This is a genomic window from Labilibaculum sp. K2S, assembly GCF_030372765.1.
In the GTDB taxonomy this organism is placed as follows: domain Bacteria; phylum Bacteroidota; class Bacteroidia; order Bacteroidales; family Marinifilaceae; genus Labilibaculum.
Genome location: NZ_JAUCMW010000010.1, coordinates 40,364 through 98,034, shown reverse-complemented (window position 1 = coordinate 98,034; position 57,671 = coordinate 40,364). Strand labels below are relative to the sequence as shown.

38 protein-coding genes are annotated in these 57,671 nt (G+C 36.8%); 25 read left to right on the top strand and 13 right to left on the bottom strand.

Annotated elements, in window-relative coordinates; genetic code table 11:
* Positions 1–6 precede the first annotated feature (6 nt).
* Entirely contained in the window at positions 7–852 is an 846-nt protein-coding gene (locus QUH73_RS12695) for a CvfB family protein (RefSeq protein ID WP_289530812.1), read from the bottom strand.
* Positions 853–1,478: 626 nt separating this feature from the next.
* Here QUH73_RS12695 and QUH73_RS12690 point away from each other — a divergent pair.
* The 3 genes from QUH73_RS12690 (at position 1,479) to QUH73_RS12685 (ending at position 7,914) form a co-directional block, all read left to right on the top strand.
* Positions 1,479–4,919, top strand: coding sequence for a hypothetical protein (locus QUH73_RS12690; protein WP_289530811.1), 3,441 nt, complete (start codon positions 1,479–1,481; stop codon positions 4,917–4,919).
* Positions 4,920–5,185: 266 nt separating this feature from the next.
* Entirely contained in the window at positions 5,186–5,323 is a 138-nt protein-coding gene (locus tag QUH73_RS20915) for an ATP-binding protein (RefSeq protein WP_442913417.1), read from the top strand.
* A gap of 143 nt (positions 5,324–5,466) precedes the next feature.
* A complete protein-coding gene (locus QUH73_RS12685) occupies positions 5,467–7,914 on the top strand; it encodes a sensor histidine kinase (RefSeq protein ID WP_289530810.1) in 2,448 nt (815 codons plus the stop codon).
* 196 nt (positions 7,915–8,110) lie between these two features.
* Here the strand turns inward: QUH73_RS12685 and QUH73_RS12680 are convergent, their stop codons facing one another.
* From QUH73_RS12680 to QUH73_RS12660, 5 genes are all read right to left on the bottom strand, one after another.
* Positions 8,111–11,179 (bottom strand): alpha-amylase family glycosyl hydrolase, encoded by a 3,069-nt coding sequence (locus QUH73_RS12680; RefSeq protein ID WP_289530809.1) that lies wholly within the window; start codon positions 11,177–11,179, stop codon positions 8,111–8,113.
* Between the two features lie 204 nt (positions 11,180–11,383).
* Complete coding sequence (locus tag QUH73_RS12675; protein ID WP_289530808.1) at positions 11,384–12,979, bottom strand: SusF/SusE family outer membrane protein; 1,596 nt, start codon at positions 12,977–12,979, stop codon at positions 11,384–11,386.
* Between the two features lie 97 nt (positions 12,980–13,076).
* Positions 13,077–14,123, bottom strand: coding sequence for a SusE domain-containing protein (locus QUH73_RS12670; protein ID WP_289530807.1), 1,047 nt, complete (start codon positions 14,121–14,123; stop codon positions 13,077–13,079).
* Positions 14,124–14,142: 19 nt separating this feature from the next.
* Complete coding sequence (locus QUH73_RS12665) at positions 14,143–15,765, bottom strand: RagB/SusD family nutrient uptake outer membrane protein (protein WP_289530806.1); 1,623 nt, start codon at positions 15,763–15,765, stop codon at positions 14,143–14,145.
* A 13-nt stretch (positions 15,766–15,778) separates the two neighbouring features.
* Positions 15,779–18,781, bottom strand: a complete 3,003-nt coding sequence (locus QUH73_RS12660; RefSeq protein ID WP_289530805.1) for a SusC/RagA family TonB-linked outer membrane protein — start codon at positions 18,779–18,781, stop codon at positions 15,779–15,781.
* Positions 18,782–19,190: 409 nt separating this feature from the next.
* Between QUH73_RS12660 and QUH73_RS12655 the strand changes: the two genes are divergently transcribed.
* The 12 genes from QUH73_RS12655 to QUH73_RS12600 all read left to right on the top strand — a co-directional run bounded on the left by QUH73_RS12655 (position 19,191) and on the right by QUH73_RS12600 (position 37,771).
* Positions 19,191–20,225, top strand: coding sequence for a LacI family DNA-binding transcriptional regulator (locus QUH73_RS12655; protein ID WP_289530861.1), 1,035 nt, complete (start codon positions 19,191–19,193; stop codon positions 20,223–20,225).
* Positions 20,226–20,795: 570 nt separating this feature from the next.
* Positions 20,796–22,193, top strand: coding sequence for an MFS transporter (locus QUH73_RS12650; protein WP_289530804.1), 1,398 nt, complete (start codon positions 20,796–20,798; stop codon positions 22,191–22,193).
* 15 nt (positions 22,194–22,208) lie between these two features.
* Positions 22,209–22,856 (top strand): beta-phosphoglucomutase, encoded by a 648-nt coding sequence (pgmB, locus tag QUH73_RS12645; RefSeq protein ID WP_289530803.1) that lies wholly within the window; start codon positions 22,209–22,211, stop codon positions 22,854–22,856.
* Between the two features lie 36 nt (positions 22,857–22,892).
* Positions 22,893–25,205, top strand: a complete 2,313-nt coding sequence (locus QUH73_RS12640; RefSeq protein ID WP_289530802.1) for a glycoside hydrolase family 65 protein — start codon at positions 22,893–22,895, stop codon at positions 25,203–25,205.
* 171 nt (positions 25,206–25,376) lie between these two features.
* Positions 25,377–27,230, top strand: coding sequence for a glycoside hydrolase family 13 protein (locus QUH73_RS12635; RefSeq protein ID WP_289530801.1), 1,854 nt, complete (start codon positions 25,377–25,379; stop codon positions 27,228–27,230).
* A 39-nt stretch (positions 27,231–27,269) separates the two neighbouring features.
* Complete coding sequence (locus QUH73_RS12630) at positions 27,270–29,672, top strand: glycoside hydrolase family 31 protein (protein WP_289530800.1); 2,403 nt, start codon at positions 27,270–27,272, stop codon at positions 29,670–29,672.
* 223 nt (positions 29,673–29,895) lie between these two features.
* The gene (locus tag QUH73_RS12625) at positions 29,896–31,551 is read left to right on the top strand and encodes an alpha-amylase family glycosyl hydrolase (RefSeq protein ID WP_289530799.1); all 1,656 of its coding nucleotides are present in this window, start codon (positions 29,896–29,898) and stop codon (positions 31,549–31,551) included.
* A gap of 129 nt (positions 31,552–31,680) precedes the next feature.
* Positions 31,681–33,060 (top strand): alpha-amylase family glycosyl hydrolase, encoded by a 1,380-nt coding sequence (locus QUH73_RS12620; RefSeq protein WP_289530798.1) that lies wholly within the window; start codon positions 31,681–31,683, stop codon positions 33,058–33,060.
* Between the two features lie 460 nt (positions 33,061–33,520).
* Positions 33,521–34,249 carry a type VI secretion system tube protein TssD gene (gene tssD / locus QUH73_RS12615; protein ID WP_289530797.1) on the top strand — a complete coding sequence of 243 codons (729 nt, stop codon included), beginning with the start codon at positions 33,521–33,523 and terminating at the stop codon, positions 34,247–34,249.
* A gap of 3 nt (positions 34,250–34,252) precedes the next feature.
* Positions 34,253–35,587 (top strand): hypothetical protein, encoded by a 1,335-nt coding sequence (locus QUH73_RS12610; protein ID WP_289530796.1) that lies wholly within the window; start codon positions 34,253–34,255, stop codon positions 35,585–35,587.
* Between the two features lie 12 nt (positions 35,588–35,599).
* Positions 35,600–36,832, top strand: coding sequence for an outer membrane protein assembly factor BamB family protein (locus QUH73_RS12605; RefSeq protein ID WP_101310703.1), 1,233 nt, complete (start codon positions 35,600–35,602; stop codon positions 36,830–36,832).
* 348 nt (positions 36,833–37,180) lie between these two features.
* The gene (locus QUH73_RS12600; protein WP_289530795.1) at positions 37,181–37,771 is read left to right on the top strand and encodes a hypothetical protein; all 591 of its coding nucleotides are present in this window, start codon (positions 37,181–37,183) and stop codon (positions 37,769–37,771) included.
* A gap of 1,248 nt (positions 37,772–39,019) precedes the next feature.
* On the opposite strand, the gene QUH73_RS12595 is transcribed toward QUH73_RS12600, so the two are convergent.
* Positions 39,020–39,745 (bottom strand): LytR/AlgR family response regulator transcription factor, encoded by a 726-nt coding sequence (locus tag QUH73_RS12595; RefSeq protein ID WP_289530794.1) that lies wholly within the window; start codon positions 39,743–39,745, stop codon positions 39,020–39,022.
* A 212-nt stretch (positions 39,746–39,957) separates the two neighbouring features.
* Positions 39,958–40,404 (bottom strand): hypothetical protein, encoded by a 447-nt coding sequence (locus tag QUH73_RS12590; protein WP_289530793.1) that lies wholly within the window; start codon positions 40,402–40,404, stop codon positions 39,958–39,960.
* 254 nt (positions 40,405–40,658) lie between these two features.
* Between QUH73_RS12590 and QUH73_RS12585 the strand changes: the two genes are divergently transcribed.
* Positions 40,659–41,966, top strand: coding sequence for a hypothetical protein (locus QUH73_RS12585; protein ID WP_289530792.1), 1,308 nt, complete (start codon positions 40,659–40,661; stop codon positions 41,964–41,966).
* Positions 41,941–42,675: a DUF6320 domain-containing protein gene (locus QUH73_RS12580; protein WP_289530791.1), complete on the top strand. Its 735-nt coding sequence runs from the start codon at positions 41,941–41,943 to the stop codon at positions 42,673–42,675. Before QUH73_RS12585 ends, QUH73_RS12580 begins: the two co-directional genes overlap by 26 nt.
* Here QUH73_RS12580 and QUH73_RS12575 read toward each other — a convergent pair.
* Both QUH73_RS12575 and QUH73_RS12570 read right to left on the bottom strand, forming a co-directional pair.
* Positions 42,672–43,340, bottom strand: coding sequence for a CPBP family glutamic-type intramembrane protease (locus QUH73_RS12575; protein WP_289530790.1), 669 nt, complete (start codon positions 43,338–43,340; stop codon positions 42,672–42,674). The genes QUH73_RS12580 and QUH73_RS12575 overlap by 4 nt on opposite strands.
* Before the next feature lie 9 nt (positions 43,341–43,349).
* On the bottom strand, positions 43,350–44,093 hold the full coding sequence (locus QUH73_RS12570; protein WP_289530789.1) for a slipin family protein: 744 nt from the start codon (positions 44,091–44,093) through the stop codon (positions 43,350–43,352).
* Between the two features lie 452 nt (positions 44,094–44,545).
* On the opposite strand from QUH73_RS12570, the gene QUH73_RS12565 reads away from it, so the two are divergent.
* From QUH73_RS12565 to QUH73_RS12530, 8 genes are all read left to right on the top strand, one after another.
* The gene (locus tag QUH73_RS12565; RefSeq protein WP_289530788.1) at positions 44,546–45,838 is read left to right on the top strand and encodes a cytidylate kinase family protein; all 1,293 of its coding nucleotides are present in this window, start codon (positions 44,546–44,548) and stop codon (positions 45,836–45,838) included.
* A 3-nt stretch (positions 45,839–45,841) separates the two neighbouring features.
* Positions 45,842–46,423, top strand: a complete 582-nt coding sequence (locus tag QUH73_RS12560) for a Crp/Fnr family transcriptional regulator (protein ID WP_289530787.1) — start codon at positions 45,842–45,844, stop codon at positions 46,421–46,423.
* A gap of 167 nt (positions 46,424–46,590) precedes the next feature.
* Entirely contained in the window at positions 46,591–47,211 is a 621-nt protein-coding gene (locus QUH73_RS12555) for a hypothetical protein (protein ID WP_289530786.1), read from the top strand.
* A 271-nt stretch (positions 47,212–47,482) separates the two neighbouring features.
* Positions 47,483–48,979 carry an IMP dehydrogenase gene (locus QUH73_RS12550; RefSeq protein ID WP_289530785.1) on the top strand — a complete coding sequence of 499 codons (1,497 nt, stop codon included), beginning with the start codon at positions 47,483–47,485 and terminating at the stop codon, positions 48,977–48,979.
* Positions 48,980–49,159: 180 nt separating this feature from the next.
* Complete coding sequence (ercA, locus tag QUH73_RS12545; RefSeq protein WP_289530784.1) at positions 49,160–50,335, top strand: alcohol dehydrogenase-like regulatory protein ErcA; 1,176 nt, start codon at positions 49,160–49,162, stop codon at positions 50,333–50,335.
* A 1-nt stretch (position 50,336) separates the two neighbouring features.
* Positions 50,337–51,533 carry a PAS domain-containing sensor histidine kinase gene (locus QUH73_RS12540; RefSeq protein WP_289530783.1) on the top strand — a complete coding sequence of 399 codons (1,197 nt, stop codon included), beginning with the start codon at positions 50,337–50,339 and terminating at the stop codon, positions 51,531–51,533.
* A gap of 24 nt (positions 51,534–51,557) precedes the next feature.
* Complete coding sequence (locus tag QUH73_RS12535; protein ID WP_289530782.1) at positions 51,558–52,091, top strand: GNAT family N-acetyltransferase; 534 nt, start codon at positions 51,558–51,560, stop codon at positions 52,089–52,091.
* A 650-nt stretch (positions 52,092–52,741) separates the two neighbouring features.
* Positions 52,742–53,185, top strand: a complete 444-nt coding sequence (locus QUH73_RS12530) for a DMT family transporter (RefSeq protein ID WP_289530781.1) — start codon at positions 52,742–52,744, stop codon at positions 53,183–53,185.
* 250 nt (positions 53,186–53,435) lie between these two features.
* Here the strand turns inward: QUH73_RS12530 and QUH73_RS12525 are convergent, their stop codons facing one another.
* The 3 genes from QUH73_RS12525 to QUH73_RS20910 all read right to left on the bottom strand — a co-directional run bounded on the left by QUH73_RS12525 (position 53,436) and on the right by QUH73_RS20910 (position 57,169).
* Positions 53,436–55,994 (bottom strand): M1 family metallopeptidase, encoded by a 2,559-nt coding sequence (locus QUH73_RS12525; protein WP_289530780.1) that lies wholly within the window; start codon positions 55,992–55,994, stop codon positions 53,436–53,438.
* Positions 55,995–56,120: 126 nt separating this feature from the next.
* The gene (locus QUH73_RS12520) at positions 56,121–56,924 is read right to left on the bottom strand and encodes a DUF1338 domain-containing protein (RefSeq protein WP_289530779.1); all 804 of its coding nucleotides are present in this window, start codon (positions 56,922–56,924) and stop codon (positions 56,121–56,123) included.
* A 50-nt stretch (positions 56,925–56,974) separates the two neighbouring features.
* On the bottom strand, positions 56,975–57,169 hold the full coding sequence (locus QUH73_RS20910) for a hypothetical protein (RefSeq protein ID WP_442913416.1): 195 nt from the start codon (positions 57,167–57,169) through the stop codon (positions 56,975–56,977).
* Between the last annotated feature and the right edge of the window lie 502 nt (positions 57,170–57,671).

Here is a 57,671-nt window from a genome sequence, read left to right as displayed (position 1 = left end):
CTTTTTTTATTTGGCACCTTTCACTAAAAATATGCCTGAATCTTCAATGGTGATTAGTTTTTGTTTGTAAAGCAGACCTACTGCTTTTTTGAAGTTCTTTTTACTCATATTTAGAAGGTGATAAATATCTTCAGGCGAACTTTTGTCGTTTAAAGGAAGAAAACCATCTTCTTTCTTTAGCTGAGATAGAATTTGTTCTCCGGAATCAGGAATCTTATTTTCGTAACCTTGTTTTTGCAGGCTGATGTCTATTTTTCCGTCAGGTCTGATTTTTTTAATATATGCCTTGCGCACATCTCCGCAGCGAACAGGTTCAAAAATTTCATTCTGATACAGCATCCCTAATGCGTCGTTGCTAATCAATACCTGATAGCCCAAATCATTTCTTCGTCCGATAAGGATTTCTACTTCGTCGCCTTCGGCATACGAGGTTTCTACGTCTCTAAGTACATTTTCAATTTTGGCAGTTCCAACAATTCTGCCCGATGCATTGTCTAGGTACACAAATATTAAGTAAGAATAACCAACCTGCATGTTGTCCTTTTGCTCACTAAACGGAACAAACAAATCTTTAGCGATTCCCCAGTCGAGAAATGCACCTAAATTATTGACTGTTTTCACCTTTAAATAAGCAAATTCACCTACTGTTGCATAGGGAATAAGAGTTGTTGCAATAATTCGATTTTCCGAATCACGATAGATAAATACTTTAATAGTATCATCCAATTGGGTTTTAGGAGGCACATATCTGGTAGGCAAAAGAATTAAAGATTCATCTTCTCCCTGTAAATACACTCCAAAATCGACTATTTTGGCAACTTTTAACGATGCAAACTGACCAATTATACTCACAATATTATATTTTATCACCTTATCTGCATTGAATAAGAATTACTTACAGATGAAAGTGCGGTTTTTACTACTCGAAAATTTAACACGGTAAATGTAAGCATCTTTTTACGAAATATTCGTTTGCAGAGCCAATTCCCAAATTTCAAATTGAAAATGGTTTTCTCTATAAATCTTCTTGGAAAAGAGGATTAAATCTAACTGACTTTGCAGAATGGAGGATGTTGTACAGCAGGTTTGTAAAATCGAAAGAAATGATCTGGGTATTTAAGCTTATTTAATGATTAACAGTAGATTTTATCGGTTAAGTATTCGTCATTTTACAAGCCGTATTTCTGGGAGTGCTGATTTCAGTACTATTTTTGTGATTTGTCATGTTAAGATTGCAATTCTCGTTATCGATTGCAGTTTTCAGATGTTATTATTAAAGAAAAAAATCATTAATACCATTGGGTATTTACACCCACTAAACGGTGTATTGTACAACATACAGCTAATAATACAGAAAAATTTCTCCAATGGAAAATTGTTTTTATTTTTGATGCAGAATTAAATCGCATTGATTCGATTCCAATTTAAAGCAACTCTCTCGAGTAATAATTGGGGATATAAAATTAACAAGTCAGGGTATGAAAAAAAGGAAGTTATTAGTTAGAGATCTTACATTAAGAGATGGTCAGCAATCTCTTTTTGCTACAAGAATGCCACAGGCAGAAATTGAAAAAGTACTACACCTTTACAAGAAAGCTAATTTCTACGCAATGGAAGTTTGGGGTGGTGCAGTTCCTGATTCTGTGATGCGATACCTTAACGAAGATCCATGGTATCGTTTGGAGTCGATTAAAGAAGTGATAGGCGATGTTTCCAAACTTACCGCTCTATCCCGTGGTCGTAACCTTTTTGGATATAGTCCTTACCCGGAATCAGTAATTGAAGATTTCAATACTCAGGCAGTTAAGTCTGGATTGGGAATCATGCGTATTTTCGATTGTTTGAATGATATCGAAAACATGAAGTCAACCATTAAGTATGTGAAAGCAGCTGGTGGTATTGCTGATTGTGCAGTATGTTTTACTGTTGATTCTAAATTTCCTACCAAAAAAGAAGATCTTGAAAGACTAACAATAAAGAACCTTCCTGATCAGATTTTTGATCTGGACTACTTTGTTGATATGGCTAAGAAGCTTGAGGCTTTAGGTGCCGATATGATTTCATTAAAAGATATGGCTGGATTGGCTTCTCCTTCGTATGCAGGTCAAATCATCCGCCGGTTTAAAGAAGAATTAAATATTCCTGTAGATTTCCATTCACATTCTACACCTGGATATGGTTTGGCTTCTGCTCTTACTGCAATTATCAATGGCGTTGATATCATCGATACCAACATCATGAACTTTGCAGGTGGATCTGCTGCACCGGCTTACGAATTGATTTACATTTTCTGTCAGAAATTAGGTATCGAACTGGATGGTGATGCGAAAACCGTTGTTGAGATCAATAAAATACTAAAAGAAATTCGTATGAATGCTTTAGCTGATGTTGACAGCTATAAGCAGTTCCCTATTGAATTTGATATTACAAAAGATAAATTGCCTGCCAACATCGATCAGTTATTCGATGATGCGATTAAGTATGCGAACGCCGATCAGGAAGCAGAATTACTTGTTGCATGTCACGCAATTGAAGCATATTTTAATTTCCCGGCTCCGAACCAAATGGTTAAGGATGCGGAAATTCCTGGAGGTATGTATACCAACATGCTTAATCAGTTGAAAGCTTTAGGTTTGGAAACCCTGTTAGAGAGAGTGCTGGAAGTGGTACCAGTGGTTCGTTTGGACGCTGGCTGTCCGCCATTGGTAACCCCTTCTTCCCAAATTGTTGGTGTTCAGGCTGTAAACTGTGTAATCGATGAGAACTCAGGACGTCCGTTCTATACCAATGTATCGAATCAGTTCTTTAATTTGGTAAAAGGAGAGTACGGAACAACTCCAATCGAGATTGCTCCTGAATTCCGTAAAAAGATTACCGGGAAAGCTGAAAAAGTAGAATACGATGTAGATGCTTATGTGTCTCCTGAAAATCCAGTATTGCCACAGTACGGAAACGTGAAGTTGGCAAAGGATAATAAAGAATTCATGTTGCTTGAGTTGTTCCCATTGGTAGCTAAAGGTTATCTGGAAGGAAAGCGCAAAGCAGAATTCGAAGCTCAAAGAGAAGTTAACCGCAAGAAAATTGCTGCAGAAAGAGCTGCTATTAAACGTACAGGTAAACTAAAGATTCGTGACCTTACCCTTCGTGATGGTCAGCAGTCATTGTTTGCTACACGTGTTCCGCAGGCTGAAATTGAAAAAGTTCTTCCGATGTATAAGGACGCCAATTTTTATGCAATGGAAGTATGGGGTGGTGCAATTCCCGATTCAGTAATGCGTTACCTGAACGAAGATCCATGGCACCGTTTGGAGTCAATCAAAGAAGTGATTGGTGATGTTTCTTATTTAACAGCTCTATCCCGTGGTAGAAACCTGTTCGGATACTCTCCATATCCTGAATCAGTAATCGAAGGTTTCAATAGAAATGCAGTGAAATCCGGTTTGGGTATCATGCGTATCTTCGACTGTCTGAATGATGTGAAGAACATGGAAACCACCATCAAATACATGAAAGAAGCCGGTGGTATTGCCGACTGTGCTGTTTGTTATACTGTTGATCCTAAATTTACAGGGAAACAAAGATGGAAAGCATTGCTGTCCGGAAAGAGATTGCCTAAGAAGATTTTCGATGTAGATTACTTCCTGAACAAGGCAAAACAGATGCAGGCTTTGGGTGCTGATATGATTACCGTGAAAGATATGGCTGGATTGATTCCACCATCATTGTCAGGGAAAATCATCAGAAGAATGAAAAGTGAATTGAATGTACCGATTGATTTCCATACTCACTGTACTCCAGGTTACGGATTAGGTGCTGTTTTAATGGCAATTGTTAACGGTGTTGATATTGTTGATACAAACATTCTGAACTTTGCAGGTGGACCAGCGGCTCCGGCATTCGAAATTATTCAGATTTTTGCTGATAAGTTAGGCTTGGACACTGGCGTAAATTTAGATGCGGTTGTTAAAATTAATGCTGAATTAAAGGGAATCCGTAGTCGGATTGCAGAATTCGATTCATACAAAATGTTCCCATTGGAATTCGATATTACAGCTGATTATCTTCCAAAAGAGATTGATGCTTTGTTCGATAAAGCGATTGAATTGGCGAAAGCAGATAAAGAAGCAGAATTGTTAGACGTATGTAACGCTATCGATAAATTCTTCAACTTCCCTGCACCAAACGAAGAAGTAAAAGCAGCTGAGATTCCAGGTGGTATGTATACCAACATGTTGGCTCAGTTGAAAGGATTAGGATTGGAAGATTTGCTGCCAACAGTACTATTGAAAGTACCGGAAGTACGTGTTGCTGCAGGTTGTCCTCCATTGGTTACTCCATCATCGCAAATTATTGGTGTTCAAGCAGTAAATTATGTGTTGGATGTGAATAGCGGCAAAGCTCCTTATACAAACGTAAACAACCAATTCTTCAACCTTGTGAAGGGTGAATATGGCGAAACTCCAATTGAGATCGATCCGGAGTACCGTCAGAAGATTTGCGGACAGCGCGATGCTACAGCTTTCGATGTAAGCAAATACAAATCACCTGAGAATCCAATATTGGAAGAGTTTGGTGGCGTTAAGCTTGCTGAGAATGAGAAAGAAATGTTGTTGTTGGAACTGTTCCCAACAGTTGCAGGTCCTTTCCTGAAGAATCGAAAAGCGGATGCTTACTACGCGAAAGTAGAAGCTGAAGAGGCTGAAAAACAAATAATTGAAGACGAGAAAAAAGCAGCTTACAAGGCAATTCCTGCCGAAGAAAAGCAAGCAATGCTTTTGAGAGGATTATATAGCTTGGGTGGAACTTCAGAGGAGGCTGCTGGTGAGATTACTCAACCAGAAGAAAAAGAGTCTCGTTTGGATCTTAAAACCAAGGAAATGCTGAACAGGATGAAACCTAAAAGCAAATTAGTAGGATAAAGTTTTCTCTTTATATACGCAACCTTAAAAAGTGCTGCTCTTCGGAGCGGCACTTTTTTTAGTTTCCGTCAAATCGTAGTTGATGTACTAACTGAAAAAGGACACTCTCTTGCTACGACTACAATGGTTGTGCTACCACGACTACAACGGTCGTAAAGGAAGCTTAAACAGGAGAGTGTATTGATATTTTGTTTGTGTGTGGTTCAAACTGTTGTGATTCATGGTTTTATGTGTTATTTTAAATCGAGTCAACCTTTTTTCGGGATTTGATAAAGGAGAATGGTTCTGGTATTGGTTTGCCAATTGCAAGATCTATTCTGCGTTTACATGATGGCAAAATTAGTCTTGAGTCTGTTTATGGAGAAGGCACTAAGGTATCTATTGCATTTAGGTATACCCATTAATGAATTTTTAGTGTGAAATTTAAAAATAGATTCATCTATAACTACTTCTCAATAAGTGAAATAATTGTATTAAAATCAATTTGAATTTAAATTAAATTGTTCAGGAAGTGCTGGTGATTGCTAAAATATAATAATTTAGAGGAATGAAAGAGGCGAACGCACTACGATCGAGTATATTGGAGTTGTTATACAAAGGAGAATCAGAGACAGCAATTTTGAATGAAATTGTAAAACGGGCTCAGAATATTTCTCAGGGTTCAATTTGTTCAATTCTGTGTGTTGATGAGGAAGGAAAGCATTTGTTATTGGAAACCGCACCCGACTTGCCAGACTTTTATAATAAAGCAGTAAATGGTCTTCCTATTAGGAATGGGATGGGATCATGTGGAACTGCTGCATTTACTGGAGAAAGGGTTATTGTAGAAGATATTAATACTCATCCTTATTGGAGTGATTTTAAAAGTATTGCAAAAGATGCAAATTTAGGATCTTGTTGGTCGGAACCCATAAAAGATGCTTCTGGTAAGGTGCTGGGTACTTTTGCCATCTATCATCGTACACCCAATATTCCCAATACAAAAGATGTTGAATTGATTTCAGAATTATCTGATTTAACTGCGATTGTACTTGATCGAGGTAAAATTATTAGACAATTAGCAGAGAGTGAAAGTAAATATAAAACTTTAGCGGATGCCAGTAATGAAGCTGTTTTTATTGTTGATAAGGATATAATTGTTGAAATAAATACTCGGGCAGAAATAATGACAGGGTATTCTGAATTGGAATTATCGGGTGTTTCTATTTTTAGTTTTATTGAGAAAGAGTACTGGATCGTTTCGCTTGATGAAAAATCTAGAGATTTTCGCCATAGAATTCAAGCGATCGGCACTAAAAAAGATGGTTCAAAGATAGATGTGGTTGTTCGAATTAAGAATTCTACATTTAAAGGAAAGGTTATATGTTTGCTTTCCATTCGTGATGTTACCAATTATAAGAATACCAAGACGGAATTGCTTAAGTTATCCCAATCTGTGATTCAAAGTCCTGTTTCTGTTGTAATTACAAATTGCGAGGGGAATATTGAGTATGTAAATCCAAAATTTAATGAACTTACCGGTTATTCTTTGGAGGAGGTTATTGGTGAGAACCCTCGAATTCTAAGTTCTAAAAATAATAAAGCGGAATTATATAAATCCATGTGGGAGGAAATTAAGTCGGGGAATGAATGGAGAGGAGAATTTCAGAATAAGAAAAAAAATGGTGAATTGTTTTGGGAGTTTGCGACAATATCACCTATAAAGGATGATCGTGGGCAAATTATTAATTTTATTGCTGTTAAAGAAGATATTACAGAACGGAAGAGACAAGAACAAATTCAAAAGATCATATTAAATATTTCAAATGCTGTTTTTTCGCAAAATACACTGTTTGAATTTATTCAGTTTATTAGGGAAGAGTTGTCTTCTATAATTGATACAACAAACTTTTTTGTTGCATTATATGATGACGAAACGGAGATGTTTAGCCTGCCTTTTCATGACGATGAACATGATTCGTTCGAGAAATTCCCTAAAGACAAGACTGTTTCAGGTTGGGTTGTTGATCATGAAACAGCACTTTTGGCAACAGCTGAAGAATTGGATGAGTTGGAGGCAAAAGGAGAAGTGGAACTTAAGGGTGAACCTTCCAAAATTTGGTTGGGAATGCCTCTAAAGGGAAAAGAAAAGGTGATTGGTATTTTGGTGATTCAAAGTTATGAAGACGAGAATGCCGTAACTAAAGAAGATAAGAAGATGCTTGAGTTGGTTTCGCATCAGATTAGTATTTCTATCGAGCAAAAAAGAACCGAACAGGAATTGTATAAAGCTTTACGGGATGCAACAGAATCGGATCGTTTAAAATCTGTTTTTTTAGCCACTATGTCGCATGAATTACGTACTCCCTTAAATGCGGTAATTGGGTTTTCTGGATTGGTCGATAATGAAACAGGTATTGAAACAGCAATTGAATATTGCAAAATGATTAATCAAAGTGGACATAATTTATTAAATATTGTAGAAGATCTGTTCGATATTAGTTTAATACAATCCGGTGCGGTTAAAATTAAACATGAAGATTATAGTATCTTAAATTTGTTTTATGAAATTGATGCTGTAATTCATGTTGAGAGGAATGTGCTTGAAAAGGAACATATCGAATTGATATTAAACATTCCTCCTAATTTTTCGGATTTTGTTTTAAATACTGATCCACATCGATTTAAGCAAATCTTTTTAAATTTATTAAAAAATGCTTTGAAGTTTACTGATAAAGGAAGTATTGAATATGGATTTCAGGATTGCAATCCAAATTCGAAAGAAGTGTTACAATTTTTTGTGAAAGATACAGGAATTGGAATTCCGGAGGAGGTACAGGAAAGTATTTTTGGATTGTTTAGACAGGCGAATGAAGAGCTTTCAAGGAAATATAATGGAGTTGGAATCGGATTATCTATCTCAAAGAGTTTAATTGAATTATTAGGAGGCAAAATATGGTTTGATTCAACGCCTGAAGAAGGATCAACTTTTTATTTTACACATCCCGTCAAATAAGCCAAAACCATTCAATAGCAAGATCAAAATTCTTCAGTTCTTTCATTTGTTTTAGTGTTTTACTAGTTTTTTATGCGGCGTTAAAATTGCAATTGTTAGATAGAGAGAAGCTGACAATTAAGTAGTTAAAAATCCCGCTTTTGGTGTTCCAAAAAACGGGATTTTATCTGATCTAAAAACTATTGAAAAACGCTGTTTATTGCTTCACTATTTTTTTACTGAGTTGTGAACCATCCTCCATTTCAAATCTTAAAATGTAAGTTCCTGTTGTTAGATTATTTACGTTTAAATCTGCCGATTCATTTGGCATTGTTATAACTATGATTGCTTTTCCTGATAAATCAAAAAGCTGTAATTTATTTACTTGTTTTAGATTTTCGAGATGAAGAATATCACGAACCGGATTTGGGTACAGGCGTAATTCTTTGTTTAAAATATCATTAATGCCTGTTGAGTAGGTGATTTCTTCGCTGTATGCACTGTAAACAATATCACCTTGCAATAATTCACCTGTTTGTGCAACAGGTGTTACCGAAAAGCGGATAAAATTACCGCGATCGGCTCTAATAAGTGTATAAGTTTTAGCGCTTGCACCGCTTATAACAGTTTCATTGGTTCCATTCGCATCGTCTGCTCTGTACCATTTGTAAATTGAATTTCCTTCCGGATCATTATTCAAATCCGTAAAGGAATAACTTGCTGTTAGGGTTTCATCCTCTCTGAAAGTTCCGCTTATAGTAATGTTTGAAGCAACAGGTGCCGATTTTACATCAGGAATGGAAAGTTGTTTTGTTGTGTAAATATGATATTCTCCTGCTTCAAGATCAATAAATGCGTTAACATCAGTAACAGTAATTGCTTGCCCGGTAAAATAATCATACCATGTACCGGTTTTACTGAAATTAGGATCAATACTTCTCAGTTTAAGATCGAAGTTTCCAATTACTCTAACATCCATATCAGAATGATTGATCTCAATGCGTTTTAAAACCGTATTTGTATTCAGTGTAAAATCTTCCGATTCGAAGGCAACTTCTTCTTTTTTTAGCTTGATTAGTGCTGAAAATACCTCATAAAGTCTTTTTCTGTTCGGATCATCCTGGTATTCCCAGTGGATTGGTTTTTTGCCAACCCGACCATTTTCATCAATCGATACATCGTAACCCAATTCTTCAAATTGCCATACCATTTTTGGACCAGGCACGACAAAGAAAAAAGCAGCTGCCGTTTCAACTCTCGAAAGAGCTGTATTTAGGTTTGTTACATTATAATCACCTAAAGAAGCTCCATAGGTGAGATTACGATACATCATGCGTTCTTCATCGTGACTTTCCATATAATTCACCAATTTTGGGCCGACCCATTGTCTCTCTTTCCATGAATACCAACTGAAATCAGAAGCATATCCCATGGAAGCTTCGCTGTATTCATGGTTGGCATTTCCCCAAAGCATGATACCATGCGCGGCCAATTCTTTTTCTTCATCATTATCTGATAAATGCTCGAAAATCACCACAGCGTTCGATTTAACGTTCCAAATTGCGGTAGACATCCTTTTTAGTATTTCAATACGCTGAGGGTCGTACTGTCCACCCCAAGGATCGGTTGTGTTGCTGTGCGGAGTGTTTGAAAATCCTTTGGTGAAATCGAAACGAAATCCATCAATGTGATATTCATTCATCCAATAGGTATTAATCCGATCCACTAACTTTTGTGTCGCCGTACTTGTGTGATTGATATCATAACCCCATTGGGCATCCGGATTTTCAAAATTGCTTGTGACATTGTACCATGGATTATCTGCCGTTGGTTTTGAACCATCGAAGTACATGCGTAAAAACGGTGATTGTCCGTAGGTATGATTTAGAACCATATCCATATAAACAGCTATTCCTCTGCTGTGACATTCGTCGATAAATGCTTTGTAGTCATTTTTTGTGCCATAGGCTTTATCAGGAGCAAAATAAAAGGATGGATTGTATCCCCAGGAATCATTTCCTTCAAATTCGTTAAATGGCATTAATTCAATCACATTAACACCAAGTCTTTCCAAATAATCTAATGTGTCTTTAACTGTTTTAATATTACCAGCTGCGGTAAAGTCACGAACATGTAATTCGTAAACGACTAAATCTTCTTTTGACGGAGGAGTAAACTGTGCATCGGACCATGTATAAGTGGTTTGTGCTGTTTGGAATACGCTGGCAATTTCACTTGTTTTATCAGTAGGGTAGGGAATCAAATTTGGATAGGTTGTACTCGAAATGTATTGGTCATTCCACGGATCTAATAATTTATCAGCGTATGGATCTGCAATTTTAATATCACCGTCGATAACATACTGGAAAATGTATTCTTTTCCTGCCGTAAGCTTGTCGATAGTAATCCAAAAATAGTCTCCATCCTTGTTCATTTGGTAGTTGTTGTCGTAATTCCAACCGTTAAAATCACCAATAACAAAAACATATTCTTTGTTTGGTGCATAAAGAGATAGGGTAACTGTATTATCATCAATGTAATTGATACCATCTTTAATTCCGGTAGGTTTTGTTGCTGTGGGCGTATCCTCCCGAAGCACAATGTTAACAGTATCTCTTGCTTCCTCACCGTTTGCAGTTGCAACAGCAATTAATTGGTGATTGCCTGCGGCATTTGGAGTATAGGAATAATTCAATTGAGTTGACGAGGTGGAAGTCATGCTTACGCCATCGATTAGCAGCTCTAAATTATCACTTGCTTCAGAATTTGCCGTAATCAATACTGATTCATTTTTTCCAAAAATGGCATTGTCAACTGGTTTTGCGAATTCAACATTGAGTCCACCTTCGCTTAAGTCAACAAATATGTCTGTTCCTCCGTCTCCTTTTCCTTCTTTCGAATTGTCGGAACTCCTAAAAACAAAAGCCATTTTTAATATCTTCTCACCGCTTGTTACGCCGTAATATTCGCGAATGCTGGGTGTAATACTTAATTGCCACTTGTTATTGCCAAGTGATGTAAGTTTGTATTTTTCATTGTTATCTCCCCAGGTTGGGGCATACTTCCAATCACTGGTTGAAGTGCTTTGATCTGTGATCACTCCAGTGTGAGCATATACATCGCCGGTGTAATCCAGTAATCCTGCTGTACCTAATGAGGCATCAAAGGTTATTGTTACAGGTTTATCTTCGGTAGGAAAGGTTGGATCTGAAATAATTATCTGACCAATACCAATTGAAGGGATTAGCAGAAGAAAAGAAAGGAGATATGTGTATAGTTTCTTCATAATTAGGTATTTCTGGATCAAATTATTTGTTAATAAGTGACATACATTAATTATTCTGTTTTTCTTAATCTAAGCCAAATATGTATTAATAATAAGCAATTGTAATTGGTCGAAAACAGATGTTGTGAGAGAGTGTTTTTTGAGATAAAGACAATTTGAAAAAAGCCGCCCCCCATGGGCGGCTTTTTAATTTAATTATTTCACTTATTCAAAGATTCCAGACTCAGTACTGAAATTTAGTTTCACTTTTTGACCAGTTGTAATAGGTGCACCAGCCAAGTCATTTCCTGCTCCTCGGTACTCAATTTTTCCTACTAGCACACTAAGCTCTGCTTGCCACCAATCAACAGGATTGTTATCAGTGTTAGTCAAAGTAGTAGCTGTTACATACATTCTTGCATTATCATCCGCTACAGCGGCCGGCGAAACAAGAATCTTAGCGTCAGCAACATCTGGAGTAAATAAGAATTCACCGCCATTCCAATTTCCAAAAGCACTACCCTGAGCATAGATAACAGGATCGGTTATTTGAATCGTATTAGCTAAAAGATTTACAACAACCATCTTATAACCTTCCGCTCCAGTTGGTATATTATCTCCACCTTTATTCCATACGCCATCAGCACCTGCTGTGTCGCCGGTTTTTCCGAATTCAGCACCATTCCAAGCTAATTCTGAATTAAATTTTAATTCCGAATCAGCATTAAACCATGCAATTTTCCAGAAAAGATGTGGGTTACTATGAACCGGAATCATTTCAAGTACTGCGGCATTATTCCAATCCCAACTTGGAACAAAGCTACCATTGATGTACATGGTTGTTGGGAAGGTTGAAAACAAGACTTCTGCACCATAAGCAACACCTTCACTATTTATTGCGTAAGCTCTGGCGTGATAGGTAGTACTTGTTTCTAATCCGCTTATATCAACCGTAAATTCACCGTTTTCCCCAGTATTGGTTACTTTACTGTCAGCAATAGTTGGATTCTCAGTTTTGCCATAGCAAACACCTCGTTCTGATATTGTTAGACCTCCGTTGTAAATAACGTTTCCTGCTACTTGAGCTGTTGTAGCTTTAGCTGATGCAGTTCCTGTTTCAACAGTTGCAATTCCAACAAGAGTGGTAAATGTAATTTGAGCACTATAAACGGTAGCAATTGAATTTGTTGCATAAGCTCTGGCATAGTAGACTGTTTTTGCTCTAAGGTTTGTTAAAGCACTAGTGAATTCACCCATTCCCTCACCCTCGTCCGTAAGCAGACCTGCTATTGTTGGATTTTCTTCTGTACTCCAACAGATTCCTTTGGTTGTAACCAATGCTTTACCATCATAAGGAACTTCTCCTGCAATATTAGCAGTAATATCAGTAATATCTGTTGCTTCATTTGAGATAATAATAGTTGGCTTATGAGCTAATGTTGTGAATACATCATCTTTTCCATATAATGTAGTACCTCCGTTAGTTATAACATAGGCTCTGTAATGATATGTAGTTAAGTGTTCCAAACCATCTACGGTTACCCAATAAACAGCTTTTTCTACATTATCAGCTACTTTTTTTGAGTCTGCAGTAGTAGGATTCTCTGTAGTACCCCAAACAATACCATACTCTGAAATTCCATCACCTTCAGCAACAACAATTCCACTTAGTTCTACCGAAGTAGATGTAATTCCATCCTTTTGCCAGGTTGCCATTTCAGCATCCAACTTAACCAGATCATCTTTATCACACCCAACAAACACTAAAAGTAAAGCGGTGAATGCAAGGCCTAATAGTTTGATAAATATATTATTTTTCATACTTAAATATTTAGTACTAATATTTATTAATTTTTGAATAAACTCTGTAATCATTAGGGGTGCGATATGTTAAGGCACCCCTTGGTTTATTCATGTATTAATTTTTTATAACGGTTGCTACAGATCCAGTAATATTCAGTTTGATCGTATAATTTCCTGCTCCATCAAGTACTGGAATATTTTTTCCTCCTTGACTTAGCTGAACCGTTTTATTGTCAGAATCGTAATTGTCAGTACTTCCATCAGCAGTACCATTTCCACCAAGATTCCATGCCCATCCGTCATTTAATCTAAATTTAAAATTACCATTTGTTAAATCGGCGGTAATTTCCCAAGTACGATCTGTGGAGTTATAATCCATTTTAGTATCTGGAGTATCCCATCCGTTTGGAGTAGCATCTCCAACTAAACCAATGTTATAGGCCTCAATAGTGTAGGTTAAATCATTAGTGTTAGCATTTAGACTATACCAACCTGCATCCACAACAGTAATTGCTGAACCATCTACAGCAATACCTGTTCCACTTGCACCGTAAGTAATGTTGTTATCAGGATCAAGTAATGTAAAGCTATCTCCAGCTTCAAATTTCACGTAACCTTCATAGATGCCATCGCTGCCAGGAGATTTGATATTTTGAGTTTCTGTAGAACCAGTAATAAGTATATCTAAACGAAGTAAACCAAAGATAGTTGCATCTCCATTTACGGTCTCTGAATAATAAACAAGGTCATCAACGCCAAGTCCGGCATCAGCTTCGAGAACGCATCTGATTCTGAAATCAACAGATGATGTTGCATCTTCTGGAAAACCATCCAATAGTATTGAATTTACTTGATTTACAGTTAACTCAATGTTATCGCATGTGCTACCCTTATATAATTCAGTTATATCTTGAAAGTTATTACCTTCTGGACATGCCTCAAGAAAATAGGTTACCGAAGCATTAAATCCTGGATCTACCGGAGTACAGGCAAAAATTAAGTTGTCTGCTCCGTTAGCTCTAATCAAAGTTAAATCTGGTAAAGTAAGAGTTGGGACAGTAACGTTATCACTCAAGCTTAGTTGATCACCGTCTTCATCACAACTCGTGAAGAAGCCTAATACCCCAACTAATGCAAATAATAATATATAATATTTTTTCATTTTTTTTGGTTTTAAATGATTAATAACCATCATTTTGCTTAATGTTAGGATTCGCAGAAATTTCATCGCCCGGTATTGGGAAAATATTAAGATGACTACTAGTGCTTGTACCGTTAAAAGTACCACCTTTCCATTGCCAGTTATATGCACCTCCGGTGAACTTGCCAAAACGAACTAAATCAGTACGTCTTTGTCCTTCGTAGTAGAATTCTCTTGCTCTCTCATCTAAAATGAAATCGGCATTTACATCACTAACTGAGATGTTACCACTATCATCTCCATATGCTCTTTCGCGAATCAGATTAATATCAGCTACAACAGCAGCAGTAGCACCACTTGTATTGAATAAAGCTTCTGCTCTCATTAAATAGGCATCCGCCAAACGGAATACGGGAAAATCGGTAGAAGCAAATGTAGGACTGTAATTATCAGCTTGCGTTCCATCATGATTTTTAGCTGTAAACTTATAAACACCTACACCAAAGTCTCCACTAGAAGAAGGAGTAGGGATATTTATTGATCGTTTTTGACGTAAGAAAACCCTTTTATCAGGACACTGAGCAAAAATCGTATCGGTAGCAGGAACTGGATTGTTTCCATAAACAGCCAAAGTATCAACTAAAATATTCATTAAATCTTTTCTTGCTCTGTTACCGTTCCAGTTGGTGTTAGAGGTAAGTCCATGATAATCTTCGGCACGAATATAAGTTGCATCACTTGAAGATTCAATAATGAAAGTAATTCCACCATTTCCTTGTGTATTTATACCATCTTCTGCGAAAGCAAAAATCATTTCATTGTTACCATGACCACGATCGTTATCTGCACTAAAGTTTTGTCTGTAATCAGTCGCTAAACTATATGCAGGGCTAGCGATAACTTTATCACAATAGGTTTTACAATCATCCCAATGGGCTGTTCCTGTATAAACCTCTGCATTCAAATAAGTTTTAGCAAGTAACATCCAGCAACTTCCTTTATCAGCTTGTGGATAGTTAGATCCGGGTTCTCCTAAATCAGGTTCAATTGCTTTTAATTCATCAACAATAAACTTAAATAAGTCTGCACGTTGAATTTGTTCAGGGAAATATTTACCAACTCCATCTTCTTCTGTTGTAAAAGGAGGGTTTGCAAATAAATCCATTAACCAATAGTAAGCAAAAGCTCTTAAGTATCTTGCTTCCGCACGATATTGGATGATGTTTGGCTCTGTACTACCTGCGGTTACATTTAAAAAGTCGTTAGCATAGGTAACACTTAAACTTAAACGTTGATACACGGCAGTTAAGAATGGATTTTGCGCACTCCAGGTTTGAGTATTCAAATCAGAAATACCGACATCACCCCAGGCATTAATTCCTTCATCGGTAGTAATAGTCTGTAGATTCCAAAGTGCTCTCATTGTAATAAAGAAGCCATCATCACTGGATGTGATATCGGCATCATCATCAGCTTGACCAGAGATAATAAAGCTGGCATACAATTTAGCCAATGTTTGTTCCATATAGGCTGGATCGTCACCTAAGTTACCTGCCAAAATCTGACTCGGATCGATAGGTGTTACCTCTAAATCTTTTGTACATGATGTGTACACCAGTGCAGAGGACAGAATCGCGATTATTATATATATATTTTTCTTCATCTGTTGTAATATTTTAGAATGTTAAATTTACGCCCAATGTAAATGTGCGGGGTCTTGGATATAAGTTGTTGTCAATACCCGACCTGTCATCTTTTTCTCCAACTTCGGGATCTAATCCAGAATATTTAGTAATTGTAAACACATTTTGAACAGTAAAACTAACTCGGGCATTGATATCCTGTCCGGCAAATTTACTAAAGGTATAACCTGCGCTAATGTTATCCATTTTTAGGAATGACGCATTTTCAACAAAATAGTCAGATGTGAATTGACGTTTTACAAAGTTGGTTTTACTCAAATGGCTAGGCATATTTTTCCAATATCCAATTTGCTGCATTTGATCATAGGAAGCACCTGAAGCAACTTGATTTAAAACATAGTTGCCAATATTGGCACGCAAGGATGTAGACATGTCAAATTGCTTGTAGTTAAAGCGTGCAGAAAAACCGTAAGTGTATTCTGGTGTTGGACTATGATAGATGTATTTGTTTGCATTATCACCATTAATAACGCCACCATTTCCAGCTATATCTTCATATAAACCTTCAATTGGTTTCCCGTTGGAATCATAAATTTGCTTGTTTACAAAGAATGAATGAGCAGCTTCTCCTACTCTGGTAATTTGTGTAACACCCGTCATACCACTACCTTCTGTAACACCAATATAATTAGGATCATCAGTTAATAATAACTTTGTAACTTCATTCTTATTATGAGAGAAGTTGAATCCAATATTTAGAGACATATCTGGAGTAGAAACCGGTACAAAGTTCAAAGAAACCTCAATACCTTTATTTTCCAAGCTACCAACATTTGTAATTAATGTGTTTGAAAAGTTACTTCCACTAGGAATAGTTACTTCGTTGATCATGTCTGTGGTTTCTCTGAAATAGTAATCAACCGAACCGTTAATTCTATTGTTTAAGAATCCAAAGTCGACACCAATATTCTGAGTTGTTGTTTCTTCCCATTTAATATCCGGGTCATAAGTTCCAGGACGTAAGGTCGGAATGTATCTACCGTTGATATAGTAGTAATATCCGCCTCGTGAAATGTCATATTTGGCTTGAGCAGGATAGTTTTCATCGGTGATATCTTGCTGCCCAGTGATACCCCAACCCAATCTAAGTTTTAAGTTAGAAATCTGGTCAATATTTTTAATAAATGATTCTTCGTGAATTTTCCATGCAAATGCTGCAGAAGGGAAGAATCCCCACATTTTATCTTTTGGTGCGGAAGGTCCCGAATAGAATTTAGAGGATCCATCGTAACGGAATGTTCCTGTTAAAAGATATTTGTTTTTGAAAGCGTAATTTAAACGACCAAAAAACGAAATTAAATAGTTTTCAGTTTTAAATTCAGACTCATTATCTACTTGTAATGGGTGATCGGAATCTTCAACAGATCTGGTATAATCTGTACCTTCTCTTTCAAAATGCTGCCATGAATATCCTGCTGTGACATCCAGTCTGTGATCTTCGTTAAACTCTTTATTGTAGTTTAAGTAGAAATCCAAAAGATTATTTTTATTCTTTGCTGTATAATCACTCAATTTACCCCAAGCCGAAGGAACAAGGGTTGATGGTGAAGTTGTTGGACGATTATTTTGACCATCACTTTCAGTGTAATCAGTTGCTAAGTTTAGATTAGCTTGCAAACCTTTTACATATGGCAGAGTGTAGTTTAACTTTAGGTTTCCAACAAATCGATATACATCAGATTTGTTATTTACTGCCATTGCCTGTTCAACAGGGTTAGGAGTACCAAGGTTAGCACCATAATTTTGCCATTGGTAATATCCTGCCGAAGCTGGATTTCCATCATAAACAGGCTGAGTTGGATCCATTGAAATAGCAGAACCAATTGCTCCATCATCTCCAAAATTATTGTTGGTCATCATGAATTTTGCATTCATGTTTACCTTAAGGGCATCATCCAAAAATGTTGGATTTAGATTTAAGGCTCCTGTGTATCTTTGCATATCAGTATTTTTAAGAATACCTGTTTGGTCGGTATAACCTAATGAAACACGATATGGAAGTTCTTTATATGAACCTGATATTGCCACGTTATGATCGTGAGAAACAGCAGTTCTGAAAATTTCTTTCTGCCAATCTGTATTATCAGTTCCTAGCTTATCGTAGTTCATAGGATCATATAAAGAAGTATTAGATAAAGCAATTTTTCTCAATTGATCACCAGAATAAACATCAATATAATCTACTGCACTTGCTACAGATATACTACCGCTATACGAAACTTGCATTGGTTTTCCTTTAGCTCCTTTTTTTGTTGTAACAATGATTACACCATTCGATGCTCTAGAACCATAAATTGCTGTTGCCGATGCATCTTTTAATACCGTAAAGGTTTCGATATCATTTGGATTAATGAATGATAGGGCATTCGCACTACCGCTTACATTGTTTTTTACACTTTCAATAGGCATACCATCAACTATAATTAATGGATCATTTGATGCTCTTAATGAAGAACCTCCACGAATTCGAATCGTCGAGCCACTTCCAGGAGCACCTCCTGCGGATGTAATAACAACACCTGAAGATTTACCTACTAAAAGGTCTTGTGGAGAGGTAATATTACCCTTATTAAAGTCTTTTGAAGATACACTGGTTACAGAACCTGTTTTGTCTTCCTTTTTAACTGTACCATAACCAATCACGACTACCTCAGAAAGGTTTTCGGTTTCAACACTTAAAATTACATTGATTTGAGATTGTGTTCCAACTAGAATCTCTTGAGGACGATATCCAACAAAAGAGTAAATAATTGTAGCGTTGCCGTCTACTGTAAGAGTGTAATTTCCGTCAATGTCGGTAGTTGTTCCTATAGTCGTTCCTTTTACAACTACTGAAACACCAGGAATCCCCATGCCATCGTTTGCATCGGTAACTAAACCAGTAACTACTTTTTCCTGTGCATGAATCATGGTAAATGAAAATACCATAACGAGCATAAGAAGTAGTTTTCTAAGTCTACTAATGTTAAGTTCCATAAATTAGAAATTTAAGATAAATTAGTTAATTAGTTAATTAGTTAAGGTGTTTTAGATAAAAATATGAACTCGTGTTTCCGACTTGGGTTCTTCCTCTTTTAGCCTTCTAAAATTACCCTAACGTTAAGTTAGCCTTAATTCATTCTGTAATCAAAGATAAATGTTGATGGATTTTTCTTATAAATGATTGATCGTTAAGTGTAAATAAATCATCGCAAACGTCATCGCAAACGTTTGATATTTACATATCGATATAAGTTTATAATTCCTGAATAAATTCCAAAACGAACCTATAGATTTGTTTAATTTTCCCTATATTTACGAAGCTTGTTTCAAGCGTAGTTGGAATATGTAGAATATTCCAAATCATCTTGTTACACGTGTTTACTTAAGGTGTTAATATCTATTAATATACAAATTATATATGAGAAGCGGGCAAGTAACAATTAAAGATATAGCCAAAGAATTAGGAATTTCTGCCTCTACTGTGTCAAGGGCACTTAAAGATCATCCTGATATTAGTTTTAAAACTAAGGAGGCTGTTAATGAACTTGCTAAAAAATGGCATTACAAGCCCAATGCTGTAGCTTTAAGTTTGCGAAATAGTAAAACGAATATCATTGGGGTGATCATTCCGGAAATTGTTCATCATTTTTTTTCTTCGGTAATTAGTGGAATTGAAGATATTGCCTCAAAAGCCGGATACAATGTGATGATATTCCAATCAAATGAATCATATGTGAGAGAAATTGCTAATGTTCAGGCTTTACTTTCAAGTCGTGTTGATGGAGTTTTGGTTTCTATGTCAAAAGAAACAAAAGATCACAGTCATTTTAAGGAATTAAGGGATAATGGAATTCCAATCGTATTTTTTGATCGTGTTTGTAATGATTTGTCATCAGATAATGTAATTGTTGATGATTTTGCTGGTGCTTTTGCTGCAGTAGAGCATCTAATTAAAATTGGGTGCAGAAGAATTGCTCATTTATCGGCACCCCAGCATATGTTATTGGCTCAGAATCGTCAGAAAGGTTATCGCCAGGCAATGTTAAAACACAAAATCCCAATCGATGAAAATTTAATTGTTAAATGTGACAGTTTTGATGAGGCAATTCTAAAAACTCCTGATTTATTGGCTTTGCCTGAACCACCGGATGCGATATTTGCCGTGAATGAATTAACTGCAGCCGGTGCACTTTTGATGGTGAAAAAATTAGGATTAAAAGTCCCTGAGGATATTTCTATAGTTGGATTTACGGATGGCTTGGTTTCCCGGGTAACTGATCCGTCTCTTACCACTCTAGAACAGCATGGTTTTGAGATCGGTTTGAAAGCAGCAGAATTAATTGTCGAAAGAATTTCTGCAGGAGATATGGATTATGAACCTGTCACAAAAGTTGTTAAAACCAATTTGATTGTAAGAGGGTCAACCAGACATATATAATATTGTATACTGATGTGTGAAAAAAGTTGCCTTGTGCAGCTTTTTTTGTCTGCAGGAAGGGCTTATTTTGATGAAATAAGATTATGAATTCATCTTAAATTGAATAAAAACGGATTTATTTTTGAATTTGTTGCAATCGTTTGTTACGGGTTGTTAAGCCTGTTTTTACTGACCTTTTGAAACTTTCAGCTTGAAGTTGTTTTGACATATCGTATTTTTTTCTCTACTTTTGACCGTGGAGGGAAACCTCTTTTCCGACTTAATTTTATATTTACTTCCTTATTAATATGATCTCGTTTCCAGATAAAATGATGGAAATTACACAGATCTATTATTTGTTTAACACTATATTGTGTTGGATAATTAAGTTAGTCCTTTGCAACACAAATTAATGCGATTTGTATCAGGATCTATTTTTTCCAAAATTTTATTTGAAACAAAAATTGTTTATTGAATTTCTCATTGTTGAGGAATCTGATCCGTATGTTCATGGGTCAAAATTAAAGAACAGTTTATGATTGTAATTAAAAACGTCAACCCATTTACAGGAAGGACATAATTAACTAACAAATGAAAAAACAGCCTCGATTAAGTTTTTGGCAAATCTGGAACGTCAGTTTCGGATTCTTAGGAATACAGATGGGATTTGCCCTGCAAGGAGCAAACGTAAGTCGTGTATTATCAAGTTTAGGAGCAGATTTGCATCATTTATCTCTATTTTGGTTGGCGGCACCTGTTATGGGATTAATTGTTCAGCCAATTGTTGGAGGTGCGAGTGATCGGACATGGAACCGTTTTGGTCGAAGAGGCCCTTATATTTTAGGAGGTGCTGTAGTTGCTGCTTTGGCAATGTTTTTTATGCCCAATGCAGGTATAGCAGTTAAAATTATGCCACCTCTTGTATTTGGTGCTGTGATGTTCGCTTTAATGGATGGGTCGTTTAATATTACGATGCAGCCATTTAGAGCGCTTGTTGCAGATATGACTCCTGAAGAACAAAGAAATGCAGGATATTCCATTCAAAGTTTTCTGATTAATACAGGAGCAGTTTTAGGATCTATTTTGCCATTTGTTTTAACCAATGTGATGGGAGTTAGTAATGTTGATCCTGATGGAGGAGTTCCTTCGTCAGTTATCTGGTCTTTTTATATTGGTGGCGGTATGTTACTGTTATCAGTAATTTGGACTGTTTTCCGAACAAAGGAATATCCACCTCAAGAATACGCAGATTATAAAGGTTTGGAAGTTGTTTCAAAGGAGAAAAAGGAAAAAAGTACTTTATCTGGATTCTTTAAACTGTTGAAAGAAACTCCAAAAACCATGATGCAATTAGCTGTTGTTCAGTTTTTTTCCTGGTTTTCTCTTTATTTGATGTGGGTATATACTACCTACGCTTTGGCACAGCATTCCTGGGGATGTCCAATTACTGATGTAAAATCGGAATCGTTTCAGGACGCAGGAGATTGGGTTGGAATTCTGTTTGCAGGCTACAGTTTGTTTGCTGCTATATTTTCAATTCTAATGTCAAGGTTGGCGAATCGATTTGGCAGGAAAACTGTTTATTCTTCAGCCTTGCTTTTAGGAGGGTTAGGTTTCTTATCAACTTACCTGTTTAGCGGAGGCGATTTAATTCATTTAAATCTTTTAATAACTGAAGTTGATGTACCATCGAGTGCTGCTTTGTGGATGATTCCAATGGCAGGAGTAGGAATAGCATGGGCTGCAATTTTAGCGATGCCATATTCTATTTTATCGGACTCTTTGCCTGCTGATAAAATGGGCGTGTATATGGGAATCTTCAATTTCACTATCGCAGGTCCTCAGATTGTTAGTGGAATAATTGCCGGTGAAATTTTAAGATACTTTTTCAACGGTGAGGCAATTTACATTATGGTGATCGCCGGAGTATCAATGTTGTTAGGGGCAATTTCTGTCACTTTCGTTAAGCAAAATAAAGCTGTTAATTAATAATATTTGTTTGAAATGGGAACAATTAGTGCATGTATATTTGATTTAGATGGAGTAGTGGTTGATACGGCGAAGTATCATTACATCGCATGGAAAAGTATAGCAAACGAGTTAGGTTTTGACTTCACCGAAGAAGATAATGAGAGATTGAAAGGTGTGAGCCGAATGACCTCTTTGGATATACTTCTTTCGATTGGTGGAGTTGAGCTCGATCAGGAAACTAAACTTAAATTGGCCGATAAGAAAAACAAAAACTATTTGGAGTACATATTAAGAATGACTCCTGATGAAATTCTTCCTGGAGTGAAAGAATTTATGACTGAACTCAGATCCAACGGGGTGAAGATTGCTTTGGGATCTGCGAGTAAAAATGCGATGACTATTTTGAATCAGTTAGAGCTTACCGATTATTTTGATGTGGTTGTTGATGGAACTCAAGTGAGTAATGCAAAACCGGATCCGGAAGTGTTTCTAAAAGGAGCAGAGCTTCTTAAGGTTGCACCTTCGGAATGTGTGGTATTTGAGGATGCTGAAGCTGGAGTTGAAGCTGCAATTAACGGCAAAATGAAGTGTGTTGGAATTGGTTCTCCTGATGTGTTGGGAAAAGCAAATATTGTAGTTCCCGGTTTTGTCGGGTTTTCTATGAGTCAATTGAACTTTTAAGGACATAGGTAGGATTATTTTTAAAAGGAAATCAATATGAATGAATATTTAAAACACGATGAATGGTGCATGATCGAGGAGGGATTTACTCCTGAGAATCATCGCTCATCTGAAAGCATATTTAGTCTAGGTAATGGAAATATGGGCCAAAGAGCCATGTTTGAAGAACATTACTCAGGAAAAACATTACAAGGAACTTATGTCGCAGGTGTTTATTATCCTGATAAAACCAGAGTAGGTTGGTGGAAAAACGGCTACCCGGAATATTTTGCGAAGGTACTGAATGCGCCAAACTGGATTGGAATTGATGTAAAAATCAATGGTGAAATGCTTGATCTTGCAAAATGTAAAGTGAGCGAATTTGTTCGCACATTAAACATGCAGGAAGGTGTTTTGATCCGTTCATTTGTTGCTGAAATGTCGAACGGGAACCAAATTAAGGTCGATGCAAAACGATTTTTAAGTATTGTGACTTCCGAAGTTGGTGCAATTCGTTATTCTGTTACAGCTCTAAATTTTGATGGGAAAATTAGTTTCAATCCGTACCTCGATGCAGACGTAGCTAATGAGGATTCGAATTATGATGAGAAGTTCTGGGATGTTTTAACGTGCAAATCCAGTAATGGTGAAGGTTTTATTACCGCCAAAACCAAGAAATTGGATTTCCATGTTTGTATAGGAATGAAATATGACGTATACAAAGATGGACAGAAATTGGAAATGGTACCTTCTGTAAAGGAAGAGACTAAATACGTTTCCAACACCGTTGAGTTTGACGTTAAAAAAGGAGAAGAACTTAGCCTATATAAGTATGCAGGTGTTTTAAGTTCATTAAATCACGGGAAGGATGAAATTCTTACTGATGCACGGAAGCTTGTTGCAGAAGCATACAAAAAAGGATATAATTCTCTTTTAGATGAGCATGTAGCTGCATGGGCCGGTAAATGGGCTACCAGTGATATTACTATTGAAGGCGATATTGCTGCTCAACAAGCCATTCGTTTCAATATTTTTCAATTGAATCAGACCTATACGGGTGAAGATGAGAGATTAAATATTGGACCAAAAGGGTTTACCGGTGAGAAATATGGTGGATCTACCTATTGGGATACAGAAGCTTATTGTGTTCCCTTCTATTTGAGTACTTCTAAGCCTGAGGTTACCCGTAATTTATTGATTTATCGTCATAAGCACTTGCAAAAGGCAATTGAGAATGCTGAAAAATTAGGTTTTACCAATGGTGCCGCTTTGTATCCAATGGTAACAATGAATGGGGAAGAATGTCACAATGAGTGGGAGATTACTTTTGAAGAAATTCACCGTAACGGAGCCATTGCTTTTGCTATTTACAATTATATCCGTCATACGGATGATAAAGATTATTTAGCAGAATTTGGTTTGGATGTATTAATTGGTATTTCACGATTCTGGAGTCAGCGGGTTAATTATTCTGAAGCGAAGAAGAAGTACGTGATGCTTGGTGTTACCGGACCTAACGAGTACGAAAATAACATCAACAACAACTGGTACACAAGTACCATAGCGAATTGGTGTATGAAATATACTCAGGAAGCTATGGCTCATGTGAAGGAAACCAATTCTTCTCGTTTTGATGAAATCATGTGCAATCTGAAATTTGATTTTGATGCTGAAACGGCAAAATGGAATGATATCATTGATAACATGTATTATCCGGTTGACGAGGAAACAGGTGTATTCTTACAGCAGGATGGTTATTTGGATAAAGAACAAATTCTGGCTGCCGATTTAGATCCTAAAGTACGTCCAATCAATCAGCATTGGTCATGGGATAGAATCCTGCGATCATGTTTCATCAAACAAGCTGATGTTTTACAAGGCGTTTACTTATTCGAAGATCAGTTCGATGAAGAAACAATCAAGAAAAATTACGATTTCTACGAGCCAAGAACTCTTCATGAATCATCTCTTTCACCTTGTATTCACTCTATTCTTGCAGCTAAAATCGGCGATATTGAAGGAGCTTACGATCTGTATTTAAGAACTTCCCGTTTGGATATTGACGATTACAATATGGAAGTGCACGAAGGTCTGCATATCACAAGTATGGCCGGAACATGGATGTCGATTGTTGAAGGTTTTGGAGGAATGAGAGTTCAAAACGGACAATTAATATTCAAACCATTAATTCCAAAAGAATGGAAATCCTTTTCGTTCAAAGTTCGATTTAGAGGGAATTTACTGAATGTGAGAGTTTCTGCCGATGAAGTTGGTGTAATCAACGAAGAAGGTGATGATATTTCCTTATTCCTGATTGATGATGAATACCTAATTGAAAAGAATAGCAGCTTGGTAATTGAGCACGCTTAATTTATTACAATAATAATTCAGGATAAGGGGATTTCTCTTATCCTGAAATTATATAATGGCTTTATTTTAATCGTATGAAACGTCCATGCCAAAGTGATTGTGACACACAGGAAGATGATTATTCCGGCATGGTAAGTTCCATATGACAAATCAAAAACAAATTATAAGCATATGAAAGCTTCTTTGATATCTTTACTAATGGTTTCTTTTTTTAGCATGAACTCCTTTGCTGAGAAGTTGAAAATTGAAAGAGTGGAGCCTATGTTTTGGTGGGTGGATATGAAGAATCCAAACTTACAACTTTTGGTTCACGGTGAAAATGTTTCGAAGTATGATGTTTCGATGAATTATCAGGGAGTTACCATTGAAGGGACTATAAAGACGGATAACCCCAATTATTTGTTTGTAAATCTGCTGATTAAAAAAGGAACAAAAGCAGGTCGCTTCGATCTTGTTTTTTCAGAGAAAAGCAAAAAGAAAGTAAGCTATACCTACGAATTAAGAGAAAGAAAAGAAGATTCGGCAAGCCGAAAAGGCTATGATGCATCGGATGTGGTGTATTTGATTATGCCGGACCGATTTGCAAATGGAGATCCAAGTAATGATTCTGTTAAAGGAATGAAAGATAAATTGGATCGTGAAAATCCTAATGGTCGCCATGGTGGGGATATTCAAGGGATTATCGATCATTTGGATTATTTGCAGGAACTTGGAATTACTGCAATTTGGAATACTCCTTTAATGGAGGATAACCAGCCCAAAATATCTTACCATACTTACGCAATATCCGATTATTATAAAATAGATGCACGTTTTGGAAGTAAGGAGGATTATGCCCGTTTATCTGCGGAAGCAAAAAAACGCGGAATTAAAATTATTATGGATGTGGTGACCAACCATTGTGCTTCGGCTCATTGGTGGATGAACGACCTGCCTTCAAGTGATTGGGTTCATGTATTTACTGAATACACCCAATCCAATCATCGTAAGAGCACCACGAATGACCCATATGTTTCCAAAGGAGATTACGAAAAGAATTTTGATGGCTGGTTCGCACGGTCTATGCCTGATTTGAATCAAAAGAACGATTTACTGATTAATTATTTTATTCAGAATACCATTTGGTGGATAGAATATGCCGATTTAGGAGGAATTAGAGTCGATACGTATCCATACAACGATAAAGATGCGATGGCGGTTTATTCAGGCTCAATTATGGAGGAATATCCAAATCTGAATATTGTGGGTGAAACATGGTTAAGTACTCCTGCCGAGATTGCTTACTGGCAAAAAGATGCTGTAAATCATGATGGCTATAATTCCAATTTGCCATGTGTAATGGATTTTTCCTTGTTTGAGGCGATGACAAAGGCTTTTAATGAGAAAGAAGGATGGGATACCGGATTGATTCGATTGTATAATTCTCTTGCTTTTGATTATCTATATCCACACACAGACAACTTATTTATTTTTGCTGAGAATCACGATACAGACCATATCATGTCGGTTTTAGGTGGCAACATTCAGAAATACAAAAACCTGATGACTTTCCTGCTGACAACTCGTGGAATTCCTCAACTTTATGTGGGAACCGAGATCTTGCTGGAAGGTAAAAAGAGTGATGGTGATGGTGAAATGCGTGTTGATTTTCCCGGAGGATGGGAAGGTGATGCAAGAAATGCTTTTACAGCAGAAGGACGAAGCTCAAAAGAGAATAAAGCCTTTAATTATTTAAAGAAATTATTGAACTGGAGAAAAGAAAATCCGGTAATTCACACAGGTAAATTGATGCATTACGTTCCTGAAAATGATACCTATGTTTATTTTCGAAGCAATTTGGAAAAGACTGTAATGGTGGTGATTAATCAGAACGAAAAGGCACAGGATCTGGATTTGAAAAGATTTTCTGAATGTTTAGGAGCATTCACGTCAGGAAAAGATGTGATTAGCGGAAAAAAATTCGATTTTTCGAAAGGGAGTATTTCTTTGGCTCCTAACACATCAGTTATATTAGAATTAAAATAAGCGTGATCGGGTGATCACCGGAATAATTAACCTCTGAATATGAGTAAAAGAATTGTTTTACGGTTTTCTATTTTATTGGCTGTTGCTCTTGCGTCTTTTTCGGCATTTGCACAAAACAGTCAACGGGTTTATCAATCGCATAAAGTGAATGGCAATGAATTGGAACTTATTACCAATGATGGGAATTATGAGATTCAGTTTTACAATCAAAATATTGTAGAAACGGCCTTCATCCCGAAAGGGGAAGCTGGAAAAGGAGAATCGACTGCTGTAGTAATGGAACCTGAACTTATTTCTGTTACTCTGGTTGAGAAAGGGAATGAATTGCAATTTCGGTCTAAGGGAATAAATGTAACTATTTCAAAATCTCCTTTTGATATCAGCTATAGCTATAAAGGCAAAGAGCTGATTTCTGAAAAAGATGGATACGTTAAAACAGACAGTACAGAAAATATTGATTTTACCATTGATGAGGATGAAGTATTGTTTGGTGGTGGTGCACGTGTTTTGGGAATGAACCGACGCGGAAACCGACTTCAATTATACAACAGAGCTGATTACGGATACGGTACCCATTCCGAATTGATGAATTACACCATGCCTTTGGTGATTTCTTCGAAAATGTATGCCGTTCATTTCGACAATGCACCCATTGGTTATTTGGATTTAGATAGCAAACATACAAATACCTTGCGCTATGAAAGTAGCAGCGGACGAAAAGTATATCAAGTAATTGCTTCGGATACATGGGAAGGCTTCACGTATGAATTTACCAATTTAACGGGCAGACAACCTATGCTTCCCCGTTGGAGTTTTGGGAATTTTTCGAGTCGGTTCGGATATCATTCGGAGAAGGAATGCAGAGAAACAATCGATCAGTTTCTGAAAGATTCTATTCCTGTTGATGCGATTATTTTGGATCTGTTTTGGTTTGGGAAAGAGATGAAAGGTGAGATGGGAAATTTGGCTTTTGAGCGTGATTCATTTCCAACACCAGAGAAAATGATTGCCGATTTGGATGCTAAAGGAGTAAAAACAATCCTGATTACTGAGCCTTTTATCTTGACTACATCAAAACGATGGGACGAGGCCGTGAAAGAAGAGGTTTTGGGAACGGACTCTATCGGGAATCCTTATACCTACGATTTTTATTTCGGGAATACCGGATTGGTAGATGTGTTTAAGCCGAAAGCGATTGACTGGTTTTGGGATATTTACAAAGGATTGGCCAATAAAGGAGTTGCCGGTTGGTGGGGCGATTTAGGAGAACCGGAAGTTCATCCGGCAGGATTGCAGCATGTAAACGGATCGGCCGATGAGGTACATAATATTTACGGTCATTACTGGGCGAAATTGGTGTATGAAGGTTATCAGAAAGACTTTCCCAATCAACGCCCGTTTATTCTGATGAGAGCAGGAGCCGTTGGTTCGCAGCGTTACGGAATGGTACCATGGACAGGGGATGTGAGTCGCTCGTGGGAAGGTTTAAAGCCACAAACCGAAATCTCTTTGCAGATGGGTTTGCAGGGAATTGCTTACATGCATTCCGATTTAGGCGGATTTGCAGGTGATAATTTAGATGATGAATTGTACACTCGCTGGTTGCAATATGGTGTCTTTCAACCGATATTTCGTCCGCATGCACAGGAAGCTGTTGCCTCCGAGCCGGTGTTTAGAGAGTCAAAAACCAAAGCATTGGCAAAGAAATCAATTCAATTGAGATATAAGTTGATGCCATACAATTATACCATTGCCTTCGATAATAACCAGACTGGCTTGCCATTGATGCGTCCTTTGTTTTTCGAAGAACAGGACAATAAAGAATTGTTATCTGTTTCGGATACCTATTTGTGGGGAGATGCATTTTTGGTATCGACCATTACCGATGCAGGCTTAAAAGAGAAAGAAGTATACATGCCTGCTAATTCTGTTTGGTTCGATTTTGTTTCTGAAAAGAAATATGAAGGCGGGAAAAGCTACACCATTACTACAGAAGAAGATCATATTCCCGTATTTGTTCGGGGTGGTTCTTTCATTCCAATGATTAAAGGAATGCTGAATACCAGAGCTTATTCTCTTGAAAATATGGAATTGCATTACTATCAAGACAAGTCTGTTGTGGGAAGTAAGGGACATTTGTACAACGATGATGGAGCAACTCCTGATGCATATGGAAAGGGACAGTACGAAATGCTGAACTTTAGATCTGCGGCCTCGAAATCGAAATTGATATTGGAAGTTGAGACTGAAAAAGGGGAGCATTACCAAAGCACTCAGAAGACAATCAATTGGGTTATTCACAATATCAATAAGAAACCAAAGAAGGTATTCTTAGGAAAGAAGCTTATTGATTTCGATTGGGATAAGGAATTAAAAATACTTCGTTTTGCAGGCGAAGTAAGATTAGAAGGAAAGCAATCAATAACAATAAAATTTCGATAGGTTTTGTAAGGAAGAATTAAGAGTAGAATGCTTTTGAGCCAAAGAATAAAAATTGAACCACGAAGAGCACAAAGGCACACAAAGAATAATACTGATATTAAAATTTAAATAATTATCCGGATCTGAAAAATTGTAACAATCAGTATGTATTTTCTTGCTGTTTGCATTGAAATTAGCGGAAATCATAAAGAATCATATATAATCAGCGTCTAAAATAACCGAAATGATGAAGAAATTAGGATACAGCATATTTGCAGCATTACTTTTTCTGCTCTTGGGGTGTTCAACATCCGAAAAGCAAATTACAGATGCTGAAAAGCCATTTGTGTGGGAGGGAGCTAACTTGTACTTTCTATTGACAGATCGTTTTTGCAACGGAACTGAAGATAATGACGTGAACTTTGAACGGGAATTGCCAACCGGAAAACTGAGAGGTTTTGAAGGTGGTGATATCAAGGGAATCACTCAGAAAATAAAAGAAGGATATTTTAATGATCTGGGAATTAACGCCATTTGGTTTACGCCGGTAACAGAGCAAATTCACGGAGCTGTTGATGAGGGAACAGGAAATACATATGGCTTTCACGGATATTGGGCCAAGGATTGGACTGCTTTGGATCCGAACTTCGGATCAATGGAGGATTTGGCTGAATTGGTAGAGACCGCTCATGCCAACGGAATTCGGATTGTAATGGATGCGGTAATTAATCACACCGGACCAGCAACAGAGACCGACCCGGCCTGGGAAAAGGAATGGGTGAGAACCGGACCAACCTGCACTTATCAGAACTTCGAAACTACGACTGAGTGCACGCTGACTGATAATCTGCCCGATCTTAAAACAGAAAGCACACAGGAAGTGACTGTTCCTGCAAGCTTGGCTGAGAAATGGAAAAACGAAGGACGTTACGATCAGGAAATGAAAGAATTGGATGAATTCTTTGCCCGTACAGGATATCCACGCACACCAAAATACCACATGATTAAATGGCTGTGCGATTACATCGTTCAGTTTGGAATTGACGGTTACCGTTCCGATACTGTGAAGCATACCGAAGAAACAGTTTGGGGCGATTTTCGTACGGAATGTGAATATGCATTTCAATTGTGGAAGAAAAATAATCCTGAAAAGGTAATGGACAACAACGAATTTTATTCTGTTGCAGAAGTTTATGGATACAGTATCAGTAACAAATTTGTTTACGATTTTGGCGATAAGCAGGTGAACTATTATGCCAATGGATTTACTGATTTAATCAACTTCGAATTTAAGTACAACGCACTATCGGGCTACGAAGAATTGTTCTCGAAATATTCAGAAATATTAAATGGCGACTTAAAAGGTTATGGCGTTTTGAATTATCTGACATCTCATGATGACGGATCACCTTTTGATCCAAAGAGAGAAAGAAGCATTGAATCAGCAAATAAATTGTTGTTGTGCCCGGGAACTTCACAAGTGTATTATGGGGATGAAACAGCCAGATCGTTGATAATTGAAGGAACTGTTGGCGATGCTACTTTGCGTTCGTTTATGAACTGGGAGAAAGTTGAAACCGATGAGCATACACAAGCCGTATTGGCTCACTGGCAAAAGCTTGGCAAATTTCGAAGAGATCATCCGGCAGTTGGTGCAGGAGTGCATAAAATGATCAGCGAAAAGCCTTACTTATTCAGCAGAACATATAGCAATGCTGAATTGCAGGATCAGGTTTTTGTAGGATTGGATTTGCCAAAAGGAGAAAAAGAATTGGTAATTGCTGATTTAGAGGATGGAACCAAATTGCGGGATGCTTATTCCGGTAAGAAAGCAAAAGTTGAAAACGGAAAAGTAAGCATTGATACCAAATACAATATTGTATTATTGGAGGTGTTGTAAGAAATGTTTTTTACCACAAAGAACACTAAGTACAACACAAAGTATCACAAGGTTTTCTTTGAGGGCCTTTGTGATATCCTTTGAGCCCTTCGTGGTTAATTTTAAAACTAATCATCTTAAATAACTGAAATGAAAAAATTTAATCAGATTGTTCTGGCTATGGTCATTCTAACAGGAATGTTAGTTGCTTGTCAGAATAAACCTGCGGCAAAAGCTGTTGCTGAAGACGTAAAAGTTGAAAAACCTCTTGCATGGACCCGTAATGCAAACATCTACGAAGTGAACATTCGTCAGTACACGCCAGAGGGAACCATCGATGCCTTTGTTGAACACATGCCTCGTTTAAAGGAAATGGGTGTGGATATTCTTTGGGTGATGCCGGTATTTCCTATATCAGAGAAAAATAGAAAAGGAAGCATGGGCAGTTACTATGCTGTGGCAGATTATCGCGCGGTGAATCCTGAATTTGGGACAATGGACGATTTGAAAAACATGGTAAACAAAGCTCACGAAATGGGAATGCATGTTATTTTAGACTGGGTTGCCAATCACACTGGCTGGGACAATGTATTAATGACTGAGCATCCTGAGTATTACACCAAAAATGAAGCTGGAGAGATGATTATACCGGAAGGTACCGATTGGTCGGATACTGCAGACTTGAATTACGATAACAACGACATGCGTGAGTACATGATCGGTTCCTTAAAATATTGGATTGAGAATGCTGATGTTGACGGATTTCGCTGCGATGTAGCAGGAATGGTTCCTACCGATTTTTGGGAGAAAGCACGCAAAGACCTGGATTCAATCAAGCCAGTGTTCATGTTGGCTGAAGATGGCGGACACGAATTATTAGAGAATGCATTTGATATGGGCTATGGATGGGATTTCCATCACATCATGAATGATATTGCAAAAGGAGAGAAGAATGCAAACGACATCGACGCCTTTTTTGCAAAGATCGATACCGTTTTCCCAGCAGATTCATACATCATGAACTTTATTACCAACCATGATGAGAACTCATGGAATGGTACCGTTAAGGAAAGAATGGGAGAGGCTGGAAATACTTTTGCCGTATTGACTTTTACAATGCCTGGAATGCCATTGATCTATGGCGGACAGGAAGCAGGAATGGCAAAGAGATTAAAATTCTTTGAGAAAGATACGATTGACTGGAGTAACAAAACATTGGAGCCTTTTTACAAGCAATTACTTAGCTTAAAAAGCAATAATAAGGCATTGCAGAACGGAATTAAAGGAGGTGAGATTGTTCGAATTCCTTCCGATAAGAACGAAGAGGTTTACGCATTTGTTCGTGAGGCAGAAGGCGATAAAGTACTAGTGGTATTGAATTTGACTGACCAAGATCAGGAATTTACACTTTCATCGGAAGCATTAGCGGGAGACTATAAAGACTACTTTAGCAATGAAGAAGCCAGGTTTACAGCAGAAGAGAAAATGTCCCTTAAAGCTTGGGAATACAAAGTGTATACTGCACAGTAGTTTTATAAAAGATATAATTGAGTAGTGCCGATATACAATTTAATAATCGGTATCAAATAAGCAAGACCGATTTCCGATGTTTCGGAAACCAGATACCCCAGCGAAAAGCCGTTCTTATGAACGGCTTTTTGTGTTTTATACCATTCATTCAATAGCTTTACAGTCTTTAATTTGTCGGGATGTTTGTTGTGAAATCAGTCTTTGTTGTAGCGGTTCGGTGTAGGAAATCGTAATCCTTAAATATTTATTAGGCTGTAAGCTATTTGTAATGATGTGTTTGTGGCGGTTCATTCTGTTTTGCGATGAAAGTGATTAACGATAATTCGCACCTGTTAAATGCACATAATTTATTTTTATTATCTTTACTACCTCTTACTAATAATTAACAAAAGAGTTCGCTTCTCCAGCTTAGTTTTTACGGGAGAAGTTATTATACTTTTACAATTAAGCGAAACATAAAATGAGTATAGTAGCAAAAATGTATGTTGACGATCTGGTTTACAACATACGACGATTAGATTTTGGTTTCGACCAAAAAATCAATACCAATGGCACCGCTTCCACACAACCCTTAGGTGGTTTGTTCAATATAGAGGTAGAAAGTCCTAAAAATACACATTTGTATGCTTGGGGAGCCAGCAATTTGGATATGAAGTATGTGAAATTGGTGTTCTCACCGGTTACTCTTGCATCCAAAAGCCGAACCATCGAGCTGCACGATACTCTTTGTATTGCACATCACGATTATTTTCACAGCGAAGGCAAGGATCCAATGGTAAGCGTCCTTAAACTCTCACCAGCCATCATCGTTCAAGACGGACAAACCATGGTTGAAAAAAACTGGAAGGTAAGCGATTTAAGCAGGCAGAATGTGGAGCCTACGGCTGTGCCAGTGAGTACTGAAGATGAAGAGGAGCAAGAAGAATCACAACCTGTAATAACAGAAATGTATTATGAAAGTTTAGATGGTGTAATTTGGAACAATTGGCTTGACCATGGTGAATTTATTTTATGTGTTAAAAGTCAAAATGCCGTAGGGAAATCATTTTCTTCCAATTTAAATTTTCCAAACAGAATAATTGAATACCAAGGAAATGAACTTGTTGATAATAAGTTGGAGAATATTGCAATAAAATCCAACGAAATGAAAATCAAATTAAAGTCAAAGTTAAAAACAAAAAAACAATAGGTTATGAAGGGAGTTACAACTATCTGGCTAAACGATTTTCCTGCGAATAAATTAAGTATTGAGGAAAAAGAAATTACCGAAAGTGATCAGGTTCAAGGTGGTGGCTTATTGGAGATTATAAATTATATAATAAGTGAGCAGATAAGATTGGGTAAAGGATCACCATTAGATAATTTTATTCAGGCATTGGGAATATTTCATTATAAACCTGAGGATTCTTTAAATGAATTTGCGGATACAAAGTATTGTTCAAAAGTGCTTAGAGATGTATTGGGCGATGTAATTGTGGGGATTGAAGCCGAAGCCCGATTTATTGTCGCTACCGTGTTTAAACATCTTCAGAAATTGGAGTTTTTGAAAAATGAAGATGAAATATTAATCATTCTTGAACAAGGAGGCTGGACAGAAAAAGAAATAGCAAATCCAACAGCTATTGCAGAACAGATTCTGACCAAAGAAATGAAGAAGCTAAGTAATGGTGCCGAAATTTTGGGATTGACCTCAGATTATGTAGAATCTTACTTTCAAACCAAAGCTCAAAATATTAGTGCCTTTACTTTAGAGCATGCCGAAGATTTCTTTAAAAGCAAAGAATTGAGTGGTAAAAAATTCAAAGCAATTGCAAACTCATTGGGTGCAAGCAATAAAGAGCTTCAACAGCTGATGAAATATAGAACTACTGGGAATACAAAAGGAATAGAATTATTCCTTGTAAATAAAAGAGTAACGAACGGTACGACTGATGCTGTTTTAAAGAGAATGTATCAATCAAATAAGGAATTAAAATCATTTATAGGAACAAATACGAAAGCCGTTAAAGATTTGGTAAGAAAGAGTGGTTATGCAAAAAAATTCATGAAGTTTGCATTTAAAAATGTTAATACTCTAGGATATGTAGACTCATTAATCTCATTGGAAAGTGCTTATGAACCAGAAAAGATGATGGATAACATGTTAACGGCAGCTGGAACTTTGATAAGTGCTTCGGCCGGTTTTGGGGTTAGCGCTTTATTGGCTATTGGTAATGATCATTGGGATCGATTTGAAGAAGATATGTTTGAAGTAATTTATAATTCTTGTGGAATCTCTTGGTCTGATTTATGTGATGTTGATGATGATGGTAAGTTTGAAACGCCTCAATTTTGTAGATTATTTCTTCATTATAAAAAAGAAGAACATATTTTGTTTTCAAATAAAAAGATTGTTCCTACGAGTATTAGAATTCTTGATACAAGTGTAGCAGGGGATGTTTTTGGATTTGAACCAAAATATGTGAATTACTTTTTATATGAAGATCGGGAATTATCGGAAGTGTGTTGTACTCGATACCAAAATTAAATTATTATTATCATGAGTAAAATAAAAAGTTGGAGTTATAATATGAATACTTTATCAAATACAACGAGAAGATTTTATTTAGTAGTGACTATTCTATTTTGTGTATCGTTACTTCCGGCTAAAAGTCAGGAGAATTCTAATACTATGCTTAAGTTAATTAAATCTCATTACAATTTGAGAGCAAGAGTTCTTCATGTTGAAAAAGTTAATGAAGCGCGTTGGGTTTTCTCAAATAATGAAAGGTATGTAGGACATTTTAATTTGAGCGGAAGAACAGAATCATCTAACCTTGTATTATCAAACGACACTATGTTTGTTTCAAAACGAGATACAATTATTTGTTTCAATGGAAAAACGGGAGAGAAATACTGGGTTGAAAAGTATAAAAATAGATCAAATGGAGAAATGTTGAATACAAAATCCAATATCATTCTTACTGACTATAGAGCTTTTAAAGGTATTTGTAAAAGAACAGGGAAATTGGTCTGGACTACTGAAGAGTATAACATTCGAACGAGTAAGTATAATAAACAGAAGGATTTTCTTTTTCTATCAAAAGATTCGACTACCGTTGGCTTAGATGCTGCATCAGGAGAAAAAAAGTGGGAATATAAAAGCAGTATGCCGTTTTATTTGTTGATGACTCAGAATGATTTTTTAATAGGTAAAAGCAAAGATACTTTATTATGCATTTCTATTAATTCTAAAAAAATTATCTGGAAGTATAAAGAGGAATATTTCGATTCAGTTACTGCATGTGGGGATAATATAGTTGTGAGAAATCGTAATGATAGTATTCTTAAACTAAATATAGAAAATGGGAATATTCTATCTAAAGAATTTATGAAATATGATAGAAATTGGATTGATATAATTTTAACACAAAAAGGTTATGTGAAAAAAAGAATGGGACAAAAAGGAATATCTCTTGCAGGTAAGAAATTAGACAAGCCAAAATGGACGTATGAATTCCCAAATAATGAGACGCTTAATGTGCCTATTAACAAACCTATTGGATCAGATGAAAAGAATCTTTACATAAGTACAGAGCAAGGAAAATTACGAGCCATAAACCTTAAAAACGGGAAAATGTTGTGGGAGTTTGATACTTATTCTCATGTAACATCAAATATAGTAATAGGAGATGGAGTATTGTATCTAGTGAATGTTACAGGTCAGGTAATTGCCATTGATGCCAATTTAAAAGATGGCGTGCAAAAGTGGACTAATTTTAGAGATCGTTAATAATTACTTTATGAAGATTAAAAGCAGTTCTATAAATGGATTGCTTTTTGAATTATGATATGAGAGATGGTTTGGTGAACTTTCTGAAAAAGAAAAGAGGATGCGATAATAGCGATATTGGAAAATTCTAGTCATAAAGAGGAATTCGTTAAAATAAAAAACAATATAAATTTATAACTAAGAATCTGAGAGTGTTTTTATTGGTCTTTGGCTGTGTATCTGTTTTTTTGGATTGTAACTTTGTTTATAAAACGAAGTATTCGTCAAGGACATAAACAAAAGGAGTTGAAGTCTTAATGACTAATAAGTAAGGAAAAGGAATTGTTGTGTAATTGAACATATTTATAGATGAGTAAATTTAAAATAATAATAGTTGTTAGTATTTTAATGATTCTTTTAAATTCATGCAAAGATACCAAGGAAGCTATTGTGATAGAACAGAAAAGGGTAGATTATCCTGTCGTTTTAAGAATGAGTTCTAAGTACAAGAAAATTTTTAGAATTAACCTTCCTCTTAAACTTAAAATCAAGAATAATTCTTTAAGGAGAAGATCTTTTACTTCTATCGATTATGAATATGAACCTTTCAGACGGAGGTTCGGGATAACCTTGTTCCGAGAGCAAGAGAAAAAGTTAAAGAGAATATCAAATACTAAGTTTAAGCATATATATCCATATGAAGAAGAGGTATTTGTTTTTAAAACATGGCATAGATTGGATTCTTCTCAAACTTTTCAAAAGTATTTCTCAGAGGATATTAAAAAAATGATAGCACTTAAACAGGATACATTACTTGTTGGTAATTTAGATGATTTTAAATGCAATTACAAAGAAATATTTGATCAAATAGTTAGTGGTGACTCTATTAGGATAGACTTTAGGAATCCTAGAGCAGGAGATAATTTAAACGGAAGAATTACTGTGCCTGTAGAATGGTAAACATTTATTTATGAAAAAAATACTCAAGTACCTAGCTCTTATTCTTTTTTGCGAAATAATTAGCTTAAGTATTGTTGCATATATTAATCTCTATTTTCGACAATGGAAGTATATGAATATTACGCACCTTTTGATTTTTTTCGTTTTGGTAATGGTTTTATTTTTTTCAATAAAGAAATATGGAGCTAAATTTCTTTACCGCATATTAGCAATCCTATTGTTTGCTGGAATTAGCTTTTTTGGAATGGAATCGATTGATGGATATTTAATGTTTGATAGAGAAATATCAAAAACGATATTACATTTATGCGGATGGGAAAATATATCCATTTGGGAGTCGGAATCGGAATCAAGAGTATATGGATTGTTTACGATCATATTGCCAGGTTTTATTGTGTTTTACACTTTGCTTATGTTGTTGTTTGGGAGGTTCTTACCTAAATTTTTAAAGTGAAATCTTTTATGAGAATTGAGTATATATATATAATAATATTCCACTAGGAAGAAATTATGGGATAGGATTATTTGAACAAAAAAATGACAGCATTTCTATTCGTTTATTGGACTCTAGCACAAAGAGTGGTTTAGGAGAAAGGATTGCTGTACCTGTAAAATGGTAATTCTTTAGGTCATTTTCTCGATTTTGCGAGTTTATTAAGTAGTGCACAAGATGGTTTTGATACTTCAAAACCTTTACCGATACCCATGGGGCCCTTGTCTCCTATAAACGATTTGGCTGGCATACTTATTCAGCAATATTTCGATGTTTCGGAAACCAGATACCCCAGCGAAAAGCCGTTCTTATGAACGGCTTTTTCAATTTAATGTGGTTTTTATAGCAGTATCTCATTCAGTTATAATATAGAGACTTTCTATGGTGATCTGGGCAATCAAAAAAAGTTTGGCGATCATCTGGCGCAAGCCATGCAGTCAAAAAAAAGTTTGGTGGTCATCTGGCACGAGCCAGGTAGTCAAAAAAAAGTTTGGCGATCATCTGGCACGAGCCAGGTAGTCAAAAAATTGTTTGGCGGTCATCTGGCACGAGCTAGGTAGTCAAAAAAAAGTTTGGAGATCATCTGGCGTGAGCCAGGCAATCAAAAAATTGTTTGGAGACAGGCTGGCGCAATTTAGATAATCAAAAAAAAGTTTGGCGGGGTAGTGTCTCAATTTTTGTGTAATTGTTTTTATTTAATTTTAATGTGTCCACATCTTTCAGGAAATGCCGTGTGAAAATCCAAAGCAAATTCGTTAGTTGATGCTGTTTTGGTTGAGTACATCCATAACCATACTTTTGTAATTTCGGCCAATTGGGATGTATTTTTGTTCGACTTGAACAAGGCTTGAAGTGAAACTTTCAATTTTGTCGATCGCAATAACAAATGATCTGTGTATTCTTAGGAAATTTGTTTCGGGTAGTTTTTCTTCAATATTACTAATGGTGTTAAGAGTCACAATTTCCTGTCCGTTTTCCAGATAAATACTTACATAGTTCCGCAGGCTCTCAATGTAAAGTATTTCATTCAAGAAAACTTTCACCATTTTCTTTTCGGATTTTACGAATATAAATGCCTGATCGGTGCTGCTTTGTTCCTTTTTTTCGGGAATCTGATAATCGTGTTTCTTGAGCTTGAAATATCTGTTTACAGCTTTTATAAAACGTTCGAAAGGAATTGGTTTGATTAAATAATCCAAGGCTTCCAGATCATAACTTTCCAAGGCATATTCGGAATAGGCGGTGGTGAATATCACTGTTGGAGGATTGGAAATATTTCGCAGCAATTGAATTCCTGTTAATCCCGGCATCTGAATGTCAAGAAAAAGCAAATCAATTTTTTTGCTGTTTAAAACAGATAAAGCCTCAACTGCACTTTTGCATCTTCCTTCCAATTGCAAATAGTCAATTCTCTTGATATATGCCTCCATCACATCAAGAGCAAGATCTTCATCATCAACTAGTAAACATCTTACTTTCATATGATTATAATTTGTTTTTGATTTGCCATATGGAACTTACCATGCTGGAATAATTACCCCCTGTGTGTCAAAATCACTTTGGCATTGACGTTTCATAAAGTTTATTGTAAGAGTAAATCAGAATTAGTTAATGGCTCTGGATCGTTTACTGGGCCTTTTTTTGTGCAGGCTTGTCTCGCGGAAATAAAGATTAGCCCGCTGGTTTCTAGCTCTTAAATACTGAATTTTATTGCGGTAAAAAATAAGGTATAGGCAAACGACCATACAATTTGAGAAATGAGTAAATACAGATAGCTGATTTTCCGATGCCCGTAATATTTGGTGTTTAAAAAAACACCAATAGGAATCGACAAAAGTACTGGGGTAAGGATCGCAATACCTGCCAATCCGTACTTGTCTTTTAAAAAGACTAAACGTCTGTTTCGTTTGCTGAATTTTTTTCGGATTTTCTTTTTTGATTTGAACAGATCTGAGCCATAAGCATTAAATAGTTTGATTAAACCTTTCGAAACCAGAGTAGAGATCAGGATGCCAATGAATCCACCGATATTTGTGTACAAGATGGTTTCATAAAACGACATCTGAAAAATATAGACCGCAACGGGAAAGGTTGCTGCGAATTTCCAGGTACTCGAAAAAATAATTAGGAGTGCTTTCATAGATTGTAATGGTAAAGTGTCTCAGTCACAAAGTATAAGGGGTGAAAGGTTAAGATAGAGAGTTGTAACTTCCAAAGAAATACGATCTCTCAATTTTAAGCTGTATTTCAATTTAGAGTTAATGGATTTGCCTTTGTGCCTGGACTGTTATGCGTGAATATCCTGCAAGTTATGAAATTAACCAATGGAAGCGTCTTTTTTTCCGTAACTTGCAAGGGATAAAGAAGGATTTTCGTTAAAAACTTACTGTTGTAATGGATAAAAAATTAAGTTTTTGGGCACCTCTTGACAATGCAGCAAAAATATTTCCAGCCATACGCTCAAAAGAACATTCTACAGTTGCACGAATTACCGCAGTTCTTAACGAGCGGGTTGCCATTAAACACCTTTTTTCGGCGATTGAACTGGCTGAAAAAAGATTTCCTTATTTTAAAGTAAGCCTTCGGAAAGGATTTTTCTGGTATTATCTGGAGCAGATTGATGATCCCGTTAAAGTAACAAGTGATAAGGGGCTGCTCTGTCAGGCATTCGATAGGAAGGATTCAAACAAACATCTCTTTCGTATTTTGGTTCGTAACAATGAAATCTGTGTCGAATTTTCTCATATTCTTACTGATGGATCTGGTTTGCTGCAATTTATGAAAGCCATTCTGATTTATTATTTTAATGAAAAAGGAATGATTCCTAAGGAGCAAATAGATCCATTTTATACAAGCAAAGCCAGTCCCGAAGAATTCGAAGATGCTTACAACCGATACTTCAAAGAGAAAATACCTCATGTAATCCATCAGCCAAAAGCTTTTCATTTGCCTTTTGATTTGAATTCCAAGCCCCGTTTTGATGTGCTTTTGGCAATGATTTCAACCAAAGAATTGAAGGAGAGAGCAAGCGAAAAATCGGTTAGTATTACCATCTTTCTGGTGGCTGTTTATCTTTTGGTGCTTCAGGATATTTTTCATGAATGTAAGGCCAAAGGAAAGGGAGTTCGTCGTAAATTGGCTAGAATTCAGGTTCCGATCAATTTGCGGAACATCTACCCAACGAAAACCATGCGAAATTTCTCCCTCTTTGTTTTACCGGAACTGGACTTTAGATTAGGGCTTTACTCCTTCGATGAAATTGTGAACCTGGTGCATCATAAAATGCAGCTGGAGACGGATGAAAAGCTCATCAGTAAAATTATATCGCGTAATGTTGGCGGCGAACGAAATGTTTTTGTGAGAAGTATCCCCATTCTGTTAAAGAGTCTTGTTTTGCATGCTAAGTATTATGCCGAAGGAGCCAATCAATTTAGTGGAGTGGTAACTAATTTGGGAAATACGAAAGTACCCGATGCCATAGCCGATCAAATAAACTATTTTGTGATAACACCGCCGCCACCCAATAAAAAAGTGAAGATCAATTGCGGAGTGATTGGATACAAGGACAAACTGGTTTTGAGTTTTGGCAACATAAGCAATTCAAAGGAGTTTGAACGTCGGTTTCTGCGATTTCTTGTTGAGCAAAATGTGAAGGTTAAAATTTTAAATACATATCATGAACAGCGAGATGAATTACTGTAATAAATGCGGAGTACAACTGGATGTCAATATGAATTTTTGTCCGTTGTGTGGTTTATCTATTGGAGAAAAATCGGGAGCAGACGAATTTTCCACATCGCAGCAAAAGCTCGAAAAGGATAGGATCATTGATGACTTTGATAAACTGACCAAAGCGCAGCGACGTAAATTATTCTGGGAGTTATCAAACATCATTCTCTTTTCTGGAATCTTGGTTACGGTTACGTTGAATCTTTTTTTGAACAAAAGCATTACCTGGTCAAGTTACAGTACTGTGGCCTCTTTGGCGGTACTTGCCAACATCAGTGTCTTTACCTTTTGGCGGCATCGAATGCTGATAATAGTGCTTGGAAGTCTGGTTTCAACTTCGGTTCTTCTTATTTTATTGGATTTGTTTAGCACCAATGTTGGTTGGGGAATCAAACTGGGTATTCCCATTCTGTTGTCATTTTATCTTTTGTTATTGCTTGTAATTTGGTTGATACGTATTTCAAAACAACGTGGCTTTAATATTTTGGCGATTATCTTTTTGGCAATTGGTCTCTTCTCAATCTGTGTTGATGGTTTTGTTTCGCTCTATTTCGTTCATCAGTTTCAGATCAGATGGAGCATAATTGTGGCAATATCCATGATCCCTATTTCAGCACTTCTCTTCTATGTTCATTATCGATTGAAAAGAGGTGTCGATTTAAAAAGATTCTTTCACATTTAAAACCATGCGAACAGTTCGTTCCAAAGATCCCTCATGATTACAAAATACAGTAAAAAGCTCCCGATCCATCCATGGGCAATGCCTATGGCCCAAAGGTTTCTCCATTTAAAGTAAGCCAGCAGAAATACGGCTTCCATGGCAAAGGTAAAAATCATTAAAAAGTAATTGGTATAGTGCACCAAACCGAAAAGTGTTGAGATCAAAAAAATAAGAACATACTTATTAATGCTGGGTTTTATCAATGAAATCAGATTATTGGTAATCAGTCCGAGCATTAAATATTGCTGAATAATTCCCCAAATGGGATACAGGAAAATAATCGGCAGAATGTGCCAGGTAAATGTCAGGGAATGATTGAAGTAAGCATAAATCAGGGAAACCGAGATACTAACCGCAACAAGAGGAAGCAGAAAGGCCATTGAGCGTTTAAAATTATTTCTGGTAAATCCCCAGTGGCTCAGAACATCTCTATTGGTTGAATATCGAAAGAGAATATAAGCACCCCAAAAAATGCAGATGCCGGCAATGTAAATGGCCCGCATCTGCAGCCAGTCCATCAGGATGTATTTTAGGATGCCGGTTAGGATTACGGCAATCAATTCTATACGAGGGAAATTCGTAATTCTTAGGATTTTATTTGTCGATCTGTTCCGTAATACGTGCATAAACAGTTTTTAATCCTCCTCTTTTGGTCTCCGGGGCAATACCTCTTCGGGGAATGGGAACAGAATGGTCGAATTCTTTTCCGAAGCTATATTTGCCAGAGTTTGATACAAACGCAGCTTAATGGCTGACGGTGATTTATCGATGAGCAGGCCGGCTGCCAGCAAACTTTCTGCGGCCTGTTCTTCTGCAGTTGCCAGAATAATCCGTGCTCTTCGGGAACGTTCCGCTTCGGCCTGATTGGCCATCATTCGTCTCATGTTCTCGGGCAACTGAATGTCTTTAATTTTCACATCGATAATTACAATTCCCCATACCTGGGTTTCCTTTTCCACAATGGTTTTGATGTTTTTGCCCATTTCTTCGCGTTTCGATAAAATGGTATCCAGTTCCACCTTACCACAAACATCGCGCAGGGCAGCCTGTGCCAACTGTGTGATGGCAAAATTGTATTCTTCCACTTCCAGAATTGCCTTTTCGGGATCGTTGATTTGGAAAAACACAACGCCATCAATACTGCAAGGCACATTATCTTCCGTCATCACTTCCTGCGAGTCGATATTGATGGTGATCACCCGAATGTCGACAATACTAATGGTTTCGACAATAGGAATGATCCACCTGAAACCAGGCTGCAATATTTTGATGTACTTTCCGAAACGGAATTTCAAGGCTCTTTTGTACTCGAAAATTACACGGATTCCGGCCAGCAGGAAAAAGATAAGGGCAATACTGCTTACTAAGAAGAAATTCATGGCATATGGTTTTATTTGTAGTGAAAAATGATATCCGCAACTTTATTGGTGAGCAGGACTAAAAGAATTGTTATTCTTTGCATGTGAGCGGTTTACATCAATTTACGAAAAAATAGGACGGGGGGCAAAATTAGATGACTCTGAAACATACAATACTTTATTCGTATCATTCTTGTATGAGATATTTTTTCCGGTATAAATATCCTTTCGTGCAGAGGAGTTATTTATTTCTATTGTTTGATTCAAATCAAAATCAAACATTTTTGTCAAATTCCCAATGTAAGAATAACTTTCTGCATTTATTATGATGTTAATATAGAGGCGCTGTTGTTTTGTAAATTAAAAGTTCCAATATGTGTTTAGAAACAATGGTTTATTGGGATGCCGGATAGTGTATAATTAGTAATTTTGAACTTATTATCAAGTAATTTTAGCTATTATAGTAAATGAGAATGAATAATATTACACAACGAATTTTGGCTTTTGTTTCCGGGCTTTTCATAATGGCTTTTGGGGTAGCTTTATCAGTAAAAGCAAATCTGGGAGTCTCACCTATTTCATGTATCCCATACATTTACAGTTTAAGGTATCCGCTGACAATGGGGGAGGTAACTATTATTTTCAACGTTTTTCTGATCCTATTGCAGATTCTCTTATTGCGTCGAAAATATCGTTTGTTTCAGTTAATACAACTTCCTGTCGTATTTGTATTTGGTTTTTTTACTGATTTCACCCTTTATTTAGTTTCAGATCTTACATTAACCGGATACGCCTGGCAGGGATTGTTGTGTTTGCTCAGTTGTGTAGTGATTGCATTTGGTGTATTTCTGGAAGTAAAAGCGGGCATCACCTATTTGCCTGGAGAAGGTTTAGCAATGGGCATAGCTGAAACCTGGAATAAGGAGTTTGGCAAAGCTAAAATTTGGGTTGACAGTTCAATGGTTATTGTAGGAATATTAAGTTCTTTTGCATTGATTCACCATTTGCAGGGAGTGAGGGAAGGAACTATTGTTGCAGCTTTGTTGGTTGGTTATTTGGCACGACTATACAGTCGTAAACTACCGTTTTTCGATGTTTGGCTGGGAAATAAGCCACAAGAGAAAGAAAAGTCTGTAACTCCTGTTCAAGTACCAAATAAAAAATTAATTATTACCATATCCCGGGAATATGGCAGCGGAGGACATGAGATTGGACAGATGATTGCAAAAGAACTGGGATTTTCTTTTTACGATAAAGAGTTAATTCAATTAACTACTGAGCAAAGTGGGTTCACAACTCAATATATTGAGGAGCACGAACAGAAACTGGCTCATTCTCTGTTGTATGATCTTTATGAACAGAACTATGCTTATTTAAATGAACAACAGCCTCCGCTTGATGCGCTGTTTTTAGTGCAAAGCAAAATAATTCGTGAACTATGTGAAAAAGAATCTTGTGTTATTGTTGGGCGATGCGCCAACTTTGTGTTGAAGGATCATCCCGATTGTTTTACTGTATTTATACATGCAGGCAATGAATACCGAAAAAATAAAATTGTTGAGGAATATGACTTGGATGCTCGGGTAACAGATCAATTATTAGAAAAGGCAGATCGCGGGCGAGCTAACTATTGCAACCATTTTACGGGTAAAAATTGGAACAACGCAAACAATTATCATTTGACTATTGATAGCTCGTATTATGGATCAGAGAAAGTTGCCCGGATGATTATTGAGGCAGTAAGAGAAAAAATTCCTAAGAAGTAGTTTATGGATCAGCTAAGTAGAATAAAAAACAGCATCGACTCAATTGTTTCGTTAACAGATGAGGAATTATTGATATTCTCTGATTATCTGGAAGTAAGAGCCATCAATAAAAATGAACTCTTTTTACAGGAAGGGAAGGTGTGTGATTTTATCGGGTTTGTCAATTTTGGAGTGTTGATTTATTTCAAATCCATGATTAATGGCAATGAGCTGACAACAGATTTTGCATTCGAGGGCGATTGGGTAACGATTAACGAAAGCCGTTTGAGTAATTTACCGTCCTTAATCAATATCAAGGCCATCGAAAACTCTGAATTGGTAGTGATTAAACAGCAGGATTTATCCAAACTATATACAAAAATTCCAAAATTGGAGCGCCTGGGCCGAATCTTAATGGAACAATCATTTGTGAAGATTGCTCAGCAGAGTATCGATTTGCAGGTGCTTTCGGCAAAGGAGCGATATGAAAGCTTATTGTGCAATCATCCTGAAATCTTTCAAAAGGTGTCGCAATACCATATTGCCAATTATTTGGGTATTGCACCAAAGTCGTTAAGCCGAATTCGCAAAGAGTTTTTTCAGTAAATTAATTTGGTAACAATTGCGGAGGAATCTCACTTCCTTATATGCCGATATTTGTATCGTAAACTTTAACACTTTATGATATGAAACGACCATGTAAAAAGTCTTACACACAGGAGTATGAGTGTAATTTGGGAGTTTCATCTTACAAATGAAAACATATGTAAAAGATGAAAAAGAAATTCTTTTTTTTTGTGGTAATAATAGCTTTATCCACAACAGTTTCAGCACAATTGAAAACAGTTGAATCAACTTGCAGCAAATCAAACTTCGCTTCCCAAACCGATAGTATAACAACCAAACAAACTGTAGGTATTGCCATCGATCTGCTTCCTCCAATTATGAGTGCCACAACCGGTAATCTGGGGTATTCGGCTCAATTGTGGTATGGATACAGGAAATTTCGGGTTCGCGGTGTAATTGCAGGTTTTCAGATGCCCGATCAATTAATAGGGAATGATGATTTTAAAGATTTGAAAACAACAGCCACAGCTTTGATTTTCGATTGTTTCAAAAACAACAATTTTGAAGGATGGTGGTTAGGTGTCGGATTTGAAATGTGGGACAAAACAATCAGTTCGAAGATTGATAACAAGGCTTACGATTTTAAAGATTATGCAGCAACCGCCGGAAGTGGTTATATCTTTAAACTGTATAAAAACTTTTACATTGAGCCATGGGTTGCCGTGCACTATGTGTTAAATAACGAAAAAGTGTCAGTTGGTACTACAGAATACAAAACCAAAAAGATTCAGGGAGAAGTATCGTTGAAAGTGGGTTGGCATTTTTAAGTGTATCAGCTAAATAATCGTAAAACAGAAGAATTGTACGTATTTTTAAAAGTATTCGGGAATATTGTTGATTTTCAATTTTGTACTTTAAGGAATAGGTTTGTTTTACTAAGCCTTTGTTAGGCAGGTATTTATTTCGATTGGTGAGGGGCTGTTGTTTGTGGTCAAATCAGATTGTTTTAATTTTTAAGCTTGTTTGATTTAATAGAGACAGGATGTTTTTATACCTTCGTAAAATTTTTTATTTGAACAACCATTGAATAGAACAACTATGGCTACGATTATTAATGACGTTTCGAGAACCTTTAGTGAGTATTTAATTATTCCAGGACTAACTGCGGTCGATTGCACACCCGACAAAGTTAGCTTGATGACTCCATTGGTTAAATTTAAAAAAGGAGAATCTTCCAGAATCAACCTGAAAACACCTTTTGTATCCGCAATTATGCAATCTGTTTCCGATGATGGAATGGCTATTGCCTTGGCAAAAGAGGGTGGTGTATCGTTCATTTTCGGTTCTCAGTCAATCGAGGAACAGGCCAAAATGGTTAAAAAAGTAAAAAAACACAAAGCTGGTTTTGTAGAGAGTCGTGCTAATATTATGCCTGAGCAAACTTTACAGGATGTAATTGCTTTAAAAGAAGAAACTGGATTTTCAACGATCGGGGTAACCAGTGATGGATCGGCAAACGGAAAATTTTTAGGGATTGTTACTGGCCGCGATTATCGATTAAGTAAGGATAGTTTGGATAAAAAGGTGAAAGAGTTCATGACTCCTATAGAGAATCTTGCTGTTGGTGAGTATGGAATTAGTTTGACTGAGGCAAATGATATTATCTGGGATCACAAGTTAAATACTTTGCCTGTTATCGATAAAAAACAAAACCTGAAATACTTTGTTTTTAGAAAAGACTACGATAATCACAAAGAGTACCCGAATGAATTGCTGGATGATCATAAAAGACTAATTGTAGGTGCTGGTATTAATACCCGTGATTACGAAGAGCGCGTACCTGCCTTGGTTGAAGCTGGTGTTGATGTTTTGTGTATCGATTCATCGGATGGATTTTCGGAATGGCAGAAAATTACTATAGAATATATAAAGGAACATTATAAGGGTAAGGTAGCTGTTGGAGCAGGAAACGTGGTTGATAAAGCTGGTTTTTTATATTTAGCCGAGGCTGGCGCCGATTTTATTAAAGTTGGAGTAGGTGGCGGATCTATTTGCATTACCCGTGAGCAAAAAGGAATTGGCAGAGGTCAGGCAACAGCTTTAATTGAAGTGGCCGAAGCGCGCGATGAATATTTTAAGAAGACCGGTGAGTATATTCCTATTTGTTCCGATGGTGGAATTGTGATGGATTATCACATGACACTTGCTTTGGCAATGGGAGCTGATTTTATGATGATGGGAAGATATTTTGCCCGTTTTGATGAGAGTCCAACCAGAAAACTGTTAATTGGCAGCAACTACGTGAAGGAATATTGGGGCGAAGGTTCGAACAGAGCAAGAAACTGGCAGCGATATGATATGGGAGGTAAGAACAGTCTTAAGTTTGAAGAAGGTGTGGATAGTTTCGTTCCTTATGCAGGAAAATTGAAAGACAATTTAGATATTACCACAGGTAAAATTAAATCTACTATGTGTAGTTGTGGTGTTGCAACAATTGCTGCATTGCAGGCTGAAGCAAAAATTACCTTGGTTTCATCTACAAGTATTATCGAAGGTGGTGCTCATGATGTTATCGTTAAAGACACAAAGAACTAAACGATTAAAATTTAGGTATATTTCAAGACCAAGCTCCTTAGCTTGGTCTTTTTTTGTATCTGCTAATTGGGTGAATAGTAATGCGGATATGTTCATATTTACTATCTTTAAAGAAGCTCGGGTTAAAAAACTTTCTATCAGAGAAGAATATACGTAATGGTAACCTAAAAAAAGCACGTAATGAGTAAAGAATTCGATGATATACAACTGGAAATTAGAAAATTTGTAGCTCCGGAATATATTTTCGGACTCGATTCAAGAGTTTACGTAGGTTTATATTGTCAAAAGCTTGGCGGGCGGAAAGTTCTGTTAGTTACCGACAACATAATTTTAAAGGCACCATGGTTATTGGAGGCAGAAGATAAGTTGAAGGAAGCTGAAATTGACTATGTGATTTTCTCCAATGTTTCCCCTAATCCCAGAGATTACGAAGTAATGGAGGGGGCGCAAATGTATAGTCAAAACGGGTGTAATATGATTCTGGCAATTGGGGGCGGGAGTGTTATCGATTGTGCGAAAGGAATTGGAATCATTGCTAACAACGGTGGAGATATCAGAGATTTTGAAGGAGTAGACAAAATATACAAACCCATGCCTCCCTTAGTGTGTATTCCTACCACAGGAGGAACCTCAGCCGATGTCTCGCAATTCGCAATTATCAATAATTACGAAGAGAAATATAAGATGGCCATTATTAGTAAGGCAACTGTACCCGATGTGGCACTGATTGATCCCTATGTATTGACAAGTATGGACAAGCATTTAAGCGCATGTACCGGAATGGATGCCCTTTCTCATGCCTTCGAGGCCTTTGTATCTAATGCAAGTTCAGCATTTACCGATTTATATGCACTAGAGGCAATCCGACTGCTCGATAAAAATTTACTGTATTCAATACAAGAACCAAACAATTTGCAGGCAAGAGGAAAAGTAATGTTGGCAAGTCTTTATGCAGGATTGGCATTTTCAAATGCCAGTTTGGGATGCATTCATTCAATGGCTCATAGTTTGGGTGGGTATTTAGATTTACCGCATGGTGAGTGCAATGCCATATTATTACCACACGTGGTGAACTATAATTTTGATGTATCCTGTGATAGATACAAAAAAATTGCAGAAACTCTTCAATTGCCAACGGTGGGAAGTAATAATCAGGAAAATAAAAAATCATTGATGAACTACCTTTTTCAAATGAACAAAACATTAGGTGTTGATAAAACTCTTCAGCAAAAGGGGGTAACTCTAGATATAATTTATGTCTTGTCAGGCAAAGCAATTAAAGATCCGTGTAATGCAACAAATCCGCGACCTCCGGTAAAAAAAGATTTGGAAGTTGTTTATAAAGAAGCTTTATAATATGGAAGATAAATGGATTAACGACCGAAATAAAATAATAGGACTGGGTGAGAACTCACTTAGGAAAAGTTATTATCCAGAGCTGCAAAATAAAATTGAAGAGCTGGAAGCTTCGCGGAAGAATCTGGATGCCATTATTAACAGCACCAGCGATGGAATAATCATTCATGATATTTCGGGTAAGATTTTATTTTTAAACAAGCCTGCTGAATTATTGTTGAATGCTGAATTGGGTGATAATTTAACGGTAATGGATATATCTGCAGCCCAAAACAATATCGAGATTCTGTCTGATATTTGGAACAAAGTAAGAAATAACAACACGCAAACAATAGAATGGATTGTTTTACAAAATAAAACTAGAAAAGAAATACCTGTTCAGATTTCTATTAATAATACTTTTTGGAATGGTTTAAACGTTTTTGTAGCAGTTCTTCGCGATTTTACGGTGCGCAAAGAATATGAAGAAAAGCTGCTGGAAGCTAAGAAGAAGGCAGAAGAAAGTGCTCACTTAAAAACAGCTTTTTTACAAAATATGTCTCATGAAATTCGAACCCCCATGAATTCCATTGTTGGGTTTTCGGAATTACTCAACAATTCGGATTTATTACCTGAAAAACGCAAAAAATTCACCTCCATAATAATTGAAAATGCAAATCAGCTTCTTTCAATCGTAAACGATATTCTTACCATTTCTACCTTACAAACAAAGCAGGATAAGGTTTATCTGGAATCAATCAATATTAATCAGCTTTTATCAGATTTATTGATTATTTACGAAAAACAGGCATTCTCCCGCCATTTATCAATTCAGCTCCATCAAGCATTATCCGATCAGGAATCGGTTGTATTTACTGATAAAACTAAAATAATTCAGATTTTAACTAATTTACTGAACAATGCTTTTAAATTTATTCATGAAGGTAGTATTGAGTTTGGATATCGGCTGATTGACGGAGATATCGTTTTTTATGTAACTGATAGTGGTATTGGTATACCGGAAGAGATGCAAACCAGAATTTTTGACCGGTTTATGCAGGCAAGTGATTTTGTGATGTCAAATTATGGCGGAACAGGATTAGGCCTGGCTATTTCCAAAGAATTCGTCGATTTGCTGGGTGGTAAAATTTGGGTGGAATCGGATGTAAACAAAGGATCAACATTCTATTTTACCATCAAGTACATTCCCGTAAATTAAGAACCATATTAACTAACAGCCACAGTGAAAAGAACCAGACTAACACCAACGAATACAATTGGCTTTTTACAAGCCTGGGAATTGTATGAGGATGCATTTCCAGAAGAAGAACGCAGAGAGCTTGAATTGCAGCAGCAGATCATGAAGAATGCAAATTATCATTTTGATATTGCGACTGTTGATGGAGTTTTTGTGGGTTTTATATTATGGTGGCAATTTGCTGGACTGAGGTATATTGAACATTTGGCCACACCGATTGAATACAGGGGCAAAGGATATGGTAAATGCATTGTTGAGCAGTTTCTTTCGCAGACTAGTGAAGCTATACTATTAGAGGTGGAACTGCCCAATTGTGATACCAGTAAGCGGCGAATCGCTTTTTACGAACGACTCGGATTTAAACTCAACACAATTGATTACAAACAACTCCCAATGCGAAAAAATGGTATTTCACCTGAGATGTTTCTAATGACGTATCCCGATGGGCTAACAGCAGTAAAGCTGTCTTTTTTCAAAAAGAGTTTTAAAAGAATGTGTTATGCTCCATATTTTGAATAGTTTAACTACTCACAAGCTATAATAAAACTGGTAATTAAAATTACGAAAACTAAGCCTGTCAAACGCAAATTGCTTTTTTGTCCAATTAAAAATAGTCGAAAATCTCAGGGAAATAAGTTTACCAAGTAAAAAAATGACGAAAACCTCAGGGAAGTAAGTTTACCAAGTAAAAAAAATGACGAAAACCTCAGGGAAATAAGTTTACCAAGTAAAAAGATGACGAAAATCTCAGGGAAGTAAGTTTACCAAGTAAAAAAAATGACGAAAACCTCAGGGGAATAAGTTTACCAAGTAAAAAATTGTCGAAAACCTCAGGGAAATAAGTTTACCAAGTAAAAAGATGACGAAAATCTCAGGGAAGTAAGTTTTCCAAGTAAAAAAAATGACGAAAACCTTAGGGAAATAAGTTTACCAAGTAAAAAAATGACGAAAATATCAGGGGAATAAGCTCACCAAACAAAAAGATGGCTTATATGCGTAGTGTCTCTGTTTTTGTGTAATTGTTTTTAGTTGGAGAACAAGCTTGGTAAAATGTTGTGTCCAATTTTTAGGTATGGAACAGTGAAAGTGCAGAAGATTTTTTTTATTGCTTACCTATAGGTCTCCGAGAACTTTAAATTCCTATTTTTGTTTTCAAATTTACGATTTATATGAGATATTTTTTGATGTTGTTGGCTCTTGCTGTAGGTTGCCTGTTGCCAGTTCAGGCGAGTATAAATGCAAAGTTAGGTGTATTTTTAAAAGCGCCTCTTATGGCTGCTTTGGTAAATTTTATGGTGGGTGGTTTTGTGCTTTTACTGGTGATTTTGGGCACCCGTACTCCAAATAACTTATTACTGGCTGCAAAGGAAGCTCCTATATATGCATGGGTAGGCGGAATGATGGGTTCTATATTTGTTGGCTCAGTTATTTTTCTGATTCCACGACTGGGGGCAGCCTTAAGCTTTGGTTTAATTGTAGCCGGTCAGTTGGTTTTTTCACTGGTTTTGGATCATTTTGGCATGTTTGGTGTGCCTGTTCAACCCATTAACTGGGGACGTATTTTAGGAGTTTTACTCATCTTCGCAGGAATATTGGTGGTACAGAAGTTTTAAGTTTTAGAAGAAGATAATTTCAAGAACCAACACCCTTTCGCTTGTCGGCATCTCCTCTACAAAGGGAGAATCTTATAATCTAAATTCTGAGGTTCTCCCATCCACTTTAGGAGAAGGGCTTAGGAGATGCAGTAGATAATTATAAATAAAAAAATGGCACTCCCGTTAGGGAGCACCATCATTATATTTTAAAAAGAGGTTCAATCTTTTGATTATTAATGCTGAGTACCTAATACTTGTCCCTTGAATCTTATTTCTTCCTCAGCACCAAATCTGTAGCCTGAAGGATCTTCAATTTCAAATTCTCAGGATAATCAGGACGTTCAGCCAAAAACCGACGGGTAATATCTCCTGCTTCTTTTGATTGAAGTCCACTATAGCTGGCACTTAGCCAATTGGCAGGAAAGAAAATATCTCCGGTAACCTGAATCTCTTCCAGTAATTCCAGAGCCTGAGGCAAGTAGGTTAAAGCTTCCTTTTCCCGCAGTGGATGATTCAGATACCTTAAACCATCTAAAACCCAGCGCTCAATTTCTCTGTTTTCGGTTTTGCGCAGACTGGCAAAGAATTCTTCGCGAATTTGCTGATTGGCCGACAGTGCAGGAGCTGCAAATTGCAAGCGTTTTTTACGATCAGGATTTTTAATTCGTTCGATTTGTGTGGCAACAAGCTCTTCTGCTTTTTCAGGCATTTTTATGGACAAATTAGTTGCTAAATCAGTTGCCTTGGTTTCCGAAAGACTGAATCCGTCAATTTCAGTTTCATCTTTCCAAGCTGTAAATAGTTGTTCCAAACGCGCTTTGCTTTCTGCAATACTGCTAAATGTACTGAATAAGCTCGATTTCTTACTCATATCCTTTTCTCCGTTCAATTGAACCCAAAGGCTGTTTTCCAAATGTTTTCCAATTTGTAACCTTTCTTCGGCACTTACATGAAGCCAATAGGCCGATTGCATATATGATAGCATGCGCTCCAAAATCAAAGCGTTTTTCTCCTTTGCCAATTGCTTTTCGGCGGCAAGCACAAATTCTTTTCCGTTTACTTCTCCTTCACAAAGATTCTCATACAGGTTGATCCACGCCACACCACGCACCAAATCATCTTTAATTTTGTGCATGTTTTCAAGAAGGAAGTGCTTGGTTTTAGCATCTAGTTTAAAAAAACCATAGGCATTTCCTTTTCCGTTTGGGATGATGTAGTCGGGTATTTTTTTGCCTTTTACTTCGGGAATTGAAAGCTGTGCCTGATCAAATTTCACAGATACTACTTCACTTGTTTCTTTATAGCCTAAAAGAATGTTTAAATCCTGATTCCAGTCTCCGGCATTTCCTTTGGCATCACTTTGCGTGATTGTCAAATCAGTAATCAGACCATTTTCACTTGAAATTGATGATGTTATTGCAGGTCTTCCGGCCTTGTCAACCCAAACTTTGCTCCATTGTTTTAAATCACTCGAAGTGGTTTCGTCCAAAATTGCAATCAAATCTTCCCAACTGGCATTGCCGTAGGCATATTTTTTTAGATAGGTTTGCAAGCCTTTTTGCAGTTCTTCTTCACCCGTAATCCGTTCCAGCATATCCATTACAATGGACGATTTGTGATAAATAATGCTTCCGTAAACCGATCCGGCATCCTTTAGGTTGGGTAATACCTGATTAATTGCATTGGCTCCGCTTGTGCGATCAACAGCATAGGACCCCGGGAAATGTGCCATCTTAAATTTCAGTGCATGGTTCATATCCGGAAAGCTTGGGTTGGTAATTTTATCGGCAAGGAAATTGGCAAAAACCTCTTTCAGCCAAACCTGATCGAACCATTTCATAGTCACTAAATCGCCAAACCACATGTGAGCTGTTTCGTGGGCAATTAAATTTGCCCGGTACAATCTGTCGTTTTTGCTTGCATTTTTATCCAAAAATAATTTGGAAGCATTGTACAGTGTCGCTCCCGTGTGCTCCATGCCGCCATATTGAAAGGATGGAATCACCACAATATCATACTTTCCAAAAGGGTAGGGAATATCGGTATATTCTTCTAGCCAATCGAGCGATTGAAACAACAAACGAAAGATTTCATCGGTATTACCGGCCAATTTTTCGGGATCGGTTTCGCGGTGATACATGGTGTGTTGATGACCATTGTGCTCGCGCGTTATGGTTTCGAATTTACCGGTGGCAAAAGAGAACAGGTAGGTTGGCAGCTCTTTCGTGGTAAGAAATTTATAATAGCTTTTGTCTGCGTCTTCTTTTACTGATTCAATTTTACCATTGGCTATTGCCTTCCAGCTTTTAGGCACACTTAATTCCAATTGAAATTTGGCTTTTAAATTTGGCTGATCGAAGCATGGGAATGCTGTTCTCGCTCTGTCCGGCACAAACAAGGTGTACAGAAACTCATCGTTGCGATTTAAGGAGCTGTTTCCGGCAGTAAATTCAATTTCAATTTGGTTTGTTCCTTTTATCAATTCCCCTTTCGGGATAATTAAATGCTCTGATTCAAAACGGTAGCCTGAAGCTTTTCCATTGCAGATTATTTGATGGAGTCGGCTGGCATCTTCACGAAAATCAATTTGAAGATCCTGATCGGTTGATTGCAGTTCAAAACTGATTTTATTGTTTCCCTGAATTGTCTTGGTACGATCCTCAGGGATATCAAAATTCAGCTGATATTCCAGATTGGAGATATTCGCTTTTCGGTATACTGCCATTGTTTTGGCTACGCCTGTTTCAATGCCTGATTGTTTTGTGCTTGTGGTGCACGCCGAAAAAAGCAATGCAATTAGAAGGAATAGTGTTGATGTATTTTTCACGTTGCGGGTTTAAGTTAGAGGAGGTAAAGATAAAAGTTTACAGGACAAAGAGGAATGATGAAAAGCAAAAAAGCCCGCTCAAACAGATTTGTTTGGCGGGCTGATACATTGTGGTACTATTTTAATTTATTTCTCTCTGAAATTACTGCTGTCAAAAATCTTATTGGCATTGGCGGCAATAAAACCAGAGAAAAGTTTTCCATTTTCATCAGGATAACGAATCGCAAATTCATAAAAACAGGCCGGTATCTCGTATACCCCTTCCACAAATTCAACTTTGATGATTTCCGAAAGGGTAGAAGACTGTTGCAATAGTTTTTCAGGCATGCCTTTAATTTCACCTCCCGAGGTGTTCATTTCAAAACCATTGTCTTTAATAAATTGATTTACTTTCTCGATGCTGTTGTATTTTTGAAGTGCGTTGATGCTAACCGTGAAATGATTCACTCTAAATCCGTGAACGTAAAGCCATGCTGCATATTCCGATTCTTTTCGAAGCAATTGATAGTCGGCATAAGATGGTTTTCCCCATACACTTCCTTTGTGAATTACTTCAGGATCTGCATAATAGGCAAAACCCACCGAATTAAGTCTCTTTTTTACAGTTTTCTGAAAATCTTCTGAAAACTCAGAAAGGATTAATTCTGATATAAATACTCTTGGTGCATTTTCTTCGCTTGGGTGTTCCAAATGAACAGCATTTAAGTGCTTATCTTCGAACATATATTCTCCTTTGAACTCGTAGCCTGCTTTTATAAATCTCTTCGCAAGAACCTGAATATTCATTCTTGGATCATCGAAGGTTCGAAATGCTACATGATCATTAACGACTTGTTCATTTTCCTTAATGAATAAATCATGTATAGCTTGGGCGGAAGGGTTTTGTCTGGTGTATTCCTTCCATAGCCTATGAAATATTTCTTGTTGCATAATCTATATTTTTTAGTTATTTGGTAATCTATGCATTTTATTGACTGGATTTATGCCTGTGGCCGGATTTCTTTTAAACATTTCTTTATTTTCCGATAAGTTCGGTCAACATCATCATCCAATTCAATCGAAATTCTCACCAAACTATCTGTCAAGCCCGTTTTTATCCTTTCATCTTTCGGAATATCCGATAAGGTGCTGTTTCCTTGTGAGTTAAAGAGGGTTTTGCATGAACCCAGACTCACTGCTAAATAACCAATCTAGGCTTTTTGCACTGTCTCCATAAATTGATTGGCTTTGTTTTTTCTTTCAAATCAATTGTAAAAAATCCACCCGATCCATAATGAGCCAATTCAACCATTAGAGGATGTTGTGGGTGACTTTCCTGACCAGAATAGATTTGTCTACTCTCTCGGATTAGAGCTTCTGAGAAAGGCTGTGAGCATTTATCCTATTAAAAATGCAAAAAAAAACCAACAAAAAAGAGTTTGGAATCTTTAATCTCTGAAAATATCTCGTTTAGAATCCGTTAGTAGGTGTTTGGAAAGTGACTTGGACATAGTCGGATTTAAGAGGGTGTAGAAGATTTTTGATTTGTTCCGGAAATTGTAACATTGAGAATTAAGAAATATTCAAAAGATGTCAGATAAAAAAAAACCTCCGACTCAAAAGAATCGGAGGCCTTCTACTTATTTTGGCGGTCTGGACGAGACTCGAACTCGCGACCCCATGCGTGACAGGCATGTA

What these genes read in the sequence shown, in the direction of transcription:
- QUH73_RS12690 (WP_289530811.1), top strand. Translation starts at nt 1,479, where the DNA reads ATGAAAAAAAGGAAGTTATTAGTTAGAGATCTTACATTAAGAGATGGT.
- QUH73_RS12685 (WP_289530810.1), top strand. Translation starts at nt 5,467, where the DNA reads ATGAAAGAGGCGAACGCACTACGATCGAGTATATTGGAGTTGTTATAC.
- QUH73_RS12680 (WP_289530809.1), bottom strand. Translation starts at nt 11,179, where the DNA reads ATGAAGAAACTATACACATATCTCCTTTCTTTTCTTCTGCTAATCCCT.
- QUH73_RS12675 (WP_289530808.1), bottom strand. Translation starts at nt 12,979, where the DNA reads ATGAAAAATAATATATTTATCAAACTATTAGGCCTTGCATTCACCGCT.
- QUH73_RS12670 (WP_289530807.1), bottom strand. Translation starts at nt 14,123, where the DNA reads ATGAAAAAATATTATATATTATTATTTGCATTAGTTGGGGTATTAGGC.
- QUH73_RS12665 (WP_289530806.1), bottom strand. Translation starts at nt 15,765, where the DNA reads ATGAAGAAAAATATATATATAATAATCGCGATTCTGTCCTCTGCACTG.
- QUH73_RS12660 (WP_289530805.1), bottom strand. Translation starts at nt 18,781, where the DNA reads ATGGAACTTAACATTAGTAGACTTAGAAAACTACTTCTTATGCTCGTT.
- QUH73_RS12650 (WP_289530804.1), top strand. Translation starts at nt 20,796, where the DNA reads ATGAAAAAACAGCCTCGATTAAGTTTTTGGCAAATCTGGAACGTCAGT.
- pgmB (WP_289530803.1), top strand. Translation starts at nt 22,209, where the DNA reads ATGGGAACAATTAGTGCATGTATATTTGATTTAGATGGAGTAGTGGTT.
- QUH73_RS12640 (WP_289530802.1), top strand. Translation starts at nt 22,893, where the DNA reads ATGAATGAATATTTAAAACACGATGAATGGTGCATGATCGAGGAGGGA.
- QUH73_RS12635 (WP_289530801.1), top strand. Translation starts at nt 25,377, where the DNA reads ATGAAAGCTTCTTTGATATCTTTACTAATGGTTTCTTTTTTTAGCATG.
- QUH73_RS12630 (WP_289530800.1), top strand. Translation starts at nt 27,270, where the DNA reads ATGAGTAAAAGAATTGTTTTACGGTTTTCTATTTTATTGGCTGTTGCT.
- QUH73_RS12625 (WP_289530799.1), top strand. Translation starts at nt 29,896, where the DNA reads ATGATGAAGAAATTAGGATACAGCATATTTGCAGCATTACTTTTTCTG.
- QUH73_RS12620 (WP_289530798.1), top strand. Translation starts at nt 31,681, where the DNA reads ATGAAAAAATTTAATCAGATTGTTCTGGCTATGGTCATTCTAACAGGA.
- tssD (WP_289530797.1), top strand. Translation starts at nt 33,521, where the DNA reads ATGAGTATAGTAGCAAAAATGTATGTTGACGATCTGGTTTACAACATA.
- QUH73_RS12610 (WP_289530796.1), top strand. Translation starts at nt 34,253, where the DNA reads ATGAAGGGAGTTACAACTATCTGGCTAAACGATTTTCCTGCGAATAAA.
- QUH73_RS12605 (WP_101310703.1), top strand. Translation starts at nt 35,600, where the DNA reads ATGAGTAAAATAAAAAGTTGGAGTTATAATATGAATACTTTATCAAAT.
- QUH73_RS12600 (WP_289530795.1), top strand. Translation starts at nt 37,181, where the DNA reads ATGAGTAAATTTAAAATAATAATAGTTGTTAGTATTTTAATGATTCTT.
- QUH73_RS12595 (WP_289530794.1), bottom strand. Translation starts at nt 39,745, where the DNA reads ATGAAAGTAAGATGTTTACTAGTTGATGATGAAGATCTTGCTCTTGAT.
- QUH73_RS12590 (WP_289530793.1), bottom strand. Translation starts at nt 40,404, where the DNA reads ATGAAAGCACTCCTAATTATTTTTTCGAGTACCTGGAAATTCGCAGCA.
- QUH73_RS12585 (WP_289530792.1), top strand. Translation starts at nt 40,659, where the DNA reads ATGGATAAAAAATTAAGTTTTTGGGCACCTCTTGACAATGCAGCAAAA.
- QUH73_RS12580 (WP_289530791.1), top strand. Translation starts at nt 41,941, where the DNA reads ATGAACAGCGAGATGAATTACTGTAATAAATGCGGAGTACAACTGGAT.
- QUH73_RS12575 (WP_289530790.1), bottom strand. Translation starts at nt 43,340, where the DNA reads ATGCACGTATTACGGAACAGATCGACAAATAAAATCCTAAGAATTACG.
- QUH73_RS12570 (WP_289530789.1), bottom strand. Translation starts at nt 44,093, where the DNA reads ATGAATTTCTTCTTAGTAAGCAGTATTGCCCTTATCTTTTTCCTGCTG.
- QUH73_RS12565 (WP_289530788.1), top strand. Translation starts at nt 44,546, where the DNA reads ATGAATAATATTACACAACGAATTTTGGCTTTTGTTTCCGGGCTTTTC.
- QUH73_RS12560 (WP_289530787.1), top strand. Translation starts at nt 45,842, where the DNA reads ATGGATCAGCTAAGTAGAATAAAAAACAGCATCGACTCAATTGTTTCG.
- QUH73_RS12555 (WP_289530786.1), top strand. Translation starts at nt 46,591, where the DNA reads ATGAAAAAGAAATTCTTTTTTTTTGTGGTAATAATAGCTTTATCCACA.
- QUH73_RS12550 (WP_289530785.1), top strand. Translation starts at nt 47,483, where the DNA reads ATGGCTACGATTATTAATGACGTTTCGAGAACCTTTAGTGAGTATTTA.
- ercA (WP_289530784.1), top strand. Translation starts at nt 49,160, where the DNA reads ATGAGTAAAGAATTCGATGATATACAACTGGAAATTAGAAAATTTGTA.
- QUH73_RS12540 (WP_289530783.1), top strand. Translation starts at nt 50,337, where the DNA reads ATGGAAGATAAATGGATTAACGACCGAAATAAAATAATAGGACTGGGT.
- QUH73_RS12530 (WP_289530781.1), top strand. Translation starts at nt 52,742, where the DNA reads ATGAGATATTTTTTGATGTTGTTGGCTCTTGCTGTAGGTTGCCTGTTG.
- QUH73_RS12520 (WP_289530779.1), bottom strand. Translation starts at nt 56,924, where the DNA reads ATGCAACAAGAAATATTTCATAGGCTATGGAAGGAATACACCAGACAA.